Annotated in this window: 47 protein-coding genes and 4 tRNA genes (2 of these 51 running past the window's edge); 25 read left to right on the top strand and 26 right to left on the bottom strand. The window is 48.6% G+C overall.

Features of this window, described 5'->3' with window-relative positions; genetic code table 11:
- From BLS44_RS03310 to mqo, 7 genes are all read right to left on the bottom strand, one after another.
- A protein-coding gene (locus BLS44_RS03310) for a bifunctional aldolase/short-chain dehydrogenase (RefSeq protein ID WP_090388555.1) crosses the window boundary here: on the bottom strand, positions 1 to 754 show its beginning. Its footprint begins 1,364 nt before the window's first position; 754 of the gene's 2,118 nt are visible here — the first part of the coding sequence; it begins with the start codon at positions 752 to 754; the stop codon falls past the left edge of the window.
- A 22-nt stretch (positions 755 to 776) separates the two neighbouring features.
- On the bottom strand, positions 777 to 1,859 hold the full coding sequence (gene rhaT, locus BLS44_RS03305) for an L-rhamnose/proton symporter RhaT (protein WP_090388554.1): 1,083 nt from the start codon (positions 1,857 to 1,859) through the stop codon (positions 777 to 779).
- A 174-nt stretch (positions 1,860 to 2,033) separates the two neighbouring features.
- Positions 2,034 to 2,759 (bottom strand): porin family protein, encoded by a 726-nt coding sequence (locus tag BLS44_RS03300; protein WP_090388553.1) that lies wholly within the window; start codon positions 2,757 to 2,759, stop codon positions 2,034 to 2,036.
- Positions 2,760 to 2,958: 199 nt separating this feature from the next.
- Positions 2,959 to 4,905: a M56 family metallopeptidase gene (locus tag BLS44_RS03295; protein WP_090388552.1), complete on the bottom strand. Its 1,947-nt coding sequence runs from the start codon at positions 4,903 to 4,905 to the stop codon at positions 2,959 to 2,961.
- Positions 4,906 to 4,956: 51 nt separating this feature from the next.
- Positions 4,957 to 6,594 carry a M56 family metallopeptidase gene (locus BLS44_RS03290; protein ID WP_090388551.1) on the bottom strand — a complete coding sequence of 546 codons (1,638 nt, stop codon included), beginning with the start codon at positions 6,592 to 6,594 and terminating at the stop codon, positions 4,957 to 4,959.
- Complete coding sequence (locus BLS44_RS03285) at positions 6,591 to 6,980, bottom strand: BlaI/MecI/CopY family transcriptional regulator (protein WP_090388550.1); 390 nt, start codon at positions 6,978 to 6,980, stop codon at positions 6,591 to 6,593. Before BLS44_RS03285 ends, BLS44_RS03290 begins: the two co-directional genes overlap by 4 nt.
- 317 nt (positions 6,981 to 7,297) lie before the next feature.
- Complete coding sequence (gene mqo, locus BLS44_RS03280; protein WP_090388549.1) at positions 7,298 to 8,830, bottom strand: malate dehydrogenase (quinone); 1,533 nt, start codon at positions 8,828 to 8,830, stop codon at positions 7,298 to 7,300.
- Between the two features lie 56 nt (positions 8,831 to 8,886).
- Between mqo and BLS44_RS26440 the strand changes: the two genes are divergently transcribed.
- Both BLS44_RS26440 and BLS44_RS03270 read left to right on the top strand, forming a co-directional pair.
- Positions 8,887 to 9,093 carry a hypothetical protein gene (locus BLS44_RS26440; RefSeq protein WP_176954296.1) on the top strand — a complete coding sequence of 69 codons (207 nt, stop codon included), beginning with the start codon at positions 8,887 to 8,889 and terminating at the stop codon, positions 9,091 to 9,093.
- A 27-nt stretch (positions 9,094 to 9,120) separates the two neighbouring features.
- Positions 9,121 to 9,546, top strand: coding sequence for a hotdog fold thioesterase (locus BLS44_RS03270; RefSeq protein WP_090388547.1), 426 nt, complete (start codon positions 9,121 to 9,123; stop codon positions 9,544 to 9,546).
- Positions 9,547 to 9,577: 31 nt separating this feature from the next.
- On the opposite strand, the gene BLS44_RS03265 is transcribed toward BLS44_RS03270, so the two are convergent.
- From BLS44_RS03265 to rpsO, 4 genes are all read right to left on the bottom strand, one after another.
- The gene (locus BLS44_RS03265; RefSeq protein WP_090388546.1) at positions 9,578 to 10,048 is read right to left on the bottom strand and encodes a hypothetical protein; all 471 of its coding nucleotides are present in this window, start codon (positions 10,046 to 10,048) and stop codon (positions 9,578 to 9,580) included.
- A gap of 269 nt (positions 10,049 to 10,317) precedes the next feature.
- Positions 10,318 to 10,647, bottom strand: a complete 330-nt coding sequence (locus tag BLS44_RS03255) for a hypothetical protein (protein WP_090388544.1) — start codon at positions 10,645 to 10,647, stop codon at positions 10,318 to 10,320.
- A gap of 179 nt (positions 10,648 to 10,826) precedes the next feature.
- Positions 10,827 to 12,995 carry a polyribonucleotide nucleotidyltransferase gene (gene pnp / locus BLS44_RS03250; protein ID WP_090388543.1) on the bottom strand — a complete coding sequence of 723 codons (2,169 nt, stop codon included), beginning with the start codon at positions 12,993 to 12,995 and terminating at the stop codon, positions 10,827 to 10,829.
- A 320-nt stretch (positions 12,996 to 13,315) separates the two neighbouring features.
- Positions 13,316 to 13,585 (bottom strand): 30S ribosomal protein S15, encoded by a 270-nt coding sequence (rpsO, locus tag BLS44_RS03245; protein WP_090388542.1) that lies wholly within the window; start codon positions 13,583 to 13,585, stop codon positions 13,316 to 13,318.
- 601 nt (positions 13,586 to 14,186) lie between these two features.
- Here rpsO and BLS44_RS03240 point away from each other — a divergent pair.
- The 3 genes from BLS44_RS03240 to BLS44_RS03230 all read left to right on the top strand — a co-directional run bounded on the left by BLS44_RS03240 (position 14,187) and on the right by BLS44_RS03230 (position 19,640).
- The gene (locus BLS44_RS03240; protein WP_090388541.1) at positions 14,187 to 14,603 is read left to right on the top strand and encodes a DUF6157 family protein; all 417 of its coding nucleotides are present in this window, start codon (positions 14,187 to 14,189) and stop codon (positions 14,601 to 14,603) included.
- Between the two features lie 467 nt (positions 14,604 to 15,070).
- Positions 15,071 to 18,052: a SusC/RagA family TonB-linked outer membrane protein gene (locus BLS44_RS03235; RefSeq protein WP_090388644.1), complete on the top strand. Its 2,982-nt coding sequence runs from the start codon at positions 15,071 to 15,073 to the stop codon at positions 18,050 to 18,052.
- A gap of 13 nt (positions 18,053 to 18,065) precedes the next feature.
- Entirely contained in the window at positions 18,066 to 19,640 is a 1,575-nt protein-coding gene (locus BLS44_RS03230) for a RagB/SusD family nutrient uptake outer membrane protein (protein WP_090388540.1), read from the top strand.
- Positions 19,641 to 19,834: 194 nt separating this feature from the next.
- Here BLS44_RS03230 and BLS44_RS03225 read toward each other — a convergent pair whose 3' ends face one another.
- Genes BLS44_RS03225 through BLS44_RS03200 form a run of 6 tightly spaced genes read right to left on the bottom strand, consistent with a single transcriptional unit; the run spans position 19,835 to position 26,077 of the window.
- On the bottom strand, positions 19,835 to 20,932 hold the full coding sequence (locus BLS44_RS03225) for a nucleotidyltransferase family protein (protein WP_090388539.1): 1,098 nt from the start codon (positions 20,930 to 20,932) through the stop codon (positions 19,835 to 19,837).
- The gene (locus BLS44_RS03220; RefSeq protein WP_176954295.1) at positions 20,913 to 22,544 is read right to left on the bottom strand and encodes an ABC transporter ATP-binding protein; all 1,632 of its coding nucleotides are present in this window, start codon (positions 22,542 to 22,544) and stop codon (positions 20,913 to 20,915) included. Before BLS44_RS03220 ends, BLS44_RS03225 begins: the two co-directional genes overlap by 20 nt.
- Positions 22,522 to 23,226, bottom strand: coding sequence for a glycosyltransferase family 2 protein (locus tag BLS44_RS03215; protein ID WP_176954294.1), 705 nt, complete (start codon positions 23,224 to 23,226; stop codon positions 22,522 to 22,524). Before BLS44_RS03215 ends, BLS44_RS03220 begins: the two co-directional genes overlap by 23 nt.
- The gene (locus tag BLS44_RS03210; protein WP_143019644.1) at positions 23,223 to 24,659 is read right to left on the bottom strand and encodes a glycosyltransferase family 2 protein; all 1,437 of its coding nucleotides are present in this window, start codon (positions 24,657 to 24,659) and stop codon (positions 23,223 to 23,225) included. The genes BLS44_RS03215 and BLS44_RS03210 overlap by 4 nt, the downstream gene beginning before the upstream one ends.
- Entirely contained in the window at positions 24,598 to 25,656 is a 1,059-nt protein-coding gene (locus BLS44_RS03205) for a hypothetical protein (protein WP_090388535.1), read from the bottom strand. The genes BLS44_RS03210 and BLS44_RS03205 overlap by 62 nt, the downstream gene beginning before the upstream one ends.
- Positions 25,657 to 25,669: 13 nt before the next feature.
- The gene (locus BLS44_RS03200) at positions 25,670 to 26,077 is read right to left on the bottom strand and encodes a hypothetical protein (protein WP_090388534.1); all 408 of its coding nucleotides are present in this window, start codon (positions 26,075 to 26,077) and stop codon (positions 25,670 to 25,672) included.
- Between the two features lie 274 nt (positions 26,078 to 26,351).
- Between BLS44_RS03200 and miaE the strand changes: the two genes are divergently transcribed.
- A complete protein-coding gene (miaE, locus tag BLS44_RS03195) occupies positions 26,352 to 26,960 on the top strand; it encodes a MiaE family protein (RefSeq protein ID WP_090388643.1) in 609 nt (202 codons plus the stop codon).
- A gap of 22 nt (positions 26,961 to 26,982) precedes the next feature.
- On the opposite strand, the gene BLS44_RS03190 is transcribed toward miaE, so the two are convergent.
- Positions 26,983 to 27,387, bottom strand: coding sequence for a GNAT family N-acetyltransferase (locus tag BLS44_RS03190; protein WP_245729081.1), 405 nt, complete (start codon positions 27,385 to 27,387; stop codon positions 26,983 to 26,985).
- A gap of 710 nt (positions 27,388 to 28,097) precedes the next feature.
- Here BLS44_RS03190 and BLS44_RS27005 point away from each other — a divergent pair.
- The 7 genes from BLS44_RS27005 (at position 28,098) to BLS44_RS03160 (ending at position 31,573) form a co-directional block, all read left to right on the top strand.
- Entirely contained in the window at positions 28,098 to 28,232 is a 135-nt protein-coding gene (locus BLS44_RS27005; RefSeq protein ID WP_262492838.1) for a hypothetical protein, read from the top strand.
- A 57-nt stretch (positions 28,233 to 28,289) separates the two neighbouring features.
- Positions 28,290 to 28,361, top strand: a tRNA-His gene (locus tag BLS44_RS03180).
- Between the two features lie 107 nt (positions 28,362 to 28,468).
- Positions 28,469 to 28,541, top strand: a tRNA-Arg gene (locus tag BLS44_RS03175).
- Between the two features lie 467 nt (positions 28,542 to 29,008).
- Positions 29,009 to 29,079, top strand: a tRNA-Trp gene (locus BLS44_RS26435).
- 95 nt (positions 29,080 to 29,174) lie between these two features.
- On the top strand, positions 29,175 to 29,921 hold the full coding sequence (locus BLS44_RS03170; protein ID WP_143019643.1) for a hypothetical protein: 747 nt from the start codon (positions 29,175 to 29,177) through the stop codon (positions 29,919 to 29,921).
- 11 nt (positions 29,922 to 29,932) lie between these two features.
- A complete protein-coding gene (locus BLS44_RS03165) occupies positions 29,933 to 30,415 on the top strand; it encodes a ribonuclease H-like YkuK family protein (protein ID WP_090388641.1) in 483 nt (160 codons plus the stop codon).
- 78 nt (positions 30,416 to 30,493) lie between these two features.
- Positions 30,494 to 31,573: an AAA family ATPase gene (locus BLS44_RS03160; protein WP_090388531.1), complete on the top strand. Its 1,080-nt coding sequence runs from the start codon at positions 30,494 to 30,496 to the stop codon at positions 31,571 to 31,573.
- Positions 31,574 to 31,653: 80 nt separating this feature from the next.
- Here the strand turns inward: BLS44_RS03160 and BLS44_RS03155 are convergent, their stop codons facing one another.
- Entirely contained in the window at positions 31,654 to 32,682 is a 1,029-nt protein-coding gene (locus tag BLS44_RS03155; RefSeq protein ID WP_090388530.1) for a helix-turn-helix transcriptional regulator, read from the bottom strand.
- A 273-nt stretch (positions 32,683 to 32,955) separates the two neighbouring features.
- Here BLS44_RS03155 and BLS44_RS26430 point away from each other — a divergent pair.
- The 4 genes from BLS44_RS26430 (at position 32,956) to BLS44_RS03135 (ending at position 36,446) form a co-directional block, all read left to right on the top strand.
- Positions 32,956 to 33,015, top strand: a tRNA-OTHER gene (locus tag BLS44_RS26430).
- 354 nt (positions 33,016 to 33,369) lie between these two features.
- Complete coding sequence (locus BLS44_RS03145) at positions 33,370 to 34,467, top strand: slipin family protein (RefSeq protein ID WP_090388640.1); 1,098 nt, start codon at positions 33,370 to 33,372, stop codon at positions 34,465 to 34,467.
- Between the two features lie 169 nt (positions 34,468 to 34,636).
- A complete protein-coding gene (locus BLS44_RS03140) occupies positions 34,637 to 35,398 on the top strand; it encodes a nucleotidyltransferase domain-containing protein (RefSeq protein WP_090388528.1) in 762 nt (253 codons plus the stop codon).
- Positions 35,379 to 36,446 carry a nucleotidyltransferase domain-containing protein gene (locus tag BLS44_RS03135; protein WP_090388527.1) on the top strand — a complete coding sequence of 356 codons (1,068 nt, stop codon included), beginning with the start codon at positions 35,379 to 35,381 and terminating at the stop codon, positions 36,444 to 36,446. The genes BLS44_RS03140 and BLS44_RS03135 overlap by 20 nt, the downstream gene beginning before the upstream one ends.
- A gap of 18 nt (positions 36,447 to 36,464) precedes the next feature.
- On the opposite strand, the gene BLS44_RS03130 is transcribed toward BLS44_RS03135, so the two are convergent.
- Together BLS44_RS03130 and BLS44_RS03125 are read right to left on the bottom strand one after the other, a co-directional pair.
- Complete coding sequence (locus BLS44_RS03130; RefSeq protein ID WP_090388639.1) at positions 36,465 to 36,914, bottom strand: DoxX family protein; 450 nt, start codon at positions 36,912 to 36,914, stop codon at positions 36,465 to 36,467.
- A 245-nt stretch (positions 36,915 to 37,159) separates the two neighbouring features.
- Positions 37,160 to 38,092 (bottom strand): exonuclease/endonuclease/phosphatase family protein, encoded by a 933-nt coding sequence (locus BLS44_RS03125; protein WP_090388526.1) that lies wholly within the window; start codon positions 38,090 to 38,092, stop codon positions 37,160 to 37,162.
- An 86-nt stretch (positions 38,093 to 38,178) separates the two neighbouring features.
- Here BLS44_RS03125 and BLS44_RS03120 point away from each other — a divergent pair, with 86 nt between their 5' ends.
- On the top strand, positions 38,179 to 38,883 hold the full coding sequence (locus BLS44_RS03120) for a DUF2490 domain-containing protein (RefSeq protein ID WP_090388638.1): 705 nt from the start codon (positions 38,179 to 38,181) through the stop codon (positions 38,881 to 38,883).
- 20 nt (positions 38,884 to 38,903) lie between these two features.
- On the opposite strand, the gene BLS44_RS03115 is transcribed toward BLS44_RS03120, so the two are convergent.
- The 5 genes from BLS44_RS03115 to BLS44_RS03095 all read right to left on the bottom strand — a co-directional run bounded on the left by BLS44_RS03115 (position 38,904) and on the right by BLS44_RS03095 (position 45,267).
- Complete coding sequence (locus BLS44_RS03115; RefSeq protein WP_143019642.1) at positions 38,904 to 39,581, bottom strand: hypothetical protein; 678 nt, start codon at positions 39,579 to 39,581, stop codon at positions 38,904 to 38,906.
- 193 nt (positions 39,582 to 39,774) lie between these two features.
- Positions 39,775 to 40,449, bottom strand: coding sequence for a YggS family pyridoxal phosphate-dependent enzyme (locus tag BLS44_RS03110; protein ID WP_090388524.1), 675 nt, complete (start codon positions 40,447 to 40,449; stop codon positions 39,775 to 39,777).
- A gap of 208 nt (positions 40,450 to 40,657) precedes the next feature.
- Positions 40,658 to 41,881 (bottom strand): glycoside hydrolase family 27 protein, encoded by a 1,224-nt coding sequence (locus tag BLS44_RS03105; protein ID WP_090388523.1) that lies wholly within the window; start codon positions 41,879 to 41,881, stop codon positions 40,658 to 40,660.
- A 346-nt stretch (positions 41,882 to 42,227) separates the two neighbouring features.
- Positions 42,228 to 43,802: a M60 family metallopeptidase gene (locus BLS44_RS03100; protein ID WP_090388522.1), complete on the bottom strand. Its 1,575-nt coding sequence runs from the start codon at positions 43,800 to 43,802 to the stop codon at positions 42,228 to 42,230.
- Positions 43,803 to 44,112: 310 nt separating this feature from the next.
- Positions 44,113 to 45,267: an acyl-CoA dehydrogenase family protein gene (locus BLS44_RS03095; protein WP_090388521.1), complete on the bottom strand. Its 1,155-nt coding sequence runs from the start codon at positions 45,265 to 45,267 to the stop codon at positions 44,113 to 44,115.
- Between the two features lie 258 nt (positions 45,268 to 45,525).
- Here BLS44_RS03095 and BLS44_RS03090 point away from each other — a divergent pair, with 258 nt between their 5' ends.
- From BLS44_RS03090 to BLS44_RS03060, 7 genes are all read left to right on the top strand, one after another.
- A complete protein-coding gene (locus BLS44_RS03090) occupies positions 45,526 to 47,085 on the top strand; it encodes an acyl-CoA mutase large subunit family protein (RefSeq protein WP_090388520.1) in 1,560 nt (519 codons plus the stop codon).
- A 128-nt stretch (positions 47,086 to 47,213) separates the two neighbouring features.
- Positions 47,214 to 49,598 carry an outer membrane beta-barrel protein gene (locus BLS44_RS03085; RefSeq protein ID WP_090388519.1) on the top strand — a complete coding sequence of 795 codons (2,385 nt, stop codon included), beginning with the start codon at positions 47,214 to 47,216 and terminating at the stop codon, positions 49,596 to 49,598.
- A gap of 235 nt (positions 49,599 to 49,833) precedes the next feature.
- Positions 49,834 to 51,000 (top strand): dipeptidase, encoded by a 1,167-nt coding sequence (locus tag BLS44_RS03080; protein ID WP_245729080.1) that lies wholly within the window; start codon positions 49,834 to 49,836, stop codon positions 50,998 to 51,000.
- Between the two features lie 24 nt (positions 51,001 to 51,024).
- On the top strand, positions 51,025 to 51,963 hold the full coding sequence (locus BLS44_RS03075; protein ID WP_090388517.1) for an XAC2610-related protein: 939 nt from the start codon (positions 51,025 to 51,027) through the stop codon (positions 51,961 to 51,963).
- A 290-nt stretch (positions 51,964 to 52,253) separates the two neighbouring features.
- Positions 52,254 to 53,885 carry a PNGase F N-terminal domain-containing protein gene (locus BLS44_RS03070; protein WP_245729079.1) on the top strand — a complete coding sequence of 544 codons (1,632 nt, stop codon included), beginning with the start codon at positions 52,254 to 52,256 and terminating at the stop codon, positions 53,883 to 53,885.
- A 281-nt stretch (positions 53,886 to 54,166) separates the two neighbouring features.
- The gene (locus BLS44_RS03065) at positions 54,167 to 55,210 is read left to right on the top strand and encodes an efflux RND transporter periplasmic adaptor subunit (protein ID WP_090388516.1); all 1,044 of its coding nucleotides are present in this window, start codon (positions 54,167 to 54,169) and stop codon (positions 55,208 to 55,210) included.
- Positions 55,211 to 55,244: 34 nt separating this feature from the next.
- Positions 55,245 to 57,671 carry the 5' portion of an efflux RND transporter permease subunit gene (locus tag BLS44_RS03060; RefSeq protein WP_090388515.1) on the top strand. 699 nt of this gene lie beyond the right edge of the window, so the window shows 2,427 of its 3,126 coding nt (coding positions 1–2,427); the start codon lies at positions 55,245 to 55,247; its stop codon lies off the right edge, out of view.

Raw genomic sequence — 57,671 nt, 5'->3', positions numbered from 1 at the left:
CAGGCAGCGCCACTATCTTTTCGCCACCGAAAACAGGCTTTGCCCCGGTTTGCTGTTCGATATAGTCCGCGCACTTTTCGATCACTTCCAGGGTATTCACATAGCTTTCATAAGCCGTATCGCCCCAGGTAAACAAGCCATGGGACCCCAGCATGATACCGCGGATCCCCGGGTTTTCGTCCAGGCATTGTTTTAACTGCAGTCCCAGGTCAAACCCAGGTTTCTGCCAGGGTACCCAACCGATAGTACCGCCAAACAATTCCTCAGTGATCTTCTTACCATCCCTGGCCGCCGCAATAGCGATAGCAGCATCCGGGTGCAGATGATCGATATGTTTGAAGGGCAGGAAACCGTGCAGCGGGGTATCGATCGAGGGCGCTTTGGACGCCAGGTCATAGATACAATGATTGAACAGCTCTACCATTTCATCTTCATGTTCGATACCCCTGTAAATAGCTTTCAGACTCCGCAGGCGATCTACATACAAAGCCGCCAGCCCGCTCTTTTTCAGCGTACCCAGGTCACCCCCGCTACCCTTTACATACATGATCTCCTTATCCTCATTGGTAAGCGGATCCTTTGCGGTTACCTTGCAGGAAGTGTTTCCACCGCCGTAGTTGGTTAAGCGAAGATCTGCCCCCAATAAATTGGAGCGGTAGATCAGCAGGGCTACTTCATCGCCTTGCATTGCAGCCGCTGTGGCTTCATCCCATAAATAACTTACGTGTTTGAACGTTTTCGTTTCTGCACTCATATACTGAATTCTTTATTAAATACTATTTTAACGAGTTTCCATATCCGACCAGCAGCACGGATACCAGGATAATGATGATCCCCAGCACCACTGTGGTCAGTGTTTTTTTGCTTACACCTTTCCATTCCTTCAGGATCAGCCCCCATACATTTGCGATCAGAATAATAAAAGCCATGTGCAGGATCCAGGAGCTGGGGCCATTGCCCAGTTTGCTTTCTCCCATACCATAGAAGAAGAACTGAAGGAACCAGGTAGTACCTGCCAGCGCGCAAAAGATGATATTGGATAAGAGCGGGGTTTTTGTATTGGTGTAATCGCCAAAGGTCTTATTACGCGCATTCAGGATCAGGCACCAGATCAGGTTGGTGGTAAGTCCTCCCCATAAGATCACCACGTAGGATACATTGTTCTGGTAAAGGAACTCTCCCTGTCCCGGGTGCGCAGCCTTCCACAATTCATTGGCAACATCCGCCATCGGTTTGCCGGCCTCGATTCCGAAATTAAAACAGGCGCTCAGCACACCGGAAACGATAGCCACCACCAATCCCAGGCCAAATTTATATTCATCCTTTCCGGATAGGTGATCGTGCTCCTGCCCTGCAAGCTCCTTTTCCTTGCGCATACCCGCTTTGCCGGAAACCATGATCCCAATGATACACACCAGCAAACCCAGCATCACCACTTTCCCCCAGCTTGAGTCAAATAACAAGCCGATGGTATCCTTGCCTTCAGCGGGATTCAGCTGATAATAGATCGCAGGGATCAGGGCTCCGAAGACCATACAAAGCCCCAGGATGATGCTGCTTCCCAGTGATACGCCCAGGTAGCGCACCCCCAGCCCATAGGTAAGCCCGCCAATTCCCCAAAGCAATCCGAAAAGATAAGCATACCCGATGGTGGCCCCCCCTGCCGTGCGGATAATTTCCGAAAAGTTGGGGATCGTCAGCCAGGCCGCCAGCGGCGGTACAATGAGCCACGAAAAGACGCCACCCACCAGCCAGTACGACTCCCAGGACCACCCTTTTACTTTTTTATACGGGATGTAAAAACTACCGGAAGCAAACCCTCCGATAAAATGAAAAATAACTCCTAATAACGCGTTCATGAATTTCTTTTAAGCAATCATTAAAACTCAAAAATATCCGGTTTAAAACAAATTACTGTCATGCACTGTCATGCTTTATCTGTCGTTTTAACAAAATCTTTAAACCGGCGCCGGCGGCACAAAAAAACCGCCCCCTTAGGGAGCGGTCACGCTTATACATGCTGATCCGTCTCTTTAAAATTTATAGCCTATTGAAAGACCAAAGCTGTTGTTCTTTAACACTTCTTCCGGCTTGCGGCCGTCGGTTTTGGGCTCCAGGTTCGTCAGTCCCAGCTGCCCGTTCAACTGAACCGAAAAGCGACTGGCGAACTCGTACCCGAATAACAGGTTGGCCCCTACATCTGCACGTTTGCCAAAGGTCATTTTACCGGCATCGCTGCTGAAATCATTATAATCATTTGCAAATTCCAGCTTCCCCGTTTCGGTACCGAATGCATCCGTTACTCTTTTAAAGTTCCCGCCCAGGGCATAGGAAAAATACGGACCAGCCCCTATCAGCAGGTTACCGTTTCCTGCAGCAGGCTTAAAAATAAAGTTTACAGGTACTTCCAGGTTATAGGTATTCAAGCGGGTATAGTCTCCCGAAGCTGCCGGCGAAAAGTCGTCTGAATTAAAATATTCATGTGCATTTTTCTCCAGCTTTGCCCCCTTCATGCTGAACAGGGCCCCGGGCTGTATATAAAATTCATCAGCAACCGGGATGTCGAATGTAAGCCCCGCATTGAACCCCGGGGTCAGTTTAGCGCCGTCAACGGTTTTTCCATCTGCATCTTTTATGGTAAGATTGGAAAGGTTAACGCCTGCGCGCACCCCCACCGCTACCTGTGCCATAACGGTACCGGTTACCATAACTGCTACGGCTACCAGGAAGGATTTCAAAACAAGTTTACTTTGTTTCATAACTTAAGAATTTTGTTGATGAAGACATTCATTCTTAAGCAATAGCTGCGCCAACCTGGCGAATTAGCCGCTTTTTAAGTATTCATTTGCACTTGCAGGCGGGTGAAGCAAATATTTTCTTAAAATTATGATCCCCTTGTCGAACACAACGGCACAAAGGAACGGAGACACAGCAACCTGCAGGGCATTGCCGGTACTGTTATTCGGAGCTCATCTTCACCTCTCTCATAGAGCCAGGCAGCTCCCGGTCTTTCACAGTTTTACCCACAACAAGCGAACGCCCGTCCACCAGCAAATTCTTTACGTGCCTGCCGTTGAATATCATATGTCCCCCGGAATCTATGACCAGTCCCGGAATCTCCTTCGACCGCTTTGCTGAAGGTTCGCTGCCGACTCCGGAATAAAGCGTGTCGCCCGCTCTGTCTTTTATTTCCTTCATAATCATTTGGGTTCTGGCCTGGGAGCGGACCGATGCAGATGGCGGTGGCGGTGGTGGTGGCGGCGGGAAGTTGGAGACAGACTTCAATTGCATTGCATCCATCTTACGGAGCAGTTCCCGTACCCGGGTCTGTTCTTTTGCATCTTTTGCAAGATATACTTTCCGGCCGTTCCGGATACGTTCATTCTTTTTCATCAGGCCTATATATTCCTGCATCTCTGCCGTCGTTGCCCCGGGGCCATAGTCTCGTAAAGGCTGAGTACCCGTTGCAGCCACCGGCGGCGGTGACGGTTCCAATGGCCTTACGCTTTTCTTTTGTTCCCCGGTCATTTTCCCATGAATAGCAAGAACCTGCCGCATCAACTTCTTATATTCCGCGGTTCCGGCCTGCATCCTTCCCAACCTCTTCATCAATGCCTCGTAGGTTTTTATTTCACTGTCGGTGGCGCCGGCCCCCTGCCGGATATACGCTTTTTGGGAAGCCGCAGGTTGTGGCATACCGTCAGGAATTGCCGTTCCATACTTATTTAGAAAAGCCGCCCGCTTCTCCGCACCCGAAACATCCTCCACAACCGATCTGAAATGCTCATATACCACAACGGCCTCCACTATTTTATGGTCACGGGCTTTCAGCACCAGGTTCTTTGCACCCGGCGGCAATGAAATCGTTTTCATTTGAGTGGTATAAGTTTTACGCCCATCCCAGTATTCGAGGATGACCGGCCATTCGGAAAATTTAAACTGCGCTTCTCTTGAAAAAGGTGGCGGGGGCGGGGGCATCTGCCGCGCCGGAACCGTGTCATTTATCCCCGGACTTGTTGCCACACCGGGCTTTGCTATTTGGGCATATACCCTTTCGCCAATAGTAAAAATTAATATAGCTGCCAGGGGAACCACAGCTAAGCCCAGCAACAGGGCCCTCTTTTTGTTAAATGTTTTGCTTAACATGATCAGTCGTTTTTTAATGGTATAAAAAGTAAAAGTACTCACCAATCCCTGCGTTTGCCGGGTAGCAACGCGCTGCAATAATACCAGCTGATAACTGCGCACATTATCCAGCTTTTTTACTACCGCCGCATCGGCCAGCAACTCGTGATTGATTTTTATAGATCGCTTGTATAAATAGATGACAGGGTTGAACCAGGTAATGATCTGCACAAATTCAACAAACAAAATATCCCAGCTGTGCTTCTGGCGAACATGTGCCAGTTCATGTTCCAGCACTTCCGGCTCAATAGCCCCATTATCATATTCGGCTTTGCTGATAAAAACATTTCTCAAAAAACTGTGCGGCATGATAGAGTCATGAACCAGCACAATGCGCGCCCCCCTTTCGTAAAAATGCCTGTTGGTCCTAACGACCTTTGTCAGCCGGGTATAATTTTTTATAAATCGCAGCAATAACAGACCGCTTACCAAAACAAAAACAAGCGCCGCTGCAAAACCCAGGTAATCTTTATCCGGATATGGATCCCCTTGTGTTATTATTGTTACCGGCGCAGCAGCTACCGCACCGGTATACACTGTTTCCGGGATAACCGGCGGTGCCACGGTAATCCTGATGAGCGGTACCCAAAAAGACAATGCCAGCCCTGCCAGCAAATAGATACGGTTGAACACCAGCATTTTTTCTCTCTGAAAAAGCAGGGCATACAATGCGTAAAAAGCACTGCTACATACAATCATTTTCAAAAGATAAACTGTCATGTTTAAGCTATTTCAATTGAATTTACCAGGGAGCCTCTTTTATGCTGCGCCTTATTTTTTACCGGTATATATCATCGAAAATCCTGCAACAGGCTTTCCATTGTACACATAGGTCCTGGAGGTATAGTTGGGAGCGCCTTTCTTTCCAAGATGCAATCCCAACCCTTCCAAAAATCGCTGCCGTTCTTCATCAGAGGTAATGGTAGCTGTTACATTCTTTCCATCCGGATAAACCACGATAATCCGCCGGTCCTCATTCTTATATTTTTCATTTACCTGTACCAGCCGGTCTTTTTTTGCAGCAAGAAAAACTTCCGGTAATTGTTCGTTCACCCTGTCACGCTGTTCATCTGTCATACCAAAATACAGATCAAGTGCCGGCCGTAACATTTGCCCGTACCAGAAAATCTTTTTTCCCTTATCCTCCATTACATATTTTTCAGCAAACTTGCCGAACTCCACCATCTTTTCTTCAGAGAGCCCCTTATGAACAGGATAAGACCGGTAGGGGATTTCCGCAGAGTCCTTATGTACCTGAAGGTTTGCGGCAACGGGCTGTATCAACTGAGGTACCACATCTTCTTCATCCCGGCGGCTGCCTTCAACCACGGGTGCTGCACCTTCTTCAACAACCTCCTCATCGGGTTCGGGCGCCTGGTCTTTTGTTGCAGTTTTCATTACCGCCTCAGCCCGCCGGTCAGCCGGAACAGCCGGTAGCCGGCTCTTGGGGGGAGCTGCCGTTATCATGTCCGCTATACGTTCAAAGGTATTACGTGCTGTTGATTTCAGGCCGCTTCCTTTTGCTCCACTGGCAAAAACAAACAGCAACGGAATAAAAATAAAAAGCGCGATCATCCCCTTTGTGTATTGCACCTTTATGGTAGTTTCTTTGTAAAGCATAATCAAACGTTTTTTTGTTACTAAATAGAAGTTACTGGATAAGGGTATTGCAGCATTCAGCGATACCATCTTCAACATCAGCTCCTGGTAGCGGGCTCTGTCGCCGGTATCCTGAACAACACCGGTATCGGCCAGGAACTCATGGTTCAGCCTGATACATTTTTTAAAAAGGAAGAGGAAAGGGTTCCACCAAAAAAAGATCATGAGCAGCTCGATCAACAGGATATCCCAGGAATGCCGTTGTTTTATGTGAATTTCTTCATGCAGCAGGATCGCATTATCAACCAGGCCTCTTTCATATTCCAGGCGATTCAGGAAAATGTTGCGCATAAAGGAATGAGGCGTCACCTCCGCATCCAGCAACACAATAAAAAAGCAGCCTCTTTTAACGTTGGTGCCGTATCGCTGCAACCGCCGGTAATACATCAGGTTCCGCACAAACCGGACCAGCAGCAATAACGATACACCAATAAATACTATGATCCCGGCACTTACCCCGCCCTGTTCTGCCTCTATAGCAATAGCCGGACCAGGCAAAACAGGCGCAGGTACCGGTTTTTCAGATACTCCGGCCACAGTATACGCTTCTTCAAATGGCAGCGTTGCCAATTCCAGGTAGTCCGGGATTTTGGTTTCAGACTTTACCAGGGGCAGTATAAGCGGAACAAACAGGCAGGCCAGCAGGAAAAACCGGTTAAAGACCAGCATTTTTTCTTTTTGCAGAAAGAAAAAATAAAAACCATAAAGCAGTCCGCTGCAGGCGATCACTTTTAAAAAATAGAGGATCATTTTTTCTTTTTTTGACCGGGCAATGATTGTATCTGCTGATCTACTATTCTCTTCAACTCCTCCAGCTGCTCCTTGGTCAATTGGGCTTCTTTGGTAAAAAAGGAGGCAAACTGCAGCACAGAATCATCAAAATAATTTTTGATCATGCTGTTTACATGCTTCGAAAAGTAGTCCGCTTTCCTGATCAACGGGTAGTATTCCCTTGAATTGCCGTACTGGGTGTAACCGACCACACCTTTATCGGCCATCCGCTTCAAAAGCGTGGCCACTGTTGTACTGGCGGGCCTGGGATCCGGAAAGGCATCGATCAGGTCTTTCATAAATGCCTTCTCCGCTTTCCAGATATATTCCATCAGCTGTTCTTCCGATTTTGATAACTTTATCATTCTACAAATATAGACTTGTTTCTACAAATGTAGAAGTAATATTCAAACGAACAAATTTTATTTTATGCAACAGAAACCCTGAAGCTCAAAGTGTTTCTGTAGTAGCCACAGCGTTGAAACGAAACCGGATCTGACAAGCGTTAATGGGCAAGAGGCAATATGACACACGGCTAGCTAACGTTGAACATTGAACTTTAATCCCAAACAAGTCCACCAGGCATGAAAACGGCATTAATGTGAAACCAGGAACCTCAAACAAATATAAAGCCCCCGCGCTGCGGAGGCTTATAGGATTATTCTTTTTCTTACGGTATCATTCAGGCATTTTCTGCTATTTCCACTCCTTCAGGCACCGGTTCTTTCCAGTTCAGCTGCAACAGTTCACAGGTCTCGGCCCTTACCTGGTAACGCAGTGCTGCATTATCCTCCAGGTCCTGCCCCAAAGACGGGATCATGGTCTTCAGCTTCTCATTCCATTTATCCCTGAACCGGTCAGGAAAACAACGCTCCAGCAGGGTTAGCATAATAGATACGGAAGTGGAAGCACCCGGCGAAGCACCCAGCAATGCACCAATGGTGCCGTCCTCACTGGTAACGATTTCCGTTCCAAATTGGAGGGAAGCGCCTTTTTCTGCGTCCTTATAAATGATCTGTACCCGCTGCCCCGCTTCTTCGAGCTTCCAGTCCTCCGTTTTCGCCCCGGGGTAAAATACCCGCAGCGCTTCAATACGATCCTCAAAGGAAAGACTTAACTGCTGAACGAGGTATTTTTCCAGCTCATAGTTCCGGAGCCCTACCCGCATCAGTGAAACAATATTCCAGTATTTGATGGACTCAAAAAGATCCCAGTAAGAACCTTCTTTCAAAAACTTCGTAGAGAATGTGGCAAAGGGCCCAAACAGGATCGAGGTTTCCTCTCCCATTACCCGGGTATCCAGGTGCGGCACGCTCATGGGAGGTGCGCCAACGGATGCCTGCCCGTATACTTTTGCATTGTGTTTTCGTACCACTTCCGGGTTGCTGCATACCAGCCATTGCCCGCCCACCGGAAACCCTCCGTAGAGCTTGCTTTCCGGGATGTCGCTGTCCTGCAGCAGATGCAGGGAACCACCCCCGGCCCCGATAAAAACAAAGCGGGAATGGTAAATTGATTTTTCACCGGTAGACAGGTCCTTTACCTTTACTTTCCACCGGCCATCATCCTCGCGGATCAGGTCATAAACCTCATGCAGCAGGTGCAATTCGGTATTTCCTTTTTGCACCATATTATCAATAAAGATCTTGGTCAGTGCACCATAGTCTACATCAGTGCCCAGTTCCGTATAAGTAGTAGCGATCTTTTCCGAAGCATCGCGCCCTTCCACCACCAGCGGTATCCAGTTCCTGATCACTTCCGGGTCTTCTGAATATTCCATGCCCTTAAACAGGTTGAACTGCTGCAGGGCCGTATACCGTTTCCGGAGATAGTTCACATCATTTTCTCCCCGTACAAAACTCATATGCGGTACGGTACGGATAAAGTCTTTCGGATCCCCGATCTGGCCGTCCTTTACCAGGTAGGACCAAAACTGCTTGGATTGTTCAAACTGTTCGATAATGTCCAGCGCTTTTTTAGTATCGATGGATCCGTCTTCCTTTTCAGGGGTATAATTCAGCTCACATAAAGCCGCATGCCCGGTGCCTGCATTGTTCCAGGCATCGGAGCTCTCACCGGCTACTTTTCCCAGGCGTTCAAAAATATGCATCGAATGCCCGGGTTCCAGCTCATTAATAAAAGCGCCTAAAGTCGCGCTCATGATCCCTGCGCCGATCAATACCACGTCGGTTTCTATTTCTTTTCTTTTAGCCACGTTCAGCGATTTTATTCATTAAAATGTGTGCAAAATTAAAAAGAACCGGAGAAACTATGGCTTACGAAAACGTTATACTTTTTTATTTTATTCCGGGAAAAAGCCCGTTTACCCGCAATCACAAACAATCATTTGTAATTTTTCTGCCAGGCAGAACAGCAAATAAAGGAATTGGAAAAGCAACACAAAGAAAAAGGTCCGACCCTCGTGCCTTAGAGCCTTGTGGCAAAACCCTGAAACCCTCGCATGGTTGCGTGAAATAAGAATTCTTTATATTTAATAAAAAAGCAATGATCTGGAGAAAACCTGTTGACCTGCATGTATTGAATCATACCCCGGAATATATGGGCAGCTACCTGGATATCCGGTTTACAGAAATAACAGAGAACACGCTCACCGCCACGATGCCGGTTACGCCAAAAGTGCACCAGCCCTATGGCATCCTTCATGGCGGGGCATCGGTAGTACTGGCGGAAACCGTAGGATCCTATGCCAGCAGCCTGGTGGCCGATACCGATCTGTTTATGGTGGTTGGTATGGAAGTAAATGCCAATCATCTGAAACCGGTGGCCTCCGGTATGGTACGTGCGGTTTGCAGCCCCCTCCATTTAGGCAATAAAACCCATGTGTGGGATATCCGTATTTATAATGATACCGGTCAGCTTACCTGTGTGAGCCGGTTAACCGTAGCGGTTATAGAAAAACGGCCATTCTGATCCCTGCATAAAAGTGCGCCCGGATCCCGGATCAGTTCCGCTTAAATTTATAGGTAACCGTATTAAAATTATTGCTAACCTCCGCCTTAAACCGGTCGGTTCCCGTAAAATTGAGATCATCAAAATTCTCTGCAAGCACCTGCTGATCTTCAATATTCGTTGCAGAAAGCAACAGGCTGTGTTTTTGTTCGGAGCTTTGCTGACCCTCACTATTGGTTACCGTAACCGTATACTTTTTAAGCCTCCAGGTACCCGCGTATTGCGCACCCGAGCGCCGGGTATAAAAAAAGGAACCATCTGAAGAAAACTGAAAACTACCCTCCGAATACACAATCCTTGAACTCCCCAAACCTATTTTGTTGGTATCATATAATTCCCACCGGCCAATGATACGCTCACTATATGGCTTAAAAAAATCCTTGCTGCAGCCGGCTGTTATACATAAGAAGAGGAAGGGTATCATTCCCTGGGGCAACGAAAACCGATGTTTTACAATAGACATGGTGAACAATTTTGGTTGCTTAAAATTAAATCACCTTGCATTTATAAAAAGCTGACGCTGGTTCTTTTAACAAAGATTTCGGCATAAAAAAACCTCCGCTCCTGCGAAGGTTTATAACCTGCATGTATGCCCTGCCACCAACATCACCCGATTTCTTAACCAATTTATGATTCCGAGCAGCTGTCTTTAATAATGATACCATAACATCCGGCACACAGGATATCCGCATTCATGAACAACCCCGGGATCGTTTCGTTGCAATAACCGCGTTATTCCTGACTTTTTGCGGCAAATTTTTGCAACAGCCCCGGCAATGCCGCAGAAATGGCGCCGGTTACAGACGGAGGCAATCCAAACCGGGAGGTAAGTGAGCCGATAAGGCCCCCTTCTATAGCATTGGTAACCGTACCCCCGGAACTGACGGCCTGCTCCAGGCTACTTAAAATGCCCCCGCCAGATGAAGAAGCAGCCGTTGCATGGGTTATATGCTGAGCAATTTCATCATGAATAGCGGCTTCCTGTTCAGGAGTTACATTGCCTGCAATATCAGGATGCCCTCCTAATTCATTTTTTACAGCGTTCAGAATCTCTTCAAACATGGTAATAGATTTTATTTACCGAATTTAAATCACCGGCCTGTCCTTTCTCAATTGTTTTTTACGAAAGAGGAAAAACGATCGTTTAATCAGGAGGATGAGACTTTGAAAGGATTCGGGTTTATTCCATAAAAAAAGACCTCCGCTTCCGCGAAGGTCTTCCAAGATCATTTATATTTTTTTTAATTGTTCTCCGGTGCTGGTCCCTCTTTCCGTTCCGGGCGGGGAATTAACGCCTTGCGGGACAATTTGAATTTACCTGATTTAGGATCCGTACCAATCAGTTTCACCTTCATAGAATCGCCTTCTTTTACCACTCCTTCCAGGGTTTCCAGGCGCTTCCAGCTGATTTCGCTGATATGCACCAGCCCTTGTTTACCAGGCAGGAACTCAACAAAGGCTCCAAATTCCTTGATACCTTTTACCACTGCATCGTAGGTTTCGCCTACCACCGGAACGGCCACAATACCTTTGATCCAGTTCTCGGCTTTTTCAACCGCAGCCTTCTCAACACCAAAGATGCTGATCTCGCCACGATTGTTCACTTCTTCGATATTGATCGTAGTACCGGTTTCACGTTGCATTTCCTGGATCACTTTACCACCTGGTCCGATCACAGCTCCGATAAATTCTTTATCGATAAACATTTTCACCACGCGTGGTGCATGAGATTTCACTTCTTCACGTGCTTCCGGAATGGCCGTATACATGGCTTCCAGGATGTGCAGGCGACCAGCCTTGGCTTGTTCCAGGGCCTGTTTCATTACTTCCATCGGTAAGCCGTCTACCTTAATGTCCATCTGCACACCGCAGATACCATCGCGGGTACCGGTTACTTTGAAGTCCATATCGCCCAGGTGATCTTCATCACCCAGGATATCACTTAAGATAGCAAATTTATCTTCCTTGGTAATCAAACCCATAGCAATACCAGAAACGTGTTTTGGCAGCGGCACACCAGCGTCCATCAGCGCCAGTGAACCGGCACAAACCGTAGCCATGGAACTGGATCCGTTCGACTCAAGAATATCGCTTACCACACGTACGGTATAGCCAAAATCTTCACCATCCTTAGGCATCATTTGCTTCAGGGAGCGCATCGCCAGGTTCCCGTGTCCTACTTCACGACGGCCGGGGCCACGCATCATTTTTACCTCCCCGGTTGAGAACGGAGGAAAATTATAATGCAGGATAAATTTGGAATATACCGATTTAGCCGCGGACTCGATCAGTAATTCATCTAAAGCTGTACCCAATGTAACAGTTGTAATAGATTGAGTTTCACCACGTGTAAACAATGCCGATCCGTGCGGAGAAGGCAATACATCTACTTCCATATCCAGGGGGCGGATCTCTGTAAGTGCACGGCCATCCAGCCGCACGCGCTCATCCAGGATCATGTCCCGAACCACATCATACTGCAGGTCATGATAATATCCCTTGGCCATTTTCTTTTGATCTGCTGTAAAGGGCGCTTCTTCAGTACCGGCCTCTTCAAGGCTTTTCAGCAATTCTTCTTCAATAGCTGCAAACTGGTCGGTGCGCTCATGCTTGCTCAGTTTTCCTTTTGATACTGCATATACTTTATCTTTTGCAAAATTGTATACTTTATCACGAAGTGCTTCATCCTGAGCAGGTTTGGTATAATCACGCTTGCCGGCTACTCCTTTCAGATCACGCAGTGCTTCCTGGGCTTTGATCTGGATTCGGATGGCATCATGTGCCACTCCCAAAGCAGCTACCAGGTCGTCCTCGCTGCACTCCTCAGACTCTCCTTCCACCATCATCAGGTTCTTTTCCGTTGCAGCAATGATGAAGTCCATATCCGACTGCTCCATTTCAGAACGGGTCGGGTTGATCTTAAACTGGCCATTTACGCGGCCTACCCGTACTTCACTGATGATCTCCTTAATGGGAACATCAGAAACAGCCAGCGCAGCAGAGGCTGCTAAACAGGCCAATGCATCCGGCATGATCTCGGGGTCGCTGCTCACCAGGGTAACCAATACCTGCACATCGCAGAGATAGTCATCAGGGAACAGGGGGCGCAATGCCCGGTCGATCAGGCGCGATACCAGTACTTCGTAATCACTTAACCGGCCTTCTCTTTTGAAGAACGAACCGGGGATACGCCCGGCTGAAGCAAATTTTTCCTGGTAATCTACTGTTAACGGGAAAAAGCTCTGGCCCTCTTTAGGCTCTTTGTTTGCTACCACAGTAGCTAAAATGATACATTTTCCCATGGTAACCGTTACGGATCCATCGGCCTGGCGGGCAAGGCGACCTGTTTCAATGGTCACTTCCCTTCCATCTCCTATATCAAATACCTTTCTTATAGGTTGTTGTAACATAAAATAAATTTGAAATTATTATTAATAATACCCCGCAGCAGTAGCCTCTGTCATCTTTCCTGCTTCCGGGAGTCCGCGAAACGCGCTCACTCTTGGTTCCGGTACAAAACCCGCCATCTCTGCGGGCCCGTTCCTGGTGTTCCTGCAGGACGGTTATGGATTTGTTTCTGGCAAATGCCGTTCGTTGTAAAAACGGTCCGGGGATAAAAAGTTATTCCCAATATCCGGCGGATATCGGGAATAGATATTATAATAGCATTGATTGCAACAATCAAAAACCGGATAAAACATTCACCAATACCCTTCGGGGGCAGTGAATTTTATTTTCTCAGACCCAGTTTTTCGATCAGTGCACGGTAACCTTCGAGGTTGTGCTTCTGCAAATAAGACAGTAAACGCTTCCGCTTACCAACCAGCTGCATCAATCCGCGGTGAGTGGAGAAGTCTTTTTTATTTTCTTTTAAATGAGCACTTATCTGTGCAATACGCTCAGTTACCTGAGCAACCTGTCCTTCAATAGAACCGGTGTTAGTGGCATTACCGCCAAATTCGGCAAAAATTGCTGCGTTTCTTTCTTTTGTTATTGGCATCTTTAAACTTTTAAAGGATCATCCGATTTTTTTCTATTCAATATTTCGGCTGCAAAGGTAACGCATAAAAGGGAAATCACCAATTAAATATTAACCATCGTTCGGGAGGCCTTTATTGTCTTTAAATAATTAACTATCAATATATTACAAAACATCAGTTATCCAAATGGGAACCTGTATGCCATTCCCGCGCCCATGTTTACAGCATCCTGCTCATTGCGCAACCGCTCTGCCGGGTGCCGCGTAAATACAGGCCCTGGATTCAACTACGAAACGCGGCCATGCATCATACATCCCTCCCGGGCAGCAATAGTTGAAAGATGTCCGGCAGCCGGCGGCCGGCGCTATAAATACCGACGGCCGTTCTTAACCTGGTGCATATGGGGATCGCCATCGGGATACCATTACAAAAGAATGCTATTTGTCTCAGTTTTAAAACAGGGCAGGCTCATCAACCAATTCCGCGGGCTGGCGGACGGGAAGACCATTCCCCGCTACAGACGAATATCTGAACTGAAGCAGCAACTGTACAACACGTCCTAAATGCTGCTGTCATACAGTTGTCAGCGCCCGGTTTTATCTTTACGGAAAATAAAAACATATGAATCTGCATACCACCAATTATTTTAACGCCTTTATCCTGGTAGCGGAAGACAGCCCCGCAAATTCCGGAGAAGTTCCACCGGTAAAAGACGGCCAGCTTACAGCCGCAAACATCCAGTTTGAGATGGTCCGGAAAAACCCATACCGGTATACATCGGATGACGTCCTCTTTGAAGTGTATGCCCAGAAGAATGACCTTACAAAAACGGAGTACAAAGCGGCCCGTGAAAAATTCTTTTCAAAAGGGCAAGCCTGCTTCAGAGCCTCTCCCCTTACCAAACGGTATGGCTGGGGGGTGCATAGCAATGCCGAAGGTAAAATTGCCCTTTACGGTGCGGAGACCAAAGAGTACGCACAGTTTTTGAAAAACAGATCGCTCACAATTGTCAAGGCCATGCGCTCTTCACGATCATAAATGATGCGTAAGAACAACCTTCCTGCAACCGGCGGGCCGGTTTAGACCCGTGAAACGGGGTGGCTGCCGCCGCAGGCTACCATATATTAACCAGGCAGCCGATACAAAATCGGATTTATTGCATTTCCCTCATGACCACCGGGTTCCTTTTGGGGCCTGCAAAGGATGCGAAGCCCCCCCTTTCATCCCCACATAATAATTGGATGCCGAATACTTTTATTACCGGGAAGGGCGTGAAGCCCCCCAAGCTGTGCAACCACAGCTAACCAACCTGGTTCCCGCCTCACGTTCCGGTTATCCGGAACAGATCAATGTGACGTACATAATAATTTAACCCACTTTATATTTTTTTATTCCGATCGTTTTAAATATTTTTAACAAATATTGTGTACTCGGTACATAATAAAAATATACATGAGAGTCCTTTTAGAAATCTAAATCAAATTAACGAATCAACAGGAATGCGTATGAAAATCAAATCGCTTGTACAAAGCCTTATGATCTTTGTCTTTTTGCTTGTAACCGCTGCCGCAGTGGCCCAGACAAACATCATACAGGGCAAAGTAACGGACGACAAAAATCAACCCGTGGCAGGCGCCACTATTGAGATCAAAGGCAGCCAAACCGCCACACTATCGAAAGACGATGGTTCCTTTATCCTGAATGTACCAGCCAATGCAAAAACATTGCAGGTTTCTTTTGTCGGGTATGCTACACAGGATGTGGCCATTACCGGTGATGACCTTTCCATCAGCCTCAAACCTTCTCAGCAGGCCCTGGAAGAGGTAGTGGTCATTGGTTATGGTACGGCCCGGAAAAAAGACCTTACCGGTGCCATGGTAACCATCAATGAAAAAAACTTTAATAAAGGGATCATGACCAATCCCGATCAGCTGATCCAGGGTAAAACACCCGGTGTGATGGTGATCAACAATACCGGTCAGCCGGGAGGTACCGTAACGGTACGGATACGGGGCAACTCATCCATCCGGGCCAGTAATAATCCCTTGTTTGTGTTGGATGGGATCCCCATGTCGGGCAACTCACCCCTGCCTGCGGGAAGGGGCGATTTTTCTTCGGACCGGGGCAATCCTCTTACCTATCTGAATCCCGGAGACATCGCAAGCATGGATATCCTGAAAGACGCATCCGCAACAGCCATTTATGGTTCAAGGGGAGCTAATGGTGTGGTGCTGATCACCACAAAAAAAGGAAAGGCAGGCCAGCCGATTATTTCTGCGGGCGCCTCTGTAGGAACATCCCGGATCCGGGAGTATCCGCAGATACTGGATGCTGCCCGGTTCCGCGAAGCGGTAAAATTTTATACACCTAACGATGCTGCTACCGCCGACTTTGGAAGCAATGTAGACGCATTTGAAGCCATTACCCGGAGCGCCATCACTCAAAATTATTATGCGGATGTAGCCGGCGGTACTGAACATGGCAAATACAGGCTGTCCGGAGGATATATGAATCAGAATGGAATCATCATCGGATCGCAGTTAAAAAAATACACGGCCAACTTTACCGGCAATTTCCGTTTCCTGGAGAACCGGAGGCTGGGATTGGATTTTGCGCTATTTGTAACACAGCTGAACAACAAATACGCTCCCATCAGCGCAATGGTAGGCTCCCAGGGTAACGTCATCTCACAGGCATTGCAATGGAACCCCACGCGCCCTCTGAGAGACGAGAAAGGAAACCCCACTTTTGTAAGCACAACCACAAGAAATCCTCTAGCCAGTATTGATGCGTTTAAAGACCAGGCGGTAACCAACACTATTGTGGCAAACATTGCCCCCTATTATAAGATAACCGACGAACTGGAATACAAATTCATGTATAGTGCTATGCGCCAGACCGGCAGCAGGAGAGGTATGTATCGCGCCGGGCTCATCAACCCGAGCAGCGCCAACAACGAAGAAGCGTTCATCTCTAATAATGCAGAAACCAACCAGCAGATGACCCATACGCTTTCTTATAATAAACAGATCAATCCCGACCTGAGCATTAATGCAGTTGCCGGTTATGAATACCTGGACTATGATTTTGATAACAATTCCAGCTATGGAAGAGGCTTCAATTACCTGGGGCTGGATTATTGGAACTATTTACAATACACCACGGTTTCCACCCGCGAAATCGCCTCCTACAGAAGTCCGACCAATCAGTTGCAGTCTGAGTTTTTGAGAGGTGCATTCAATTATCTGGACCGGTATCTTTTAACCGCAACGGTAAGAAGAGATGGTTCTACCAAATTTGGTAAAAACTACAAATACGCGGTATTCCCCTCGCTGGCCTTTGCGTGGAATGTTGCCGAAGAAGGTTTCTTAAAAGGCAACAGCAATATCAACCAGTTAAAATTCAGGGTGGGATGGGGTAAGACCGGCAATCAGGAGTTCCTTTCCGGAGCCTCTCTTAACCGGTTTGTTTTCGGCACCGGTGTGTATAACCAAACCAATATTAAAAACGACAATCTGAAATGGGAAACCTCCACAACTTTAAACGTTGGTATCGACTTTGCCGTATTGCATAACCGGATCTCCGGGTCCATTGATTATTTCAACAAAACCACAACCGATGCCTTATTTGAACAAACCCTTGCACCTCCCGGCCCGGCCGGCCGCATTTGGGTGAACCTGGAGGGAGAAATCATTAACAAAGGGGTGGAAATCGCTTTAACCGGTAATATCATCCGGAAAAACGGATGGAACTGGGACCTCTCGGCCAATGCCACTTTTCTTAAAAACAGTGTAAGCGGTTTGCTGGGCTACTACGAAACGGCGGCCCTCCGCGGTCAGGGATTTTCCGGTGTAACGGGTCAGCGGATGGTGAACGATCAGCCACTGAATGTATGGTACCTGGCTAAGTTTGAGGGCATCGATCCGGAAACCGGCATGAGCATGTACCGGGGCCTGGATGGCAGCGTGAGCACCAAAAATGATCCGGCTACCAATAAGTTCTATTTGAACAGTCCGAATCCCAAAACCCTGTTAGGCGTTTCCACAAACCTGAGCTATAAGAAATTCAGTTTTGCTGCCAACATAAATGGGGCTTTGGGTCACTATCTGTTCAACAATACGGCGGCCACTACATTAGGGGTGAGCAACCTTTCTGCAAGAAATATCGGGTCTGCATTCTTTAATACCGCTGTTAAAGAATCCACCTCCAATTCTGCAGCGCCTTCTGACCGCTACCTTGAAAAAGGGAATTATATGAAGATGGCAAATATGACCTTCAGCTATAAAGTGGGAGACATCGGCAGCACACTCCGAAACTTCAACATTTCATTAACCGGTCAGAACCTGTTCGTCATTACCAAATACACCGGATTTGATCCGGAAGTAAATACCGACGGTTCCAGTGGTGGCATTGCATCCCTGGGTATTGAATACCTGCCCTACCCTCCGGCAAGAACCATTTTACTGGGAATCAATTTTTCGCTCTAAATACGTAATCAATATGAAATCAAGATCTATTATTTATACCACCATCCTGGGCGCCCTGGTACTTTCTGCCTCCTGCACCAAGCTCAATGAAGAGTTCCGGGGAGAACTGGAGGAAGGCAGCGGTGGTGTTGTTGACCCTGCAGCCCTGCTTACCTCTGCCTACAGCGCCTTCAACACGCCGTACCAGCAGGAGCAGCGTTGGGTATTGCAGGAAATATCCACAGACGCTGCAATGGCCCCAACCCGCGGCGGCGACTGGGACGATAACGGTATGCACCGGTCCATACACCTCCATACCTGGAACGCGGACAACGGGTACATGAATAATACGTTTGTAAGTCTGGGCACGCTTGTGTTCAATGCCACAAACGTGCTGCGGTTTAACCCGAGTGAGCAACAAAAAGCAGAAGCCCGATTCATCCGCGCCCTGGCCATCTTTGATTTTGTTGACCTGTTTGGAGTAGCTCCCATCCGGGAAGGCACTTCACTGGACGATTACAAGATCCCGCCCAGGGTAATGCAGCCTGCAGAGGCTATGGACTACATCATTAAAGAACTTACCGAAGCCCTGCCCGGCCTGCCGGCAGGAGAACCAACTTCAGCATATGTAGCCAACAAAAATGCAGCTAAAACATTGCTGATGAAAGTATATCTGAACAAAGGCACCTTCCAGAACCGCCAGGCGCCCACCTTTGATGCGGCCGATATGAACCGGGTGGTAGCTCTGGCCAAAGAAATTACCGCTACGGCAAAATACAGCGTTTCGCCCAGCGGCAGGTACTTCGATAACTTTGCGCCCGACAACGATTCCAAGTCAACGGAAAACATTTTTACCCTTTATAATCAGAATGGTGTACGGGGTGGAAACGTTGACCGTACCTGGAATACGATTGCGCATTACAACATGAACCCCGGCGGATGGAATGGCTGGTGCACCCTGTCTGACTACTACGATAAATTTGGTGCCACGGATGAAAGAAGAGGTATTTACTACAATTACCCGGCAGATACCACTTCCAACAAATCAAAAGCATTTCACCGGCAGAATGTAGGATTCTTTGCAGGACAGCAATACAACTGGACCACCAATCAACCGTTAATGGCCCGGAATCCTTCCAACGCTCCGCTCGTATTTACGCGCGAGGTTACGATCCGGACCTCTGGCGCCACCCTGGAAACCGCCGGCATCCGGCCGCTTAAGTATGCGTTTGATTATGCCAGTAACGGGCAGCGCAATAACGACTGGGTGGTATTCCGGTACTCCGATGTATTGCTGATGCAGGCCGAAGCCGTTTTAAGAGGAGGCACCGGCAGTACCCCAGCAGAAGTGCTGGTTTTGGTCAATAAGATCCGTGACAACCGCGGTATCAATGCCGTTGGCGGCCTAACCCTCGACCTTTTACTGGACGAGCGTGCAAGGGAGCTGTACTGGGAAGGGTGGCGCCGGCAAGACCTGATCCGTTTTGGAAAATTCCTTCAGGCCTGGCAGGAAAAAGCGGCTGACCCCGATCCAAAAACGCTTGTCTACCCCATCCCAAGCCAGCAGATTCCTGTAAATCCCAACCTGAAACAAAATCCCGGATACTGACCGGTCCTCTCCCATCTTATTTTCAAAGTTCCCGGCCGGGAACTTTTTTTATGAGAGCCACCCGGAAAATCCGTTTACATCCAATTGCCGTTCTGCCAGAACTGCCGGGCATTCAGCGTCTGCTTCATGCATTTGCAACAATACAGGGGAGCTATACACGGATAGCTTTATGCCTGCTGTCGGACATTATTGTGCTACAGATCCATACGTTTGCGGATCTGCTTGGATGCAAAAACAAATTTTACATTCCTCATAAAGTGATAGCACCTGCCCCACAGATTTGTATTTGGGTAAAGGCGGCCTACTATATACATCAGGTTCTTCGCCGTACGCGGACCGTTAAGGATCCATTGTATAGCGCCCTCTTTGCTGATCGTTTTATAAGCCAGCCGCCGCGGCACCTTTACGGCACCCGGATCCGGGGCCGGCACCCCCAATTGCAATAGTACTTTACAGGCATAATCAAACAGGTCCTCCTTTTTTTCATCAAGCGCCAGCTGCCGTGCTTCCTGCCATACCACTTCATCCAGCCGGGTATTTAACAATGCCATATCAAGGATCCAGTTCAGGTTGTCCCTGTTACCCATATTTCCCGCATGGATCAGGATCATAAATACTTCGTATGCCAATGCCGGCTTTTGGGCTCCCGGCACCCCCGGGCACGGCACCAGATGATCCCATAACCGGGCCGTAAACTGTTTTGTACAACCCGATCCGATTTTCCAGTGCAGATCCATGAAGGTATCACTGCTGTGACTGGTACAGGATACCGCATGTACAAAGTCAGAGAGGAGGCGGGGCATTTTTTCAAGGCATATCATTTCCAGTTTATCCGGAACAAAATGTAGTCGCTGAAGGACCTCAAAGGCTTGCTGAAGTTCCTGTTCCCGGACCAGCAGATCAAAATCAGCCATCGGTCTTAATTCAGCCCGCTCATAATACTGTCTCAGGGATCCTCCTTTGATCACCACCACATTGATGCCGGCAGCCAGGAAGGCTTCATGTGTCTGTTGAAGCTGGTTGCTGATATGCTGTGTACGCAGCCACCAGTATTTATAAATCACCTTAAGCCGCTTGTCGTGCCGGCAGCTGATCCCATCCTCCTGGTTTTTATGCAGCAGGTACGGCACCAGGCGCATGGAGCTAAAATCCAGCTCCATGATCTGTACTTCCTCCTCCCATGCACGTACATAGCCTTCACGTTCGGCTTTATCCCCGGCCAGGCATGCACGCACCAGCAGTGTTTGAGCCACACTCAGGTTATCAACGGGATCAGAAAGAACGGATTTCATCGGCAATGGATTCAAAACCTGGTTGGTGACTAATGATAATAATGATCATATCTTTCTTTAAATGAACGACCTCCTCCTTCAGTACCTGGATGGTATACGCATCCAGATGATTGAGCGGCTCATCAAGGATCAGCACTTCTTGTGAACGCAGCAGCTCGCGGATCAGTGCAATGCGCTTTACCTCTCCGCCAGACAACCCTTCACCCCGCTCGCCCACAAGGCGGCTGCCGGGATTGCCACCCGAAGGCAACAGGCCAGACAGCCAGGAACTGCCCAGGCCGGCCCAGGCACGCTCCGGTTCTTCATGGCCAAAGAGCGCATTCTCTTTGAGACTGCCCATAAATACCGGGGCATCCTGATCTAAAAAGCCGAACCGGGGGCGCAATGTCTTCAACAGATCCCAGCTGGCCGGTTCTCCGTTCAAAAACAGGTAGCCTTCCTGGGGCTTCAGCAACCCCATGAGCATATGCGCTGCTGTGGATTTACCACTGCCATTCCGCCCCTGCCAAAGGTAGATCTTACCCCGTACCAGGTCCAGATCCAGCGCCTGTATTCCCGCGCCCCCCTTGTACAGATAGCCCGCTCCCTTAAAGGACAGCTGTTCGATCGGGTTCATACCGGATGGCTCAACCACTTTAATCTGCTCTTCTTCAAGGTCGAAAAATTCAGTCAGGGTAAGTGCTGCATCCTGGCCTTCCATGAGCGCGCTCACCGCGCCGGGCACCTGCATCAGGTTACTTTGTACAACACTTACAAGCAGCAACACGATCAGCAGTTCGCTAAACTGTACATAGCCCTGTTGCAACCAAAAGACGCCTACCAGGAAGATGAGCACCCGTACCAGGTTGCCGGCGGCCTGGTTCACGATACGCCACCGCGATTGCTGCCGGAGCTTTTCCGAATTAGCCTCCAGAAAACTATTCGTCTCTGCCCGGTTCTGACTTGCGGACCGGTTATAGCCCCTGCCCATTTTAATCAGATCAAACTGGTCCACACTTTTGGCAACCCAATGGTGCTGTGTGCGCCAGGCGGCGTGAAACCGCTGAATGCTGGGCCGCTGCTGTCGCATAGCATAGATATGAAGGACTCCCAGAACCGCCAGTGCGCCCAGGCACAATAAAAATAAGGGGAAGCTGATCAGCGCTATGACAATAATAAGCGCTACAGCAATGATACCGTTAACAGCCAGCACCTCAAGCACCGCTCCCATGGCGCCACGCAGGCGCCAGGCTTCCACCATCATCATATCAAAATAATACACCCTGCTTTTGCGGTGAAAATGCAGCCATTCCAAAGCATGCATCTTTTTCCAGATGCGCTCCGTAAGCTCCAGTGAAAAAGTCTTGAGCAACCCGATGTTAATGGCCGATTGCCGGTAGGATGCCACTCCGCTGCCTATCAACAACAATAAAACGCCCAGCACTCCGGGTATCAGTTCGGTAACATGCGGCAATGTATTTCCCTTGAGATAGCGATACAGGAAATACGGCCAAATCGTTGCAGCCACTATGCGGAATATCCCGTAGGCAAGCGTTGAAAGCAATTGCTTTTTGGGGATCATCCGGAGAAAGCCAGACCATTGCAAATATTTACTGATCCGATCCCTGGGCATGAACATCCGGTTTTCTTTTTTTGTCTAAATGCGCTTTTATCAATCCCAGGAAAGCTGTTTTATCCACACCAAGGGTTGTGTTATGATCGTGTATCCGTCGGTAAGCCAGTACCTCGCTCAGCAGGATCTCCTTTCCCCCCGCCCTTATAACCCGGCTGAACCACTCAACAAAATCGCCGATCGAAACCTGCTCATCAAAACCGCCATAAGTCTCAAAGAGCACCCGCTTCCCAAGGAAGGCCGTTTTCGAATATCCCTTTAAAGGCTCCGGCCGGGCCTGCTGTATAGCCGCTCCTTTACCGGCCAGGGTCTCAAATTCACGGATCATACAAAAACATATATCGGCCGTATCCTCAAGCAGGGCCTCCATCTGCTTTTCTAACTTTTCATTGTTCCATAAATCATCCGCGTCCAAAAAAGCGATAAAGGGTGCCGAGCCCTGCGCAATAGCCGCATTGAGTGTAGCGGATACCCCCCGGTGCGGATATTTTAATAACTCGATACGCTGATCAGCTGCCATCAGGGATTCAACGATAGTCGCCGTCTGATCTTCAGAACCATCATCCGCAACAAGGATCCGCAACGCTTTGCAGGTTTGAGCCTGCACCGATGCAATAGCCTCACCGATAAATTTCTGACCATTATACACGGCTATAATAACATCTATCAGGGGTGCGTTCATTGATTCCTGATTTGTCGATGAAGCAAGCCCAGTATTTCCTTGCGCAATGCGGCTTTGTTGAGGCTGGCATTTGCTCCATGGTACCATTTCCGCAGGAGCAGCTGCTCAACATTCTTTTCCCCGAGACCCGCTTTCCGGAGCCGGCGGATCAGCTCAAAATCGCTGCTCACATCCAGCGACTCATCAAAATTATGCACCTGCAGCAATGCCTGTTTACGGATCAGCAGTGCGCTGGGCACCAGCCCCCGGTGCTCTTCCAGGAGCTTTTCACTAAAGTTGGCCGGCAGCACAACATCTTGCTCGCAAACAAAATACTGGTTACAGGTAACAAATGCACAATACGGATCCTGTTTAAGCACCTCCCACTGCAGGCGTAGCTTATCCGGCATCCATTCATCATCCTGGTCGAGAAAAGCGATGACCTCCCCGCGGGCGTTCTCTATGCCTTTATTCCTGGCTGCAGCCACACCCGCATTGGCCTGCCGGATGATCCGGGCCTGCGGATAGCGACTGCTGATGAAGCCGGCGCCCCCATCGGTTGAACCGTCGTCAACCACCAACAGTTCCCAGTTGAGATAGCTTTGATCAAGCACACTCCCGATCGACTTTATTACCAGGTCTTTTCCATTGTAAAGAGGAAGGATGATGCTGATCAATGGATCTTCCTTCTGCACCCGGTAGTCCTTCAGCTGAGGTATGTGATTCATTTGTATACTATTTTTTCTGCGCTGCGCGGCTTTATGCAATACTTTTAAAAGTTGTAATTCCTTTATACTTTTGTGCACCGACATATTACTGCCATGTACATGATATAACAGCGTGGTTGCCTCCAGAAGCACAATTTTAACCTGCTGCTCCTTTAAACGGAGCCACCAGTCTATATCCTCGCTGTAGTTCAGGCTTTCGTCAAAAAAAAACGCCTGTTGAAAGATACGTCCCCGTACCAGCAGGGCTCCCAGGTGCACGTGGCTCAGCCTGTTTTCATCATCCTCATATCTCATGTGCAATTCCGGAGTGCCTTCCTGCAACAGGTATTTTATTTTTCCACCTGCCACATCCACCTCCGGATCCTCCAGCAGGGGCAGCAACAGGCTGAGTTTATTCAACGGCCATTCATCATCCGCATCCAGGAAACTAATCAGCTCACCCCGGGCCGCCCTGATACCCGTATTCCGCGCGGCAGCCGGACCCTTCTGCGTATCATGAGCAATAAGCCGCACCTGCGGGTACCGTTCCATAAGCTGTTGTAAAAACGGCTGGGCAGCGGCCCCGGACGCATCATTGACAACAATGATATCCAGTTCGCACCGGCCATTGCAGACCAGGTCCTGCCCAACGATGCTCTGTAAAGCATTAAAAAGCTCCGGGCCGTTATTGTGCGTGGGTATGATAACACTGATCCTGGGATAATGCATCTGAATATAATTGGTCAAATGATTGTTCAAACTGTTTAGGATCCGTTCCCAGATTCCACCGGAAACCAGGCAGGACCGCGCTGAGCTGCATCATTTTCTGATAGGCCGCCTCACGGTGATGCGGCAAATGATGCAAGGTGGTGGGCGCCATAGCCAACAACGCCTGGGTGGGTCTTATACGCTCAAAAACGGAGTGCTCCTGATGCATGACCCTGGGTAATAAAATGGCACTTAGATCCGCAACAGTAATAAACGAATCCTGCCATAATTCCCTGATATAAAAAATGGCTTTTTGCTGCCCCAGTAATTCTTTATTAACAACATGCCGCATCCAATCAGGAAAGCGCTTCCTCAGGTTTTCCGGCTCCACCTTGGCCGTTTGATAAAGCGTATATACTTTCAGACCTTCTCCTAACTCTACCCATACATAATCGTCACCCAGGTACTGGTAACCGCAGCGCAACAGGGTAAGACAGGATGTAGACTTCCCCGATCCGCTGGGGCCCGTGATCAATACCCCTTTGCCCCCTTTGGCAATAGCGCCGGCATGCACCAGCTGTGCGGGCAGATCCCGCGTCCAGAAATGAAAAATGACCCGGAAAGGGAAACTGGCTTCCCACCAGGGCAGGTCTTCCGGCGTCTGCACCCAGTAAATACCCGTACGTTTTTGTCTTGAATACAGGAAGACCTGTCGTTGCCAGGGTTGAAAGAAGATCTGCACTCCCTCCTGATCCAATGTTGTATTGAACCCCTGCGCATTAAATCCGGACCAGGGCGGCGCCGTTACCTTACCAGGCAGGTCTGCATCTACCGCATACCAGATGGTCAGCGCTGCGGCAGTGTCCCCGGAATCAACCAGGAGATGTGACAGCGCAGGGATCAGCCTGCTATGTAAGACTTCTGAAGGGGTATTCAGGCACACACTTCTGCCGGCCAGCAATAAACTGTCAGTACGATAAGCGGGCAATGCGGTAAACAAAGAAAGCAGGCGGGAAAAATAATCATTAAGATTCAAAACAACTGTATTTTTAGGATTCCTTCTGTACCACCCAACCTTCCTCATCAACATCATGGATCGGGTCTAACATCAGCAGATCCTGCATATCGGCATATTTATTAAATTTCGGGGGTTGATATGCCACGGGAGCATCCGGCCGGGCCCTGGCTGTGATGCCCGCACCTTCAACGCTGCGGACAATATCTTCATCCAGTAACTGACGAAAAACAGGTATGAGCTCGGCTTCAATAACAGCAGCATGCTGTGGCAGACTTTCACAAAAAGAACGGACAAGATCGGCTTCATCCTCAAAAGGCAGCGCATTGAGCAGCGAAACGGCGAGCCCCTGCACGCTGTAATACAACCCTGTATCCAGATTAGCAATAATATACTCTCCTTCAAATATATCAGCAGCAAGACGTGGATTCAAAATAAACATAAGCAACGTTGTATTTTTCGTCTAAAGTAAAAAAAAATAGGGAATAAAATACACAAATCCGCTCACAATCCGGAGATACTCACCTTTTTCAGGTAGTTCCCCAATCCCCTGGTTTGAAACGGGCGCCCCCCTGATTAGATGCACTATATAAAATACCGGCGCTGCAGTTATCACAGGATCATTGCTGCATGTAAACAAAGAGCCGGTATGCCGGCATAAACGCTTTGAAACAATGCACACCAACCCGGGTATAATTTCATTAATTTCGCTGCATATGGAACTTTCACAGGACACAAAGAACATCTTAGGCTTACAGCTGCCCACGGATCCGCGCTGGGTAAACCTCGCAGAGATCTCGTTGGAAGCAATTTTAACCGATCACGCCTATTGCGAACAGAAGGCAGCAACCAGCTGCATTTCCCTTATTCAGCGTTACAGCGATAAAGCGCAACTGGTAAAATCACTTGCCCCGATCGTTACAGAAGAATGGGGCCATTTCCGGCTCGTATTGCAAGAACTTGAAAAAAGAGGCTTAAAACTGGGACGCCAGCGAAAAGATGAATATGTAAATGCCCTATTGCTGTTCCAGGCTAAAGGCGGAAGTCCCGACGAATTCTTTCTCGACAAGCTATTAACGATGGCCATGATCGAGGCCCGGAGCTGTGAACGGTTTAAACGGCTGAGCGAAGGATTGAACGATGCCTATATGAGCAAATTTTACCGGCGCTTTATGGAAAGCGAGGCCGGCCACTATACCCTCTTTATTGAGTTGGCAGAAACCTATCTCCAAAAAGAACAGGTACGGAAACGCTGGGCCGAATGGCTGGCACATGAAGCGGTGATCATGCAGGAAATGGAGCTGCGTGGGGACCGGATTCACTAATCAATTTCCGAAGGTCATCGGTTCATAGCGTGATCCGCATCGGATGGTGCGGTACGCCCACTTCCACAAAAGGTTCACCATAAATTTCAAAACCATTTTTTACATAAAAGGGAATGGCGGTGTCCTGTGCATGACACACAATCGCCGCCAGCTGCTGTTTTTTTGCAAACCTAAGTAAAGCTGTTATTAACAATCGCCCGATCCCTTTGGATTGAAACATTGTTTCAACCGCCATCTGCTTTAATTGGGATTGTCCTTCTTCAAGCGGCACCAGGATCACGCATCCGATAACCTGTTCGTTCTCCACTGCTACAAAATGCCAGGCCTTATGATCGTCCATCTCCCAACCATGATCCGGCAACCCAATGGGGCGTAACAAAATACGGTTCCGCAGATCCTGCTCCTGTTTGTAGAGTGGACCCTGCATGTTGATTTGTTTTATTGTTATCATGGGTGGTTCTGTTTTGCTTCAAAAATAAATCAATCCCGGTAGCGCGCCAGCTGAAGGTACATATACTTCCATTTACCGCAGATATCATTGTGCAGACTCCCATCAGGCAGGGGCCATATCATCGACGCGATACATGACTCCGGCAGAAGAAAAGAGAGAAAAAAAAAGAACACGAAGATCGTTGCCAATCGAAGATCATATATTACAACAGTCCAGAACACAACATCCATTCTTTAACTTTCTTAAAAAAATATCAGAAAAAATTTTGCTATATAAAAAAGGATTTACAACTTTGCATACGCAAATAAAAAAAAATTAAAATGCAACGCAAGAATTTACATATTGAAACAAAAGCGTGGTTCAGCCCGATAGGACTGAATACGCGTTGCGGGGCATTTGCTGTAGAAAGTTAGAAATAATTTTTTAATAAAATTCAGGCCCCGCAAGCAATTGCGGGGTTTTTATTTATATGGAATCAATGAATCGAACAACCCCATTCCCTCGATTTACAATGATGATACCCGTCTCCAGCCAGACTAATGGCGGAGCTATGCATCTGCGTATTCGTAAATCGAAAAAACGGGAACCGGAGTTTTTTACAAAGCTTCATGTATAAAAAAACATGACGATGTAGCAAACCCGGTCCTGGAAGGCCGGGTTTTTTATTACACAAAAGGAGGTGTACCATGAACATCATTTTTATCATCATACTGCTGGTATTTATTGCAGAAAAAATTGCCGGCGGCAAAAAAACAACCGGCACTACAGCGGATCCGGTTGCACCCAAGATCGATGATCCGGCTTCCGTAAGGTTGCGATAACTGATTAGTTGCAGAAAAGGAGAAAACACGCCCGCGGATGCAGCGGGGTGTTTATGTTGGCCCTGGTTTAACAGGTAAAACACCACATTGTGACTGTGGAGAACAGGGTTCGAGTCCCGGGGTCAACCAATACGGCTTGGTGTAAGGGTAACATGATCATTCCCCTTTCTTTCTGAAAGGTAAGTAGCGCATGATCGTTTTCAGTTCAAATCTGAAAGCCGTACCATTTCAGATGCTGGTTTATAGTTCAAGGGAACAGAACGCCTCATTACGAATGAGGAAATGCGGGTTCGAATCCTGCTAAACCAACAAGAAACTGCGCAGTTGCGTCATACGCAACAGGTTGCTGCTTCAAATCCGGCGATGCCGTCAAAAAGTGCTTTGGCAGCACTGGTCGATGCATCCCGATGAAGACGGGACGAGGAAGGTACTCCCGATAGCTATCGCATGCGCGTCAGGTTAATTTTGGGAATAGTGGTCAAAGGCCAAAGCTGCAGCGCAGCGTTGCCTTTATTAGCAACGAACAGGAGATGGAACAGAGGTGCAGTGCACCGGTAATATAAGTCTCCCCCGAAAAGATTCCCGCCGCGCTGCGGCTACGGGCAAGTCCCTGGGAGTTCTGGTTACCATTATTTGCGGCGCGCTGCGCCTGCTATCAAAAGATCAGGCCCTTTTCGGCCTCCAAAGGCTTATTCATACTACATTTTATGACAATAGACCTGTTTTTTATCTTGACGCGCATGCGATAGCTATCAGAACCAGGGCACCGCAAACATATGGGTTTGGTATAATGGCATTATGATGATCTCCAAAATCATCGACACCGGTTCGATTCCGGTAACCCGTGCTAAAAATTAAAAAAATGAAAAAGGAATACCTGTTCATAATGACAGATAAAATGCGCCACGCGGCGCGATGGTTAAACATGCAAGTACATTCATTATGGACACAAAACTTATTAAACAATTTGGGGCTAAAATTGGCTCATACAGGATCCGTACCGAACGACAAAAGAAGCGGCTCCGGTATAAAGATTTCGACAAACAGTTACTGGAACTGGATTTCAGGCTGAATATACTTTATAAAAAAAGGTGGAACCTGGGATGGGAACCGTTAACGCCTCCCTTTCAAAGGGGCTGGAAGCGCTTCTTTGTATTGAAAGAAGATGTCGCCACGGGCAAACAGGCTGTTTTTTTTGAGCAGTTACTAAAAAAGATCAACACAACGGATTACAGCTGGAGGAAGGATTTTACCATCAAGAAAAGAAAACGGGGCCGAAAGGTCTACCTGGCAAAAGAACAGCACCTGCAGGCTCCCGGCGAACGGAACTTTAAGAAGCACTTTTCACCGCAGGAACAACTGTTCTTTTATGAACAATGGCGGACCCAATATGGCTACCGGTCCAAACATTTCGTATTTTCAGAGCCCTGGCGTTTCACCTTAACGGTGCAGCCCCATATGATCAGCAAAAAAAGGATCATTGACCCAGAGCTGAGCTCGTTGATAAAACAGACAGAGCAGTACCTCGAAAAAAATTGTTACAACCGGAGACTTGCAAAATTAAGAGCCGGGCGCCTCGGATATAAGCATTACCGCTGCGATCCGAAGTCAAAAGAACTTATTTTCTCCAAGAAGAAAAACGTCCCCCAATGGCTGGACGAAATAAAAAGCGAACAGTTTGAAGATTAAAAATGAACCCGATGAAACAAGAGCAATGGCGGCGGTTCGGCGGAACATTCCTGACCGGATCCGTGGCTGAAGAAGTAAACAAAGCGTTAATAGCCGAACGGAAAGCCGGCCATACCCTACAGGTATGCCTGGGCACGGACAGCCAGGTAAAAGGCGCCGTTATTGAGTTTGCGACTGTGATCGTTTTTGTACGAAAAGGAAGGGGCGCTTTTCTTTTCCTCCGGAAAGAAATACTGCGCCAAAAGATGAGCATCCGGGAGCGGATGTTATTGGAAGTCGATAAAACGGTGCAGCTGACATTGCAACTGAGCGCTGTTTTTAATACCCACGGCATTGCCCCGGAGCTACATGTGGATATCAACACGGATGCCGCGTATAAAAGCAACGCCGCACTCAGCGAAGCCATGGGCTATGTTTCCGGGATGGGCTGGATTTGTAAAGCCAAACCATATGCCTTTGCAAGTTCCAGCTGCGCCAATAAAATTGTACAATAAGGCCGTTGCCAAAAACACTCAAATCAAACACTTTATGGCCTCCGGTTCTGTGAGGTCATAAAGTTTAACTCAACAAAAATGGAACAGGAACCTATACAAAGAGTCATTAATACGAACGAGCTATTCGGCAATTCTTTCATCAATGCGAAAGTGCTGTACCTGCATGAGTTTGGAAAGCTGCCCAGTACGCTGTTCATCGGCCAGCTGGACGGCAGCAAAGCATTTGCACCCCTAAAGCAATTGTTAGCCGATCATACCCGGCATATCTTTCAACACCAGTGGTTCAAGCGGAAGCATAAAAAATTCCAGTACGAAACGGCCATCTTTCTTTTACAGAATGGCTGTATTATAGAACTGGATGAAGGCTGGTGCGAGATCCTGCACGATGGTCATCAGGCTTCGTTGACGGAAGCCATTGTAACCCTGCTGCAACAATTCCAGGAAAAGAAGAAAAAGGAGCCGTTGGAGATCAACCTGATCGTACGCGATGGAAGCCGGTTGCTGTTACGGTCCATGGAAATAAAAAGGAACAAACTCAACCTGGATCTTTTTTATGAAGCAGATTTCAAGGCCGTGGATGCCTGCATCCGGCAGCGGCTGAACCGGAAAAAGGATAAAGGTATTGTACTGCTGCACGGACTGCCCGGTACCGGAAAAACTTCGTATCTCCGCTACCTGGTCGGAAAGATCCGGAAGCGGGTGCTCTTCCTCTCCCCTTCCATTGCCGGCAATTTAACCAGTCCTGATTTTATCCAGCTGCTGATCAACAACCCGGATACGGTACTGATCATTGAGGATGCGGAAAACATCATTATGGATCGCCGTTATAGTGCCGATTCATCTGTATCGAACCTGTTAAATATCTCTGATGGATTACTGGCCGACTTTTTAAACATCCAGCTGATCTGCACGTTTAACAGTGCATTGACGCTTATTGACGAGGCATTATTGCGGGAGGGCCGGCTGATTGCCAAATACGAATTTGGAAAACTGGGTGTGGAGAAGGCAAGGGCTCTCGCAAGGCACCTGGGATATACACAGGCCATCACCGAGCCCTGCACCCTGGCGGAGATCTGTAATTTTGAACCGGTAGCCAGCAAACGAACAGGAGCGTCGCCGATCGGTTTTCAGCTGACAGCGGCAGAAAGCACGGCCTGACCGTTATTGGGGAACCTTGTTGCAAAAGCAACACTGTGCTTTGATGTTACGCACCAATTCAAGGAAGCAATCATGCTCTTTTAGCGGTCATCATTGACAGGTGTATACAATTCCTGCATTTTCCGCACACGCCGCTTTAAGATCCGTACCAAAGATGCCGGAGCCGTCACACGCAGCCCTTCGCCAAAGCCGAGCAGTTCCCGTTCCAGTTCAAAATTCGGGATCACTTCAATGGTAAAAGTAGTCCATCCGTTTGCGGTGGAAACCAATCGTTGTGAGCCATGGATGGGCTTGGTCCGGATATAAGGTGCATGTTTTGCATTGGCCATAAAGGTGATTTGCGTTGGCTGATCAGCCACATTCCTCGTTACGCCGATAATATCATTAAAATAGGTAGCGGCGTTAAAGCCTTTATGCACCAGGTAAGTTTCATCCGGCAGTTCTGTAACACCTGCTATGCGATCAAGTGCAAGCGTCAGCAGTGTCTTCCCCTTGCGATGCATGCACAAAAGGAACCAGCGGTTACGGAATTCTTTGAGCAGATACGGATATACGACAAGGTCTGCCGGCTGGCGCGCGGAAAAGCTCTGGTAGGTAACCTGCAAAGTCCGCTTTTTGATGATCGCTTTATGCAGGGCATCCAGCCAGTGAATGCCGGCAAGCAGATCGTTCTTTTCGAAATCGATCACCGGGGTTTGCTGTTCCCGCTCCGTATAGATCTTATCTTCCAGGCGCTGCAGGAGTTCATCCAGATCGTTAAAATGACTGAATCCTTTGAACTGCTGTAAGAGAAACGATACATCCTGCAGCACGTCCAGGTCCTGGTGTGATAACGGGATCTTTGAAATGCTGTACCCCGGGTCTTCATAGGTATAGTATTTCTTATCAGTTACGATGATCGGAGCATTGTATCCCAGTTTATCACTGCGCATGGCATTCAGATCCATGCGTATGGTACGCAGGCTCACGCCTTTCTCAATGTCTTCATACTCATAAAGCGCGTCGTTACAGGCATCGATCAGGTTTTCAATGGTCCATTTACGGCGGCGGTTTTGCAGGCATTTGTCAATAGTGCGGTAGCGGATCAGTGCGTTGCGATTAACAGGCATAAAAAAATTTGAGGAAAAATAAAATATTTTTCCAACTATGCAAAAAGATTGCACAGTTGCATTTCAGCTTTGTATCATAAATGGAGCAAGTTCTTTGATCAAACATATTGCCGTAAGGCAAAACGCGCTGTTGACCGTTTCTTAAAAGCCAGGCAGGTGTATTTCAGGCACCGCAGTGCAGTCGTTGTAACGTACTGTATGCTCTTGTTAAGAAACCGGCATAGCACCAGGATCTGTAGGTCGGGGGTTCGAATCCCTCTCCCGTTGTAAAACGGGGTAGCGCAGCAGGTAGCGCAACAGGCAATTTGCGGGTTCGAATCCCGCCACGCATCATACGTGATCGTTCAATGGCAGAACACTACACTGTTAATGTAGGCAAAAGAAGCGCATCCCTTCTATAAAAGGATGCTCACTGAAAAATGACGGCCGGCGCCAGCTGTTCAGGTCCAATGCCCCGGCATTGCAACAGAGCGGCAACCCCGAAGCACCTGCGGGCAGGTGTAAACAACCGGCACCGGATCCCGCTTTGCTGCGGATTACCGCACCCGCTGCAGTACTCCAAAAGCAAACCGGTTTTCACTACCGGGCTGAAGCCTGCCCCCGTAGCAGACGGGTGGTTGCCGGCCAACATTTTTCCTTCTCAAGAGGATGAACATTTTAAAACGAAACTATTTAAACCATAAGATCATGAAGAAAGTAACCGTAAATGCACAACAGCTGGCATTGATTTTTAAAAGAGGAGCCTATCAGAAGATGCTCCGGGAAGGGGCCTACTGGCTGTGGCGGAAAAATGCCGTCGTTTATAACATCAGTCAACCGTTCCAGCCTCCGGTAGAGCTGAACCTGTTGCTGCGGGACACCGAACTTGCAAACGCGCTCGAAGTCATTGAAGTAGCCGATCATGAAATTGCCCTGCAATTCCAGAACGGCCTGTTTCAACAAGTGCTTACTGCCGGACGGTACGCTTTCTGGAAATCGGCGATCCGGTACGATTTTGTAAAAGCAGATCTTACCAAAATAAAAATCACGGAAAACATTCACCGGGACTTGCTGGAGCACAAACTGGTGGCTTCTTATGTAAGAACCTATAAAGTGGAAAGCTATGAAAAGGCTTTGTTGTTTGTAGATGGCAAGTCGCAGGGTGAACTGAAGCCGGGTACACACTACTGGTGGAAGAATGCGATCACCATTCATGTAGCTAAAGCAGACACCCGGCAGCAGCAACTTGAGATCAATGGGCAGGAAATCCTTACGAAGGATAAGGCGAACCTGCGGATCAATGCATGGGCACAATACCGGGTTGTAGACGCAGCAACAGCGTTACTCGACAATGCAGGTTACGACCGGCAGTTGTATGTAGCCATTCAGCAGAGCCTCCGGGAATATGTAGCCGGTTTCGCCTTTGATGAACTGCTGGAAAAGAGGGAAAGCATCGCTCCTCTTGTATTGCAACAGGCAGCAACAGCTGCTGCTGCACTGGGGGTACAGGTTACTGGCCTGGGCATCCGGGACATTATCCTGCCCGGCGATATCCGGGAGATCATGAACCAGGTACTGGTTGCTGAAAAGAAGGCCCAGGCCAATACCATTATGCGGAGGGAAGAAACAGCCAGCACCCGGAGCCTGCTGAACACCGCAAAGATGATGGAAGAAAATGCCATGCTCTGGAAACTGAAAGAGATGGAATACGTGGAAAAGATCGCCGACAAGATCAGCAATATCAGCGTTAGCGGAAACGGCGTACTGATCGACCAGCTAAAGCAGCTTTTTGTTCCGGGCAAATAAAGTACGGACCTGCAAGGCAGAAAGCGCCTTACAGGTCCTTTTATATCAACCATGAAATAGCTGCTTCAAACGGCATATTCAGGATATCTTTTATTTTTCCTGGTATATTTTTCATCTATGCAAAAAGACTGCACAGTAGCAGCATACTTTTGAATTAAAATAATCCACCGTGCATCAACACATATTACATACACTAAAAGAACTGGCAGCTGAGAAGGACGTCACCTTACTTTATGCCTGTGAAACCGGCAGCAGGGCCTGGGGTTTTCCCTCCCCGGACAGTGACTACGATATCCGCTTTATCTACAGGCATCACCGGAACTGGTATCTTTCCTTAGCCACCCAAAAGGACGCACTCAGTTTGATAAAAAATGATCTGGACATCACCGGTTGGGACCTGAAAAAATCCTTGTTGCTGCTAAAAAAATCGAATATACCCTTAATAGAACGGTTCCAATCGCCCATTGTTTACTATGCCGCTCCGGGATTCAAACAGGAGTTCCGCCAACTGATACGGGCGTATTATTCACCGATCGCAGTGTTTTTTCATCATCATTCACTGGTATTGAAATTCAGGGAAACATGCCGGCCCGGAATACCGTTTAAATTAAAAGGCTTCTTTTATATGTTGCGCTCCCTCCTCTCCTGTAACTGGATCCTGCATGATGATACAGTGCCCCCTATGGAACTGGAAAAACTGTTGAAATATACCAGTCCCCGGATCAGCAAAACCATCCTTCGCCTTGTAGCCTTAAAAGCTACAAAACCGGAAAGCTATGACCATAAAGGCGCCACATCGCTTTTTAACCGGCTCGATGGGTTATTTGAGCAATTGGAGGCTTCCAGGAGCGCATTGAAGGTCAACAACAGCAATATGGACCTATTGAATCATTATTTTATAAACAAACTCAATGACCCAACTTACGATTGATACGATAAAGGAGAACGGCTGGCTGATATTTGAATGTATCTCCGGCAGCAAGGCTTACGGGTTAGACACTCCGGCTTCGGATACAGATATCAAAGGCGTTTTTATACTGCCCCGTAACTGGTATTACTCGATGGAGTATATACCCCAGGTATCCAATGAAACCAATGATATCGTATATTATGAGTTAAAGCGTTTCATTGAGCTGTTGGCAAAAAACAATCCCAATATACTGGAACTCCTGGCCACTCCTGATGACTGTATCTTATTGTGTGATCCTTTAATGAACCTCGTTAAACAGGAATATTTTTTGTCACGCTTATGCGAACAGAGTTTTGCCAACTATGCCTATAGTCAGATCAGGAAAGCCCGGGGACTGGAAAAGAAGATCGCCAATCCTGTAAATAGAGAACGGAAAAGCCCGGCTGATTTTTGTTATGTATATATCGAAAAGAAAGCCATGCCATTAAATAGCTACTTGCGGGAACGATCTTTTTCCCAGGAGTCGATGGGTTTAACCAGTCTTGCCCATTTCAGGGACTGCTACCAGTTGTATCATTCCGCAGGAAGCCTCTATTCAGGAATATTCAGAAAGGAAGATTCTAATGATGTTTGTACCAGTGCAGTTCCCCGGGATGCGGAGCCGCTGGGTCTTCTCTACTTTAACAGGGACGGTTATTCTGTATATTGTAAAGAATACAGGGAATATTGGGATTGGGTGGCAAAGAGGAACGAGACACGTTATCAGGGCTCGGTCCGGCACGGGAAGAACTACGATTCCAAGAACATGATGCATGTGTTCCGTTTACTCAGGATGGCCCTGGAAATTGCGGAGGATCATAAAATATATGTGAGGAGGACCGACCGTGCATTGCTGTTACAAATTAAAGAAGGCAAATATGATTATGACGAACTGGTGCATAAAGCCGAAACAATGATGCGCCGGTTAAAAACCCTTTACCGGGAAAGCCGTTTACCCGCCACCCCGGATCAGCATGCCGCCAACAATCTCCTGGTATGCCTTCGGTCAGCGTATTACGACCGGCAATAAGCTCATTTTATAATGGACCTACCGCTTCTTTTCCTCTTCCCCTGCATGAATCGCATCCAGCGACCAGGGACCGTTACTGGCTACTAAAAAGTAGATCAGCAGCAGCAATACCACTATTGCCAGCAACAGGTTGGAAAAAGGGTGTAACACATTACCAGACATTCCGGCAAAGAACACGGCGCCCAGCAGGATGGGGATCTGCATCAGGCAGGCCGCCCTGGTCAGCAATCCTAATGTAATAAGGACTCCACCCAGGATATGGGCCCCTACAATATAATGCCCTATAAGAATGGTCATAAACGAACTGAACGACATCCAGTCCGGCATCAGGTCCATCAGGGTATTGTAATTGTTAATGAACTGAACGCCTTTAAAGATCAGGAATATTCCCAACCCTATGCGTACGATATCCATCCAGGCAGGATGATGCTTTTCTCCCCAAAACTCAATACGTTGAATCAGTGTCATATTGCTGTATTTTAAGGTGAACCGATAAACCAAAGAACCACTGCAAAGTTACAAATTCTGCATAGGGAAAAACAAAATTTAATTTGCACCAAAGCACGCCATTGCGCCTGCTTTTTCAGTATCCTGTCTTTCTCCGCTGACAGGTCTGCCTGATACACTCCCGTACCGGAGGGGGAGCCGGTCCTGGAGTCTATAACAGTCATAATTCCCCAAGCACAGCAGCAGTTTCAATGCCCCTTCTGCCGTCAGTCGGCTATATTGTATACTGACGATACCGGGTAGTGATCAGATGTTTTGCCGGACCTGTAGTCCGGAACCACGGCCACCACGTCCGTCCTGATCTTTGCCGAGCCGCTCCTGTACCAGTACGCCATCCTCCCGGAAATGAGCTGCTGGTCAATTACCGAATTCGGGAAGGTGATCGTTGACTGGTACCCGGGAGCATTCAGGGGCAGTGTTACCGGCCGATAGCGGGCCGCATCATTGATAAAATTCTGATAAGGAGAAGCTGAACCCGGTATAATGCTGCCATTAAGATGGTCATTAAAATCGCCGAAAACCATGCAGTTCTGACCCGGGAGATAGGTATCGATACTATCCTTGAGCTCCCGGGAGCCATCACTCCGCTGCTCATAGGCATCCCTGCCGCTGCCGGCTTTTGCATGAAGCAGGATAAAGTGCACCGTATTTCTTTGACCGTTTACGACTGCCTCTGCGGTAAACAGGAACGGGAAACGCCCGGAAGCAAAGTACACGGCAGCTGTCGCGCTCGTACTCATAAATGGCCGTGCGCGTACATTTCTGAAAATATTTTTATTATAGACGATGGCCAGTTTCTGATCGATCCTTGGATAGGGGCTGATCACATACCGGAATTCGCCGCCCATATAGCGCCGGATCATGCTTCCAAACCGGGCTGTATCTACCACTTCGCAGATCCCGTACAGATCGGCATCCAGATAACGCAGGATCCTGCCGGCATTGGATTCCTGGACACCCGGATCCCCCGCAAACCGTGAGGAACCAAACCATTCAATATTCCAGTTAACTATGGTTAGATCCTTGGTGTAATTTTTTAACTGTGTGGTATCGCCAGTGCCTCCCTGGTTGGAAGTACGGTCTTTTGAGCAGGACCAACAGGTGGCCAGCAGTATTAGTGCAGGTAACAGGTGTTTCATAAGTTATTATTTCCTGACCCAAATTTAAACCTTTTTTATGCTTTTCTGTTTTGGAAAAAAATTTTTTTACAAATCATCTATCCGGTATGATTGCCAGAGTTTCTATTTTCCTGTTCTTTTTCATAATACCTGCAGCGGCAGTTTGTCAAACACGCTCTGAGCAAACCGGCTGGGCTGCCTGGTTTCATAATACCCGGCTGGATCGGAAATGGGGATTGTATTCCGACATCCAGGTACGTACCCGCGACAACTGGAACGGTGTGCGGAATATACTGGTACGGCCGGGCATCAGCTATTATATCAGGCCCAACCAGACCGCTACCCTGGGATACCTGTATGCCCCCACCTTCCCGGCACCGGATATCACCAATGGGCGCACCTTAACGGAACACCGCATCTGGGAGCAATACACCGTCATTCATCCGTTGCTTTCCGGGGCTCTCAGCCACCGATTCCGGCTGGAACAACGATTCATCGAAAGACCGGGTAGCGACATTTTTTCGCAACGGCTGCGGTATTTTTTCCGGGGCATACAGCCTCTCATACGGAACGAGAATGGATTCAAAAAAGGGCCATTTGCGGCATTACAAAACGAACTGTTTTTCAACCTTCAGAACAAAGACAAACTCAACGGATCCTTCTTTGATCAGAACCGGGCCTATATTGCCCTGGGATACCGCGCCTCACCAAAATTTGATATAGAGGCGGGTTACCTGAACCAGGCGGTGAAGGGACCAACCGTCAACACTATGAACAACGCAATACAGCTGGCAGCATATACACGGTTTTAATTTGTAATGCCTGCAGCTGATCAGAAAAGCTCCAGGTGGCTTTCGCTGCCTTCCGGGAAAATACACAGTGCATTAAAGATCACTGCAGAAAGATGCACCATCAGGCCATCGATCTCCACCCCTTCTTTGTGGCATGGCCATTTCAAACGCAGGCGCCGAGCACTGACCGGTACAAATCCTTTTGAGGACAGCCGCCCCGTTTCAATAGAGGACCTATTTTCCCTGCCGGTAAAAACCAGGTCACAAAAAACAGCCTTTTTTCCCGGCTTATACAGGAAGCGGAAATATAAATTCTTACGAAGCACCCACTTAAATCCGGAAATGGCCCCCGCAGTAAGCTCCCGGAACGTTTCCCGAAGGATATAACTTTTATCCGGACAATCTGAAGGCAGCATCTCCAACACGCTCAGCAGCGCTTTTTCCTCTTCCAGGAAACGGAGTGCATAGGAAGACCTTCCCTCCCGGACAGCCTCCCTGAAACGCCTGATGCAATGGCGGTGCCATTCCTTCTTCCGGTAATACCGGTCCTCCAATGTACGCAAGACTCCCAGGGCATGGTTGGTTCCGTCCAATCCCTTTTCATATTGGAGCGCCGTCAGATAATCCGGTCCTTCCGGGCTGTTCAACAGGGCTTCTCTTATAAATCTTTCCAGGTTAAACTTTTCTTCTTCAAAAGCATGGATCAGTTGCTCCATCATATCCATCATAAGCTATTTAAAAACACTGATGTGAAGTTACGCTTAATTTAATTTCCAGCCGCAAATACGCCAAAGGCCTCTTTTTTGTCCCCGGCCCGACGTTTGGGGCTGATAGGTTCTGGCGCCTGATGTTCCAGGGTTCTCTTCCGGCGTTCCGGAACCCACTGAGGGCTGATCGCTGAAAGCGGGCTGGTCATCCCCTTGCGCCAAACAACAGGCTTCCCACCCGGATCATCGTGCTTCCGCATTCCAGCGCCAGCTCATAATCACCGCTCATACCCATGGATAATGTTTGAAGTTTCAGGTCTGAAGTTTCAGGTTTGAAGCTCTTTTCAAAAAGTGCTTTCATTGCGGTGAACTCCTGCTTCAGCTGATCGGCATCCTCTGTAAAACTGGCCATGGCCATCAGGCCTTTTACACGCACATTTGGCAGCACCAGTACGCCCGACCCGATCCGGCCGAGCAATGCCGTAACCTCCCCGCCGTCGAAACCAAATTTTGTTTCCTCCTGCGCTACATGCACCTGTAACAGACAATCGATGATACGGCCGTTTTTCCGTGCCTGTTTATCAATTTCAACCAGCAGCCTCTCACTATCCACTCCCTGGATCAGGTGCACAAACGACGCAATATATTTAACCTTGTTGGATTGCAGATGCCCGATAAAATGCCAGCGGATATCGTCCGGCAACTGCGGTTGTTTTTCTGCGAGCTCCTGTACATAATTTTCCCCAAAATCCCGCTGCCCCAGGTCATACAAAGCCTTTATATCGCTTACCGGTTTTAGCTTGGAAACAGCTACCAGAGTAGCTCCGGCTGTTTCTGTCTTTGCAAGAATGGCTTTATAATTCTGTTCATTTACCGACATGGGGTAAAAGTACGGATTATGCCAGAGATTTCAGCCGCAGCATTGAGACATGGAACAGAAGACCTGGCATTTAAGATATGGGATCAGAGTGCTGGTCTGGAGGTGACAGGCAATATCCAATATCCCGGTTGTAGCTCCTGGTCTGCCGGCTCATCGAACTCAGATCTTACGCATAAAATCTCAATTCGCCTGTCTCAATTCTAACGTCTCATTTATACTGGAATACATTATACGGAAGGGCGGTTCCTTTTATCCGCAATACCACTACACCATGTGCCGGTACCTCAAATGATTGTTCCCTATTGGTAGAACGGGTATACGTTTTTTTACTCCAAACGTCCAGCATCGTATATCCCTTTCCCGCATCAATACTTAGAGAATCGGGCTGAAACCGGATCACCGCTTTTTCTTTTGCCCGGTTAAAAAGCGCTACCGCTATTTCGCCGCTCATGGTATGTTTCAACGGCCGGGCCCATACCTCCTGGTCACCGTCATCCCGCAACCTGCGTGCCTGGTATACCAGCGGATCCTGATTGATGGCGATCATATCTTTATTGGTAAGAATCTGAAGCGTTTGCTCCGACATTTTTGTAAGATCATTGCCGGCCAGCAGGGGCGAGTTCAGCATACACCACATCGAAAAATGCGCTTTATCTTCTTCATAACTCATCCCCCGGCCTACCTGCAGCATGTCCATATCATTCACATGCCCCGGCCCGCAATAAGGCCACAGGTCCGCATTCAGATCGATGATCTTTGCAATGGCATCGAACTGCTCCCGTATATCTCCGGATACCCTCCAGGAATTAGCAACATTCACCACCCATTTCCCGGGAAATTTCCAGCGGCAAACATTATATAAGACACCCGGCTTTATCGCGTTGATCAGCCGGCCGATCTCCGTATACCTTGTTTGCTCATCCAGTCCCAGCCATTCCCCCCCGCACCAATCTACCTTAATAAAGTCAAAGCCCCATTTATTCAGCATCAGCTCCAGGTCCTGCCGTTCATGCCCGTAAAGCCCCATCCCGATACCAATGGAATCTTTATCCCAATAGGAGCCGCAGGTGTTGATGCCTGCATCGCTGTAGGTGCCTGCCCCTAAGCCTTTGGAGTGGATATAGGCTACCAGGGCACCCATACCATGAGGGAACCGTACCGGGTGACTTTTTATAGCGCCGTTGCCATCCCGGCCTCCGTAAAACCCATCATCGATATTGATGAAGCTATAGCCGGCCGCCTTCATACCGCTGGTTAATAGTGCATCCGTTTGAGCCCGGATGATCTGCTCATTGATATGGACCTTGAAATTATTCCAGCTGGCCCAGCCCATCATCGGGGTATGATGCCCCTGGGCCGGCTTTGCCGGTTGCCCGTAAATACCCGATACCATCATCAGCGATACAACCCAAAGAATGATCTGCTTTTTCATCAGCAATATTTTTTAAAGGATCTAAACGTCTATCATTCATCCGACACTCATGTTACCGTTATCCGGTTCTGTTCCCGATGCCCGATCCGGAATGCCGGATGTAATATCGTTGCTTTGACAGACCGATGCCTGGCAGATCGCTCACAGGTTCCACGGGTATCCACAGAACGCTGCGGGGCGCTTTAAAGATCCGAGAGCTGCCGACCCGGTGATATTGTTTAAGGAGCGAAGCTTTTACCGGAAGCCTTTTTTAACCCTGAAAGGATTCAGACCAACCATAGCCCCCCGTAAGGAAACGACATTGATTCCCGGATCTCCAATCTCAACGCTGACAGCGGATCGCTACTTAGTCTTCAAGTGTCGTCAGATCTACTTTGGGTTGGGGCAGGTTCATGGCAGCGATCTCCTTCTTACAGGCGTCCGCCATCTCCTGCGTCATTTCATAATTGTAGTTGCCATAATCGCCAAACTCAAATTTACCTACATAGAAGAACCCATATTTTTCAAAGAAGCCGGTAAGGTCCGTTTTCCCGACCTTACAAACTGTTTTTACAAAATTCAGCTGATAAACCGCAGGGTTCCGGCCCCGGTTGCCCCATCCCCCGGAACGGTGTTCCTTACCGCTTTCAGCCGCTCCCTGCTGACGAAAAGCTTCAAAAAGATCCGGGTAAAAATCAGCATATCCGCCGGCACCTGTAAAATAAAGCTGCAGCTGCCAGAAAGGGATCAGCCGGTTAAAAACATCATTATCCTGCAGGTAGCAGATCTTACGGGCAATGATGCTGTCACGTGCCTTCTGATAATTCTTTTGTTCCGAGATGCGGCTTTTGTTTCCAAAAGAGGTGGTCCCGTAAAGCGAGAAAATATTATTGCTTACTTCTCCCAATCCCCCCCAGTTCAGGTAGGGTCTTAACTGATGCACATGGCCGACCTCATGACTAAAGCCCCAGCAGGGATCACCTTTGATCACACGGGCCGGATCCACCACCAGCGGCATGGCATTGCCGGGCTTCGTACCCATATAGGCAACGCCATCCCCGTCACGGAACATGTAATAGTTGTAATTTACCCGTGCCAGGATATGATTCTTTGGAACTTTATTGTATTTGATCAGCCCCAGGAGCCGGTGCTGGCGGTATACCAGCGAATCATAATTACTGATCAGTTCCACGCCCTTTCCGTATGCATATTTTTTACAGTCCTCCGCCGGGTAGGCGATCTGGATATGACGTCCCCTTGCATCGATCACGGGGTACACCGCATGATCGATCAACCGGTTCCAGTCTGCATCACTGTTCTTTGTAATATCAAAATAACCATTCACTTTTCCGTCTACAAAATGCACCCGGACGGGCTGCTCTTTTTCCGGTTCATCGGAGTAATAATCAATATAGGCCAGCCCGTCGTATTTTTGCAGGTCAATGATATTGACCCCGTTCCTGAGCGGAAATTCCTGCCGTTTAATACCCCAGCCGGCAGGATCCTTTGTTGGCTCAATACCCTCCGGCGCGCGCCGGTTCCAGTTAGGTACCAGTAACCGCAGTTCCTTTCCCGGGGCAATGCCTTCTACCAAAATAACCTGCCGGCCTATGGGAAGATAGATCCCGGTGATCCCCTCATATTTACTGTATCCATCCCCGATCATCAATTCCCGTCCAAGCGTGGTAGGTTTCAGCCATGCCGCATAATCGGCTACCCGGTAAGCGGTCTCATATTTTTTACCAGCCATCAGGAGGGCTGCCGCTTTTAACTGGGGATCACTGATGTTTTCAATATCTTTTTTCTTTACCCGTTTTTTTAGTTCCAGCGCCATCGGCGTCTTAAAAACCTTCAGATCTTTTTCGATCTGTGCAATGTCCGGAGTTTGTGCTCCCGCAATCAACCAGCCCAATAAGCAAGCCGTAAGCAGCCCGATTCTCATATTTATAGAATTTGATGATGCGGTAAAATACAGATTATGTATGGCTAAAAAATGCGCAAACGATTGTTCATGGGGAATAAGCCACAGAGACGCTGAGACACAGATTTTGACACCCTTAGTAAATGCTTTTAGTGACTGACGGATCCGGAAATCCATGCTTTCAGTGTTTTGGTGCTTCAGTGCCCAACATGGTAGGCGCTAAAACTCCGTTTTTTTTTGGCGGCTGCCATAGAAGCGCAGGTATGGGCAACTTGCGGAACGTGGAGAACGCCCCCATTGATCCAAAGGACATGGGATCCTTTCGTGGCCCCTACTTCAAAACGCCCCGGCTGATCACGATCCGCTGCACTTCGCTGGTGCCTTCATAGATCTGGGTGATCTTCGCATCGCGCATCAGCCGCTCTACATGGTATTCTTTTACAAAGCCATAACCACCATGTACCTGCACAGCTTCCACGGCGGCCCACATAGCTGTTTCGGAGGCAAAGAGTTTCGCCATAGAAGAACTGATATCATAATTCAGATGCTGATCCTTTTCCCAGGCGGCCTTTAAACAGAGCAAACGCGCGGCCTCAATTTTCAGTGCCATATCCGCCAGCTTAAAAGCAATGGCCTGGTGGTTCATAATTTCCGTTCCGAAAGCCTTTCTTGTTTTCGCATAATCCCTTGCCCGCTCAAAGGCCCCGCCCGCAATGCCCAGCGCCTGGGAGGCAATCCCGATACGCCCCCCCGCCAGGGTTTTCATAGCAAACTTAAACCCGAAACCATCCTCCCCGATCCGGTTCTCCTTCGGCACTTTCACATCCGAAAAAAGGATCGTATGCGTATCACTTCCCCGGATGCCCATTTTATTTTCTTTAGCGGCCACCGTTACACCGGGCCAGCTCTTTTCTACAATAAACGCGTTAATACCCTTCGATCCTTTTGACCGGTCGGTTTGCGCAATCACCAGGTACACCGAGGCACTGCTGCCATTGGTGATCCAGTTCTTGGTCCCGTTCAGGAGATAGTGATCCCCTTTGTCCTCCGCGGTCGTCTGCTGGGAAGTGGCGTCGCTGCCGGCTTCCGGCTCACTCAGCAAAAACGCGCCAATATATAGCTGTCCTTCTTTTTTACCCTGCGCCAGGGGTACCAGGTACTGCTGTTTCTGGGCTTCCGTACCAAACTCCTGTAATCCATAACAGACCAGGCTGTTGTTCACGCTCATACATACACTCACACTGGCATCTACTTTTGAGATCTCTTCCATCGCCAGTACGTAGCTGATCGTATCGAGCCCGGCACCGCCATATTCAGGCTTCACCATCATACCCATGAACCCAAGGTCCGCCAGTTTTTCGATCTGCTCTCTTGGAAATTTTTGCTGCTCATCGCGTTCAATCACCCCCGGAAGGCATTCCTGGTTTGCAAAATCGCGGGCCGCCTGCCGGATCATTTGCTGTTCTTCTGACAATTGAAAATCCATGCGTGCATCGTTTTATTTCCACAAATATAAAAGACTGTGCCGTTAAACGAACAAGTGTTCATATATTTACGGCCCTGAAATTGATGCAAAACAATCTTCAGGCGGATCCGATTTATCATTATGGGCCCGACTGTGGAACAAAGGTCATCGGTGTTGCAGCCTGTTCCGCCAAAAACGGGAGCGCACACTTGGGCGGCTGTATAGCTGATCGCTTATCGCTTTTAGCCATCAGCTGTGAACGTATGTTAAAAAGAAAAAATGGAAGAAAAAGAGATCTATACAGACAGTGACATACCGGTACATACCCTGTACACGGCCGCCGACCTCCCGCAACAGGAACCGGAACGGCCCGGAAAATTTCCCTTTACCCGCGGCATACAACCCGATATGTACCGTGGCCGCTTATGGACCATGCGGCAATATGCCGGCTTCAGCACTGCGGCAGAAAGCAACAAACGCTATCACTATTTATTGTCGCAGGGTGTGATGGGACTGAGCGTGGCCTTTGACCTGCCCACACAGATCGGCTACGACAGCGATCATCCCCTGGCGGAAGGCGAAGTAGGCAAGGTGGGCGTGGCCATCGATAGTATAGAAGATATGGCGGAACTGTTCAACGGCATCCGGCTGGAAGAAGTGTCGACCAGCATGACCATTAATGCCACGGCCTTTATCTTACTGGCCTTGTATGTAGCCCAGGCCAAAACCCAGGGAGCCGATCTGTCCAAAATATCCGGCACCATCCAGAACGATATTTTAAAAGAATATGCGGCCAGAGGTACCTACCGCTATCCTCCCAAGCCTTCCATGCGCATCATCACCGATATTTTTGAATGGTGCTCCAAGGAACTGCCTAAATGGAATACGATCTCCATTAGTGGTTATCATATCCGGGAAGCCGGCAGTACCGCTGCCCAGGAGATCGCGTTTACCTTAAGCAATGGCAAAGCCTATGTGAAAGCCGCACTGGACAAGGGCCTCGACATTAATATATTGGGCAAACGCCTCTCTTTCTTTTTTAATGCGCACAATAACCTGTTTGAGGAGGTGGCCAAGTTCCGCGCGGCGCGCAGAATGTGGGCGCAGATCATGAAAGACCTGGGCGCCACCGATCCCAGGGCACAGATGCTGCGTTTTCATACACAGACCGGTGGCAGTACCTTAACCGCCCAGCAGCCGCAGAATAATATTTCAAGAGTGACTATTCAAACGCTGGCCGCCGTGCTGGGAGGCACCCAGTCGCTGCACACCAACGGCTTTGATGAAGCGCTGAGCCTGCCTACAGAAGAAGCCGCAAGGATCGCATTGCGGACACAGCAGATCGTTGCTTTTGAGAGCGGCGTTACCGACACCGTAGATCCCCTGGCCGGGTCTTACTTTGTGGAAACAATGACCACCGGCATGGAACAAAAAGCACAGGAGCTCATTGATCAGATCGATGCCATGGGGGGCAGCATCTCTGCCATTGAAGAGGGCTTTATGCAGGAAGCCATCGCCCGCAGTGCTTACGAATACCAGCAAAAGATCGAAGCCCACGAAAAGATCATCGTGGGGGTGAACCGCTTTCAAACAGCAGAAGCCAATACTACTCCTATCTTTAAAGTAGACGACAGTATCGGCGCCCTGCAAAAACAAAAACTGGAACAATTGCGTAATAACCGAGACCAGGCAGCCTGTGACCGGATCCTTTCCGGCCTTCGCTCAAAAGCATCGGGAACAGAAAACATCATGCCTTCGGTTATTGAAGCCGTGGAAGCCCGGTGTACCCTGGGAGAAATTGCAGGCACATTAGTAGGGGTATTTGGGGAATATCAATGACAGCCGGGGAATTCGAAACTGTGGGAATGTCGGTCCAGGACCAGGAAGCGGCATCAAATCTCTGTCTCAAGCCTCAATTCTCAGTTCTCAAATACCCGATATCTTTCAGGTTTCCCTATTTTTGACAGATGCGAAAGATCATAGTACTGCTAAGTGTCGTTTTATTGAACACCGTTTGCTTTGCCCAACTGACCATTAGAGGAACCATTCATGACGAAGCCGCCCAACCGGTAGCGGGTGCTACCATTGAATTTTACAGCAGCGGCCAGGCCGCCAAATCATTCGGGGCCGATGCTTCCGGGAACTTTAAGATCGATGCCCTCAGAGGCGGGGAAAAATACCTGCTGCAGATCTCCGCCGTGAGTTATGAAGACAAGATACTATCGCTTCAATTGCAAAATGACACCCTGCTGCAGATCGTCCTGGTGCAGAAAAGTACGGTATTAAAGGATGTGGTCGTAACCGGAAAAGCCCGGCTGATCGAAGTGAAGCCCGACAAAACAGTAGTGAATCTTGCGGAGAATCCGGCGGTTGTCGGCAACAGTATTGCGGAAACCCTGGGAAAGATCCCCGGCCTGCAAATGAACGGAGACCGCGTATCTATTCCGGGTAAAGGAGAAGTACAACTGATGCAGGACGGGCGCCTGCTGCAGCTCTCGCAGAAAGACCTGCTCAACTACCTGCGATCCATTCCCGCAGGCAATGTATCAAAGGTGGAGATCATTACCAACCCCTCGGCTGCTTATGATGCATCCGGCAATGCCGGCCTGATCAATATCGTTACCAAGCGCAATAAACAGCAGGGATACAGCGGCAGTATCCAGGCCGGATTTAAACAATGGCAGCAGTACCCGGGAATGGATATGACGGGCAATGTCAATTACAATTCAGGAAAATGGAACCTGTACGCCAATGCCAATATATACCGCACCCGTCATAAATACGGATTCCGCTGGGAAGAATATTACCCGGACCGTTCCTGGATCATGAGTGATACCGGTGATTATAAATGGCAGAACATTATCGTCAACGCCGGAGCGGATTACCAGTTATCAAAACGTTCCGTGCTTGGGTTTAACGCGGGCTTCTCCAGGTACTTTGAAGGAGGAGCAGATTATGTACGCAATCATTTTTACAATGGCCGGGGACAGGCCGACTCGGTACTGACCACCTACGCCACCTATGTACCATTAGCCAAAACACAGTCCTATAACCTGTATTACAAGACCAGGCTGGATACCACCGGAAAGACCCTCTCCCTTGACGGCAGCTTCCTTACTTTTTACCGAACCGATGAATCGGACGTTACAGCCAAAACCTTCACACCGGAAGGCGGACTGATCGCTCCCTCTACGGCCCGCTTTTACAACAATACCCTGCAGAACATCAATATCTATGCGTTAAAAGCGGATATGGAGTTTCCCACAAGCGTGGCAAAACTGCAATGGGGCGGCAAAGTGAACTTTATAGAAACCTACAACAATATGCGGTATTACCGCCTGGCAGGATCGGATAAAAACTATGACGGGCAACTGAGCAATGAATATAAATACACGGAAAATACCCAGGCGCTCTACCTAAATGGCAGCCGCGAAGCGGGGAACTGGTCCTTCCTGGCCGGTCTGCGGGGAGAGATCACCCAAACCAACGGGTACTCCTATACCCGGCAGCAGGGCAATAAAAACAATTATGTAAAACTCTTTCCCAACGCGTTGATCAGCTTAAAAAAAGACGATGACAACAGCTTTGCCCTTAGCTATAACAAGCGGGTACGCCGCCCCACATTCTGGAACCTGAACCCGTATATTTCCATACTTACAGCGTATAGTTACTATGAAGGCAACCCCTTCCTGCAGCCGGAATACAACAGCAATTTCCAGCTGCAGCACAATTATAAAAACAAATTCACCAGCGCCTTCTTCGTAGCCCTTACCAATAATGGATTTGATGACATAACCATTGCACATGTGGATACCAATTTTGTAATGCGTACACCCAAGAACTTTGTTAACAGCACCCGCTTTGGCGTTTCAGAAACATATAACTTTTCCGCGATCCCCTGGTGGGAAAGCAATAACCTGTTGAATATTTATTATACCAACGGACAATCGAAGCTGGATTATGTGGAAGGACGGAAAGGCTGGGGAGCCTATGTTTCCAGCAATAATAATTTTTATTTAAACAGCGGCAAAACGCTCTCTGCCGCCTTGAATTTCTGGTACCAGTTCCGGGAAGTAACACTGGTAAACCAATCCGACGCCTATTATAATGTTGACCTTGGATTAAATGCACAGTTACTAAAAGACAAATTATCGCTTAATGCCAATCTACAGGACGTTTTCGCCTCCAGCGGTGCTTCCTACACCACCGTAGTAAATGGCATCCGGCAGAAATATGCCGTACTCCAGCTGAACCGGATCTTTTCGGTAACGCTGATCTTTAAATTCGGAAAAAAAGACGTTCCGGCAACAGAACGCACCAATAGTAACCAGGAAGAGCGGGAACGAATGTAAAGACAATGCCACAGAGACTCAGATACACAGAACACGTTGGGTTTCTGAATCAGAACTTCTGAGGTACCCGGCCGATGAGGGCTTTTGCCGGGGGAGATCAAAAAAACTCCGCGTCTCTATACCTCGTTGGCAACACAAACTCCAGGATCTAAAAAATCTTCGTGTACCTTCGTGCCTTAGCAGCCTATGTAGCTGCACAATCACTACAAACATGAATCTACCGGGTTTAAAAACAATGGGGCTTTCATGCATGCTGCTTGGTGCCGTTTCCGCAACAGCGCAAAGGGCAGCAAGGATCCATGATAAAGCCATCCTCATTGACGGGCACAATGATGTAACATCTGCATCTGTCGTTCAGGGGAGAGACATTACAGCGCCACAGCCGGACCGGCATACGGACCTGCCACGGTGGAAGAAAGGCGGCCTGGATGTACAGTTCTTTTCCGTTTTTACGGGGCCTGTTGCCCATAATCCCAAAGGCGTATATGCCGATGCCAATGACCAGATCGATTCGCTGGAAGCATTGATCCGCCGCCATCCGGAACAGCTTATGCTGGCTAAAAGCTCAAAAGAGATCCGCCAGGGCCTAAAACAAAAAAAACTGGTAGCCCTCATCGGTGTGGAAGGCGGCCACATGATCGAGAACGACCTCCGCAAACTGGAAGCCCTTCAGAAAAGAGGGATGCGTTACCTGACCCTTACCTGGAACAACAGCAATTCCTGGGCTACCAGCGCCCTGGACGAAACCCAGCACCCCGACACCTTAAAACACAAAGGACTTACAGCCTTTGGCAAATCGGTAGTAAGAAGGCTCAATGAGCTGGGCGTATTGGTTGACCTGTCCCATACCGGTGAACAAACCTTTTATGATGCCATTGCCACCAGTACCAAACCTATTATTCTGTCCCATAGCTCCGTTTACCAGCTTTGCCCTGTATTCCGCAATGTAAAGGACGATCAGATCAGGGCCGTAGCAAAAAATGGCGGGGTCATCTGTATCAACTTTTACTCCGGCTTTATCAGCAGGAAATTTGATGAAAAGCTCACTTCGCTTTCAGAACCGGTAAAAAAACAATTTGTGGATTCTGTTTTCCGGAAGACGGGTGACACGATACTGGCACTTAAACACTGGGACAGCTATTTTAAAAAAGAAATGGAAACCGTGCGGCCAACGCTTTCGGACCTTGTGGATCATATCGATTATATTGTAAAACTGGTCGGCGACGACTATGTAGGCATCGGATCAGATTATGACGGCATTGGCTCCGTGCCTGCCGGGCTTGAAGATGTCAGCGCTTACCCCAACATCACAGCCGAGCTGCTGAAGCGCGGCTATACCAAAAAATCGATCCGGAAAATACTGGGCGGTAATGTATTGCGGGTGATCGGGGCCAGCTTTTAATGACCGCAGCATTTTAATATCCATATGAAAAAACAATCAATTTTGCTCCTGCTGCTGCTTGCTACTCATGGGGCAGTTGCTCAAAAAACAATCGTCCACACCTGGATACATTACCAGGGCACCATTGGCAGCTACCCGGTGGAAATAAAAATAAGGCATACTCAAAATACTGATTCCATCCAGGGTGAATATTATTATACCCGTAAGGGAAGCTCCTCAACGATCTATCTTGAGGGAACAACGGCTCCCAACGGGGCCCATATCAGTGAAAGCGCTTATAACCGGCAATTACAGAAACATGAAAAAACCGGCACATTTACCCTCAATGCCATTGGCAGCAAGGACCTGAGCGGAACCTGGACAGGAACTCACCAGAACACCCTGCCGGTACAACTGAAACGGGTCGAAAACGAATCCGTAAATGATCTTCAGCAATGGGAGATCCGGCTCCGGCTCTATAAGGGTAAAGAGGAAAATGCCGGAGGTTCCCTGCAAGATTATACAAAGGCAAATAAACTCTTCATTCATGACCCGGTAAAAAAAATCACAAAGGAACTGGATGGTTTCGACGAGGTGCTGTACAATGATTACGGGGAAGCGGAACTGGAAGACCTGGATTTCGACGGTTATCCCGACCTGAAAATCCCCATTTATTTTCCGCAGGCAACAAAAAATGATGGTTCCTTCCTTTATTTTATTTACAACCCGAAAACGCGGCAATTTGCTTCCAACAAAGCACTGAACGAACTGGGTTTCCTCGACTTTAATGCCTTAACAAAGGAGTTCCGGAAATCGGATGCAGACGGGCGTGGCAACGAAGGTGACGCCTATTATAAATGGGTCGGCGGCAAATTCTATCTCATCCGGGAAGTACGGGTTTATGAAGACCGTCCGCAGGTTTTTTATACAGAATATACGATCAGGAACGGGCAATCCGTCAAAACAAGAACCTATAAAAAGTAATAGGCCTCTTTTAAGCAACAAGATCCTGCATAACCATTTTAGCTGCTGCTGCTTTTATGGTTAAAATTCAACCTCAGGGAGCAAGAGAAAACATGCAATGATGTTGAGCAGGACGGTTGTATTGCATGCAGTCCGGATTTGCCGCGCACTTTGCACCAGAGCAATATGCGGCTTCCGTATCACAGATTCAGACCGAAACAACCGGACAGGTGGTTATCTTTGCACCACTGAATAGCATTATGATGAAAATGAACGTTTTTTTATTGGTTGCCCTATTAACAGGAGTATCCATGCCAGGGAATGCACAGGTAGCTTTTACCGATAACCCGGTCTACAAGATCACCTACGGTACCAGTTTTAACGGGAAAACACCGGAACGGCAAAATAAGATCTGGGTTTTTGCAGGACCTCAGCAAACCCTGCTTACCACGGAAAAAGATTTTACCGGTAAAGCCACCTACCCTTTTGAACTTTCGATGATCAACCGGCCAGCCAACCGCCAGGAGCTCTTTGCGTTCCTCAATGAGCAGGAAGCCATGGCAGCTTCCGACACCGCATTGCGTACCCAACACTTCGAATTACTGAATGAGACCAAAGAGATACTGGGTTATCGCTGCAAAAAAGCAAAAACAGTGGTCAACTCCAATACGATCGAACTATGGTATACGGACCAGCTCCCGGTAAAAGGGGCCCCTACCCCATTAGGCCAGAACCTGGGCCTGGTGCTGGAGCAGATCCGGAACGGGAATAACAGCATCCGGGCTGAAAAAATAGAAAAACAAAAACCGGTGCTTCCTGCCTTCCTGGCCCGGAAAACACTGCAGACCGACCTGCTGAGTTACCGGGATGCCATCTGGAACAGCCGCTTCACCACCATCCCCCTGTTTACCAACCAGGTCATTAATTTTTCGGATACCAGCCGGTCAACCGGAGATGTGATGCGGTTTGCCAACGGCACGGTCGTAGTAAAAAAAATAAAGATACCGGTGCTCGACAGCGGCTGCAATATTTTCCTGGATCTCCTGGAACAATCCAATGGAGACGCGTACGACCGGACGGGAACCGTATTCCTTATACCCACCGGCAAAAAACAATCCTTCCTGGACGGGTTAAAGAACGGCGCCAAAACCCTTCCGGTTTATACAAATGGCAACGGTAAAAATTACCAGGGCGTTGCAGCTACAACAGACTATGCGCCCCCGCTGGAACTGATGCGTTTCTTCACACCTTTCGGTATCAAACAATTCAACCACATCCAGCTTAAAGGGAAGCAATGGCAGGAAGCTGTTCCCTACCGGCAGGACATCACCGACTTTGCGGCTGCGCTCAATAACAGGGAAGTATATATCGGCGTATTCATTGGCAACTATGATAAAGGCGGACATAAAATAACAGCCCGTCTTACCATACACAAAGGGGGGCCAGATAAGCAGCAACAGCAGATCCTGCCCCTGTTCAATACCCTGAACATTATGGAAATGGCCGGGCAGGAATATGCTACCATGTTTGATAATGAAAAAGGATTGACGGTCAATTTCCGGATCAATGCTCCGTTAAAAAATGCCCACCTGCTTTATACCACCACAGGACACGGAGGCTGGGGCAACGGTGATGAGTTTGTTCCCAAAAAAAACACGATCCTGCTCAACGGCAAGATCATCTTTGACCTGGTGCCCTGGCGACAGGACTGCGGCACTTACCGCCTGTTCAATCCCGCATCGGGTAATTTCAGCAACGGCCTTTCATCTTCCGACCTGAGCCGCTCCAACTGGTGCCCGGGAACGGTGACCAATCCCTTCCGGATCAGCCTGGGTGACCTTGAGGCAGGAGAATATACCCTGCAGGTAACCATTCCGCAGGGAAAACCGGAAGGCTCCAGTTTTAGTGCCTGGAATGTTTCGGGAGTATTAGTAGCAGATTAACGGTTTCCCCCGGGGCCTCGGAACATATCCGGTGGGCTCCTGTATACAGAAAGGTGCATAGTGAGAAGTTCTATTACCCGGTGCCCGGCCTGACGATTCACCGTTTAAAGGAGTGCTTTCCAAATGCTCCCCGTTTAAAGTTCAGTACTAACCGGGTTCTTCGTACTTTAGCAAGTTCTTCAGAAATTAGAAAAACCGCATCTTTACGCAAGATTTTCGCTCCAAAAGAGTCTTATAGACTTGGTGCCTATTATTTAATTATTTAACTAAATAACATTCGTTTGAACCGGATTCCAACGCCCTTACTCCTGCTGTTGCTGATACTGAGCATCCAGGCTTGCAATGAAAAGAAAAAAGCGGCTCCCTCCGGTCAGAAAAGGGGCACAGCCAAGGTGGACGCATTTATTATAAAAACGGAGTCATTTGCTGAAAACATAGAGACCCCGGGAACCATTGTTGCCAATGAAGTAACGGAGATCCACCCGGAGGTATCCGGCCGGGTAGTGCAGCTCAATGTGAGAGAAGGGCAACTGGTAAGCAAAGGAACAGTACTGGCCCGGGTATATGACGGCGACCTGCAGGCACAGCTGAAAAAGCTGGAAGCGCAACTGGCCATTGCAAAAGTTAATGAGGACCGGGCCCGGCAACTGGTAGGCATACAGGGGATCAGCAAGCAGGACTATGACAACAGCCTGCTGACCATGCAGAACATCCAGGCCGACATCGCCCTGGTCCGCACCGAAATTTCCCGCACTGTGGTACGGGCGCCCTTTAGCGGGAAAATGGGCCTGAAGGCGATCAGTCCCGGCGCCTATGTAACACCCGCTACGGTCATTGCGACCATTAACCAGACCAGTACGCTCAAGATCGATTTTGTGGTCCCCGAAAAATACACTTCCAAAATTGCCCCGGGACAGTTCGTTAATTTTACGGTGGAGGGAAATAATACCAGCTATGCAGCCAAAGTAATGGCTACAGAATCCAATGTATCGGTAACCAATCGCAGCCTGACCGTAAGAGCCGTGGTAACCGGTCCTGCGCAGGGACTGATCCCCGGCGCCTTTGCCAAAGTAAAGATAGGCTTCGCCCCTAAAAGTAATGCTATTTTCATTCCCACACAGGCCATCCTGCCCACCGCGCGCGGTAAACAGGTGATCCTTGTAGACAAGGGCCAAGCCCTCTTTTCTGATGTGGAAACCGGTAGCAGGGATTCAGCACGGGTTGAGATCACAAAGGGGCTGAAGACGGGAGATACCATCCTGGTAACCGGGGTAATGGCTACCAAACCCAATACAAAAGTGAGCATAAATAAGATCGTTAACTGAAAAAGATGATGCTACATCATCCAATACATTATTGATGAATATTTCTGAGCTAAGTTTGAGGAGACCGGTATTGGCCATCGTGATGAACCTGGTCATTATTGTGTTTGGGTTTATTGGGTTCAAGTTCCTGGGTGTACGCGACTACCCTGCCATTGATCCCCCCAATGTAAGTGTGCGCACTTCTTATGCGGGTGCCAATGCAGACATCATCGAAAGCCAGATCACCGAGCCCCTGGAAGATGCCATCAACGGCATTGCCGGTATCCGGAACATTACTTCCAGCAGCAGCAACGGAAGCAGCAACATCAACGTGGAGTTTGAGGTAGGTGCTAACCTGGAGGCAGCAGCCAATGACGTGCGGGACAAAGTATCCGCAGCCCAGCGCCAGCTTCCCCCCGACCTGGAGGTACCCTCCGCCGTTACAAAGGCAGATGCCAGCGCCGAGCCCATTCTTTCAATGACGGTGCAGAGCAATACCAAGAATCCCCTGGAGCTTACGGAATATGCCACCAACAGCCTTATAGACCGGCTGCAGACCATCCCCGGGGTTAGCAGTATCGATACCTGGGGCGAAAAACGCTTTGCCATGCGGCTCTGGCTGGATCCCAATAAAATGGCCGCCTTTAACATTACGGCAGCGGATATCCAATCGGCGCTGCAACGGGAAAATATTGAACTGCCTTCCGGTAAATTAACCGGCGAAAATACAGAGCTGACCATCCGCACCTTCGGGCGGCTTGATACGGAAGAAGAGTTTGAAAACATCATCATAAAAAACGAGGGCGGCGCCGACATCCGCGTTAAAGACGTTGCCAACGTGGTGCTGGGCCCGGAAAATGAAGAATCCGCCCTGAAAGAAAGCGCCGTTCCTATGATTGCCCTGGCCATTATTCCACAGCCGGGCGCCAATTACGTTTCCATCTCCGATGAATTTTACAAACGGATGGAGGCGATCAAAAAAGAAGTTCCGGACGATATCAAGCTGAACATTGCCCTGGACCAGACCCAGTATATTAAAAAATCCATCACAGAAGTAGAAGAAACGCTCTTCATCGCCATCGGGCTGGTGGTGATCATTATCTATTTATTCTTCCGCGACTGGATCCTTTCCATACGCCCGCTGATCGACATCCCGGTTTCGCTGATCGGGGCCTTTTTTATCATGTATGTTATGGGATATACCATCAACGTGCTTTCGTTGCTGGCGATCGTGCTGGCAACCGGGCTGGTGGTAGACGATGGTATCGTAGTAACCGAAAACATCTTCAAAAAGCTGGAACAGGGACTGAGCAAAAGAAAGGCAGCGCTGGAAGGCTCCAAAGAGATCTATTTTGCAGTTATTGCCACCTCTATTACCCTTGCGGTCGTTTTCCTGCCCATCATCTTCCTGCAGGGCTTTGTAGGCAGCCTGTTCCGCGAATTCGGGATCGTGGTAGCCGGCGCCGTACTCATTTCCGCCTTCGTATCACTGACCCTTACCCCTGTTCTCAACGTTTTTCTTTCCAAAAAGAACGTGCACAAACATTCCTGGTTCTATAACAAAACAGAGCCATTCTTCCGGGGGATGGAACAATACTATGAGCGGTCGTTAAAGGCATTTATGAAAGTGCGCTGGGTATCCTGGCTCATCGTGATCGCCTGTTTTTGCATCATCGTGGTCATTGGCCGCAATATACAGTCTGAGCTTGCACCCATGGAAGACAAGAGCCAGTTCCGGTTAAGCCTTACGGCGCCGGAGGGTACGTCTTTCTATGCCATGGATAAGTACGTAGACAAAGTATCGCAGTTCCTGATCGACTCCGTTCCGGAAAAAGAGATCGTGCTCTCGATCACAGGGTCGCGCATGAGCGGGAGTGCCAATACAGGGATGGTACGGGTACGCCTGGTGCCACCCAATGAACGGAACCGTTCCCAGAAAGAGATCGTGGATTATGTAAACCGGCATGTATCCAAATATACAGAGGCCCGCGCCTTTGCCATACAGGACCAAACCATCCAGGTGAACCGCCGCGGCGGACAGGATGTACAGTTTGTACTTCAAAACAACGATTTTGAAAAGCTTTCCGGGATACTGCCGAAATTCCTGGAAGAATGTAACAAAAGCGACATCCTGCAACAGGTGGACGCCGACCTCAAATTTAATAAACCGGAGCTGCGGGTACATGTAGACCGTTTAAAAGCGGCGCAGCTGGGTGTAACGGTAAGCGATGTATCGCAGGCACTGCAAACCGCATACAGCAACCAGCGGCTGGGGTATTTTACCCGGAGCGGCAAGCAATACCAGGTGATGGCGCAGGTAGACCGCATCAACCGAGACGACCCCAATGATCTGAAAAAAATATTTGTACGCAATAACCAGGGACAGTTGATCAGCCTGGATAATATCACCAACGCGGTTGAATCCACCACACCGCCCACGATCTATCACTTTAACCGGTACAAATCGGCCACTGTATCGGCC

The sequence above is a fragment of the Niabella drilacis genome (genome assembly GCF_900101395.1).
Taxonomy (GTDB): Bacteria; Bacteroidota; Bacteroidia; order Chitinophagales; family Chitinophagaceae; genus Niabella; species Niabella drilacis.
Note: the sequence above shows the minus strand (reverse complement) of the source record. Positions and strands in the feature narration are given on the sequence as shown.

Excerpts from the sequence above, each read along its gene's own strand:
- rhaT (WP_090388554.1), bottom strand. The coding sequence starts at position 1,859 with ATGAACGCGTTATTAGGAGTTATTTTTCATTTTATCGGAGGGTTTGCT.
- BLS44_RS03300 (WP_090388553.1), bottom strand. The coding sequence starts at position 2,759 with ATGAAACAAAGTAAACTTGTTTTGAAATCCTTCCTGGTAGCCGTAGCA.
- BLS44_RS03295 (WP_090388552.1), bottom strand. The coding sequence starts at position 4,905 with ATGACAGTTTATCTTTTGAAAATGATTGTATGTAGCAGTGCTTTTTAC.
- BLS44_RS03290 (WP_090388551.1), bottom strand. The coding sequence starts at position 6,594 with ATGATCCTCTATTTTTTAAAAGTGATCGCCTGCAGCGGACTGCTTTAT.
- BLS44_RS03285 (WP_090388550.1), bottom strand. The coding sequence starts at position 6,980 with ATGATAAAGTTATCAAAATCGGAAGAACAGCTGATGGAATATATCTGG.
- BLS44_RS26440 (WP_176954296.1), top strand. The coding sequence starts at position 8,887 with ATGGCTTACGAAAACGTTATACTTTTTTATTTTATTCCGGGAAAAAGC.
- BLS44_RS03270 (WP_090388547.1), top strand. The coding sequence starts at position 9,121 with ATGATCTGGAGAAAACCTGTTGACCTGCATGTATTGAATCATACCCCG.
- BLS44_RS03265 (WP_090388546.1), bottom strand. The coding sequence starts at position 10,048 with ATGTCTATTGTAAAACATCGGTTTTCGTTGCCCCAGGGAATGATACCC.
- BLS44_RS03255 (WP_090388544.1), bottom strand. The coding sequence starts at position 10,647 with ATGTTTGAAGAGATTCTGAACGCTGTAAAAAATGAATTAGGAGGGCAT.
- pnp (WP_090388543.1), bottom strand. The coding sequence starts at position 12,995 with ATGTTACAACAACCTATAAGAAAGGTATTTGATATAGGAGATGGAAGG.
- rpsO (WP_090388542.1), bottom strand. The coding sequence starts at position 13,585 with ATGCCAATAACAAAAGAAAGAAACGCAGCAATTTTTGCCGAATTTGGC.
- BLS44_RS03240 (WP_090388541.1), top strand. The coding sequence starts at position 14,187 with ATGAATCTGCATACCACCAATTATTTTAACGCCTTTATCCTGGTAGCG.
- BLS44_RS03235 (WP_090388644.1), top strand. The coding sequence starts at position 15,071 with ATGAAAATCAAATCGCTTGTACAAAGCCTTATGATCTTTGTCTTTTTG.
- BLS44_RS03230 (WP_090388540.1), top strand. The coding sequence starts at position 18,066 with ATGAAATCAAGATCTATTATTTATACCACCATCCTGGGCGCCCTGGTA.
- BLS44_RS03225 (WP_090388539.1), bottom strand. The coding sequence starts at position 20,932 with ATGAAATCCGTTCTTTCTGATCCCGTTGATAACCTGAGTGTGGCTCAA.
- BLS44_RS03220 (WP_176954295.1), bottom strand. The coding sequence starts at position 22,544 with ATGCCCAGGGATCGGATCAGTAAATATTTGCAATGGTCTGGCTTTCTC.
- BLS44_RS03215 (WP_176954294.1), bottom strand. The coding sequence starts at position 23,226 with ATGAACGCACCCCTGATAGATGTTATTATAGCCGTGTATAATGGTCAG.
- BLS44_RS03200 (WP_090388534.1), bottom strand. The coding sequence starts at position 26,077 with ATGTTTATTTTGAATCCACGTCTTGCTGCTGATATATTTGAAGGAGAG.
- miaE (WP_090388643.1), top strand. The coding sequence starts at position 26,352 with ATGGAACTTTCACAGGACACAAAGAACATCTTAGGCTTACAGCTGCCC.
- BLS44_RS03190 (WP_245729081.1), bottom strand. The coding sequence starts at position 27,387 with ATGCAGGGTCCACTCTACAAACAGGAGCAGGATCTGCGGAACCGTATT.
- BLS44_RS27005 (WP_262492838.1), top strand. The coding sequence starts at position 28,098 with ATGAACATCATTTTTATCATCATACTGCTGGTATTTATTGCAGAAAAA.
- BLS44_RS03170 (WP_143019643.1), top strand. The coding sequence starts at position 29,175 with ATGGACACAAAACTTATTAAACAATTTGGGGCTAAAATTGGCTCATAC.
- BLS44_RS03165 (WP_090388641.1), top strand. The coding sequence starts at position 29,933 with ATGAAACAAGAGCAATGGCGGCGGTTCGGCGGAACATTCCTGACCGGA.
- BLS44_RS03160 (WP_090388531.1), top strand. The coding sequence starts at position 30,494 with ATGGAACAGGAACCTATACAAAGAGTCATTAATACGAACGAGCTATTC.
- BLS44_RS03155 (WP_090388530.1), bottom strand. The coding sequence starts at position 32,682 with ATGCCTGTTAATCGCAACGCACTGATCCGCTACCGCACTATTGACAAA.
- BLS44_RS03145 (WP_090388640.1), top strand. The coding sequence starts at position 33,370 with ATGAAGAAAGTAACCGTAAATGCACAACAGCTGGCATTGATTTTTAAA.
- BLS44_RS03135 (WP_090388527.1), top strand. The coding sequence starts at position 35,379 with ATGACCCAACTTACGATTGATACGATAAAGGAGAACGGCTGGCTGATA.
- BLS44_RS03130 (WP_090388639.1), bottom strand. The coding sequence starts at position 36,914 with ATGACACTGATTCAACGTATTGAGTTTTGGGGAGAAAAGCATCATCCT.
- BLS44_RS03125 (WP_090388526.1), bottom strand. The coding sequence starts at position 38,092 with ATGAAACACCTGTTACCTGCACTAATACTGCTGGCCACCTGTTGGTCC.
- BLS44_RS03120 (WP_090388638.1), top strand. The coding sequence starts at position 38,179 with ATGATTGCCAGAGTTTCTATTTTCCTGTTCTTTTTCATAATACCTGCA.
- BLS44_RS03115 (WP_143019642.1), bottom strand. The coding sequence starts at position 39,581 with ATGATGGAGCAACTGATCCATGCTTTTGAAGAAGAAAAGTTTAACCTG.
- BLS44_RS03110 (WP_090388524.1), bottom strand. The coding sequence starts at position 40,449 with ATGTCGGTAAATGAACAGAATTATAAAGCCATTCTTGCAAAGACAGAA.
- BLS44_RS03105 (WP_090388523.1), bottom strand. The coding sequence starts at position 41,881 with ATGAAAAAGCAGATCATTCTTTGGGTTGTATCGCTGATGATGGTATCG.
- BLS44_RS03100 (WP_090388522.1), bottom strand. The coding sequence starts at position 43,802 with ATGAGAATCGGGCTGCTTACGGCTTGCTTATTGGGCTGGTTGATTGCG.
- BLS44_RS03095 (WP_090388521.1), bottom strand. The coding sequence starts at position 45,267 with ATGGATTTTCAATTGTCAGAAGAACAGCAAATGATCCGGCAGGCGGCC.
- BLS44_RS03090 (WP_090388520.1), top strand. The coding sequence starts at position 45,526 with ATGGAAGAAAAAGAGATCTATACAGACAGTGACATACCGGTACATACC.
- BLS44_RS03085 (WP_090388519.1), top strand. The coding sequence starts at position 47,214 with ATGCGAAAGATCATAGTACTGCTAAGTGTCGTTTTATTGAACACCGTT.
- BLS44_RS03080 (WP_245729080.1), top strand. The coding sequence starts at position 49,834 with ATGGGGCTTTCATGCATGCTGCTTGGTGCCGTTTCCGCAACAGCGCAA.
- BLS44_RS03075 (WP_090388517.1), top strand. The coding sequence starts at position 51,025 with ATGAAAAAACAATCAATTTTGCTCCTGCTGCTGCTTGCTACTCATGGG.
- BLS44_RS03070 (WP_245729079.1), top strand. The coding sequence starts at position 52,254 with ATGCCAGGGAATGCACAGGTAGCTTTTACCGATAACCCGGTCTACAAG.